Here is a 56,508-nt window from a genome sequence, read left to right as displayed (position 1 = left end):
ACCAGCCGCTGTGCGGCAGGGGCAGGAGCCGCTTCCGCCCGTCTCGCAGCACCAGGCCGACGCGACGGGTCTCCTGCGACCGGTGGACCCGCACGTGTACCCGCAGGTCGGCGATGTCGGGCCATGGCACGCTCCGGCGGCGCGGCAGTGTCCGGACGTGCAGGCCGCGCGCGTCGGCGCTCACCCGGGCGGCGACGCCGCGGAGCGCCGCGAGGCCCATCAGCGCCAGCAGCAGGCCGACACCCAGCCACACGTCCAGCAGTTCGCCCCGGTTCGCCACGCGCACCACGGCCAGACCCGCCCCGGCCGCGCCGAGCACGACGAAGAACCACAGGGTGCGCTCCCAGAAGGGACGGCAGGTGACTTCCCGGACATCGCTCATGCGCGGAATCCTGCCATCGGCCGGTGAGCATGTGCCTGTGTCGGGTGCGGCAACTCCTGGCCGGCAACGCTGCCGACCCAGGGAAGTCAGTCATGGCGGGAACTGACTCGACCCTTTCCGCCTGGTCGCCTTCCTCGACTGCCGGCCGACGTCCGGCCCGGAACGGCGTGGCCGTCGACGACTGACACCGGCGGTCCGGCCCACCGGGATCGGCGGCCGGGCCGGGCCTCACGCGTCGTCCCGGTCCGGCGCCGCGATGTCGAGCACGGCGAGGAAGGCGGTGGCCGCCGGGGTGCGGCTGAAGCTGCTCCAGATGACGTACTCGACGCGGGCGGGCGCGTCCGCGACCTCGATGGTGATGACGCCGGCGAGTTGAGGCGCGTAGGCGGAGGGGAGCATGGCAACACCGAGGTCCTCCCCGACGAGCCGGGCGATGAAGTCCGCGGTGGTCACCTCGAAGGCGACGTCCCGGGTGAGACCGGCGGCCGCGAAGGCCTGGTCGGACTGGGCACGTCCGGCGGTCCCGGCCGGCAGGTCCACGAACACCTCGGTCGAGAGCCTGCGCAGGCCGACCGCTGGCTCTCCGGCGAGTGGATGATCCGGCGCGACCACGGCGACGAGGCGGTCCCGGACGAGTTCGTGGGCGGCGACGCCCTGGGGCCGTGAGGTGGTCGGCAGCCCGAGGAAGGCCACGTCGATGGTTCCTTGCTTGACCTGCTCGACGAGGTCCTCGCTCGCGCCCACCCGCAGGCTGATCCGTACATGCGGGTACTGCCGGCGGAAGTCGCGCAGCGCGCCCGGGATATCGACGGCGGTGACGGTGGGGATCAGGCCCACGGCGAGCCGTCCGCGCACCTCGCCGACAGCCGCGGCGACCTCGGCGGCCGCGCGTTCGGCGGCGTCCAGACACTGGCGGGCGGCCGGGAGGAACGCCTCACCCGCCGGAGTCAGCCGCACCCGGCGGCTGGTGCGCTCGAAAAGTCTCGCGCCGAGTTCCCGTTCCAGACGCGCGATTTGGTGGCTGAGGGCGGACTGGACGATCAGACAGCGTTCGGCGGCCCGGGTGAAGCTGTTCGTCTCGGCGACGGCGACGACGTAGCGCATCTGCTGGAGCTCCATGGATTCATCTTGTATCGCGATCGATGAACTGACAAACATGTGTTGGACTCATTGATCGTCGCGAGATGAGACTGCGCGTATGACAAGTCCGGGATTCCTGCCGCGCACCGCGCTGACGGCGTTCGCGCCGTTGGCGTGGGGCACGACCTATGTCGTCACCACCGAGCTTCTCCCGCAGGGACACCCGCTGTTCGCGGGGCTCCTGCGCGCGTTGCCCGCCGGACTGATCGCGCTGGCGATCACCCGGACGCTGCCGCGCGGAGCCTGGTGGGCAAAGGCCGCCGTGCTCGGCGTGCTGAACATCGGGCTGCTCTTCCCGCTGTTGTTCACCGCGGCCGAACGCCTGCCGGGTGGCGTCGCCGCCACCCTGGCGGCGGCCCAGCCGCTCGCCGTCGCCGTCCTGGCCACGCTGGTCCTCCACCAGGGCCCCTCCGCCTGGCACCTCTTCTGGGGTGTGACGGGGGTCGTCGGCGTCGGCTTGATGGTGATCGGGCCGGACGCGGCGCTCGATGCCGTCGGGATCGTGGCGGGCCTCGCCGGCGCGGCCTCGATGGCGCTGGGCGTGACCCTCACCAAACGCTGGGGGCGGCCCGCCGGGGCCGGTGCCACCGCCTTCGCCGGGTGGCAACTCACCGCGGGAGGCGTGTTCCTGGTGCCCGTCACCCTGCTTGTCGAGGGGCCTCCGCCCGCGATCGACGCGCCCGCCGTCCTGGGCTACCTCTGGCTGGGGCTGGTCGGCGGCCTGATCGCCTATGTCCTGTGGTTCCGCGGCGTCACCACGTTGCCCGTCAACTCCGTCGCCGTTCTCATCCTGCTCTCGCCGCTGGTCGCCGCCCTGCTCGGCGCCGTCCTGCTCGGCGAGACGCTCGGCCCGGTCCAACTCGCAGGCTTCGGGCTCTCCCTCGCCGCGATCGGTGCGGGACAGCTTCCTGCGCCCGCCCGTTCACGCCGCCCTGTTTCAACTCCCCCACTGGAAAGGACAGTTCGATGAAGATCGCCGTTGCCGGAGCCGCGGGCATGGTCGGCTCGCGCGTCGTCAGCGAAGCCGCCGGCCGGGGCCATGACCTCGTCGCGATATTCCGAAGGGAACGCCGGGCCGCCCTGCCTCCCGGCGTGACCGCCGTCGAGGGCGACGCGAACGACTCCGACCGCATGAGCGGACTCTTCCACGGCACCGACGCGATCGTGGCCGCGACCCGTCCCGCCCCCGGGCACGAAACCACCGCCGTCATGACCACGACGGCGCTGCTCGACGCGGCCGCTACGGCCGGGAGGCGCATCCTCGTTGTCGGCGGCGCCGCCCCGCTCCGGATCCCGGGACATCCCGACCGGCTCGTCGTCGACAGCCCGGAGTACGTGCCGCGGCAGTGGCGCGCCATCGCCGCCGCCAGCGCGGCGCAACTGGACGCCTGCCGAGCGCACCGGGCCGACTGGGTCTATCTCAGCCCACCCGCCGTCCTGGAACCGGGACATCGCACGGGTGAGTACCGCCGCGGCACCACCACGCTCATCACCGGCGCCGACGGCACGTCCCGCATCTCCGCCGAAGACCTCGCCGTGGCGGTCCTCGACGAACTGGAGACCCCGGGAGGGAACAGGCACTTCACCGTCGGTTACTAGGTCCGAAGTACAGGTCCGTCGCCGGCCCGTTGGAGTAATGACATGCTGGCCGGGCACCGCGTTCCCAAGGCGCGGGCTCCGTGACGAGGGGTGGGAGAAGCGGTGATCGTGTGGCTGAACGGCGCGTTCGGCAGCGGCAAGACCACACTGGCGGCCGAGTTGTGTGCGCGCCGGCCAGAGGCGTTGGTCTATGACCCCGAGCTGGTCGGCCAGGTCCTGAGGCGGATCGTGGACGTGCCGACCGGCGATTTCCAGGATCTCCGCCTGTGGCGGCGGCAGGTCGCGCACCTGGCCGTGGGGCTGGTCGAGGAGTACCGGCGGCCCGTCCTCGTTCCCATGACGTTGGTCAATCCAGAGTATGTGGGCGAGATCTTCGGCGCGCTGAAGGACGCGGGCACGGTGGTCCACCACTTCTTCCTCAAGGTCTCGCCCGAGGTCCTGGTGCGGCGGATCGACGGCCGGAGCTTCACGCCGGATGACCCCGAGCGAGATGAGGAGGTCCGGCGGTGGTGCAAGAGCAAGATCGAGATGTGCGCGGCCGCGGTGGACACCCTGCCCGGTGACACCGTCTTCCTGGACGGCGAGTTGACGCCCGGGGAGCTGGCCGACCGCGTGCTTCAGGGCGTCGGCGCGAGTCCGGACCGGTAGCGGATCCCGCCCCGGGCGAGCGCCGCGTTCCGTGAACCCGGGCGCGGGCGAACGTTCTCGGCGATCGCCTTGACGTCGTCTCCTGACAGATCGGGGAGCGGGACGATATGCTCCCCGCGATGACCACTCACTCTGTTGGCAGATTGGGGGTCCCATCCACGCAAGGTGAGTGCTGATGCCCACTCACACCGCGTATGGGGATTCCCGCCTTTCCCTCTGGCTGCGCGTGCGCGAGTTCGCCGTGCCGCCGTCCATGATCGAGACCGCGACCGCCCGCCGTCGTACCGGGGACTGGGCAGGGGCGTGTGCCGCCGCGGCCATCGATGTCGATCTCAATCTCCGTTCGGTGGCCAGCACTTACGGCCGGGAACTCGCCGCCCGGATCCGGGCCGATCTCCGTCGGCTGGCTCCCGACCTGTTGCGCTGGCACATGCCGCGGATCGCTCCCGACGGACTGCTGCGCCCGGGCCTGACCATCACCCTGGCCCGGTACGACGCCGCGGGGCGGGACGGCGCGCCCCCGGTGCATCTCGTGGTCCGCACTCCGCCCGCCTGGGCGGATGCCGGTCAGCGGATCAGCCTCGCGCTGTGGGACGGGTCCCGTTCCGCGGCGGGCGCCGGCCATCACCCGCATCCCCGTCCCAACCGGCGGTTCCGTCTCGACCTGCACCGTCACCTGTGGGACGCGCGCAGGGCCGATGAACTGCGGATCCGGTCCGGCGCCGATCGGCCGCCCACCGACGGCCAAGCCGTGCCGGACCCCGATCTGCTGAGTACGGTGCCGCCGGAGCGTGGTTGTGCCGTCGGCCGATGGGCGGCCGAGGCGGGGATTCTGCTCCGCGCCGAGGGGCGGTCCACCGGTGCCGTCGTCGCGCGGTTGGGGTCCCGCCACCGGCTGCTCCTGGAACTCGTCGCGAACGGGGACGGCGCCGGGCCGCCCGCGGTGCGGATCGCGGCGGCGCGCGAGGACGGCGGTGCCTGCGCGCCGCCGGTCCTGCCCGACGCGGCGATCTGGGTGCTGCCGGACCTGGAACTGCTCCGCGCCGGACTGATCGAGGGGGATCGGCTGCACCCGCTGGTCGCCTCGGCGCTGGCGCCGGATCGTTCACCGCCCCCCTCGTCCCGGACCCCGGTCGGTGCGGCGCCACCGCGCCTCGTGGAGTGCCGGGGAGCCCGGCACCGGATCGGCCTGGTCGACGGCGTCCTGTCCGCGCTGGACCACGACCCGGAGGAGATCCGGCGGGAGGAACTGCTGGCCGCGCTGACCGGTACCCCGCTCCCCTGCCTGCGGGCGATCGATGTGGCACACCGTCAGCCGGACTGCCTCGCCGACGTCCGCACGCGGCTGGACCACGGCGACACCGCCGGCGCGCTGGCCGTCGTCGAGGGCCTGCTGGGTCCGGACGCGGTGCTGCTCGGCGGCGCTCTGCGGGACGAGTTGGAGGCCGCCGCGCTGCGGCGGATCACCTACGGGCTGTTCCGGGCCGGTCTGGTCGGACGTGAGCGTGATCACGCCTGTCCGGGCCGGGGCCGCCCCCGCGACCACCGTTCCCACCCACGCCAGGCGCTCGTTCGCTGACCGGGACCCAGCTCCGTCCCCCACGTTCACTTCTCACCCACGAACCCCCAGGTGATCACACATGCCCACACGCACCCCGTCCGCCCCGGTCCACACTTCCCAACTGGACGTCGCCGGCGAGTTGTTGGCCCTGCTGCGCGACGCGTCCACCGAACCGCGCCCCGACGTACAACTGGAGGCCCTGACCCTGGCCGTGGCCGCCGACCTCCCCGTGCTCCTGTGGGGTGAGCCCGGGATCGGCAAGACGGCGGCCCTGACCCAGCTCGCCGCGGCCCTGGACCTGCCGTTGACCACCGTGATCGCCAGTGTGCACGAGCCGTCCGACTTCTCGGGCCTGCCGATCGTCGGCGACGATCCGGCGGAGAACGGTGTGCCGATGGCCCCGCCGGACTGGGCGGTGCGCCTGGTGCGGGCCGGCCGCGGCCTGCTGTTCCTGGACGAACTGTCCACCGCGCCACCGGCCGTTCAGGCCGCGCTGCTCCGCCTCGTGCTGGAGCGGCGGATCGGCGCCCTGCGGCTGCCGCCCGGGGTGAGGATCGTCGCCGCGGCCAATCCGCGGTCCTCGGCGGCCGACGGCTGGGAGCTGAGCCCGCCGCTGGCCAACCGGTTCGTCCATCTGCAGTGGACCCATGACCACGAGGTCGTGGTGCGCGGCCTCGGCGGGACCTGGCCCCGGGCGACGCTGCCGCGGCTCGCCCCCGAACGGCTGCCGGAGGCCGTCGACTTCGCCCGCCGCGCGGTGTGCGGGCTCCTCGCCGCCCGCCCCGGGCTCGTGCACCGGCTGCCCACCAACGAGGCGCGCCGGGGCGGCCCCTGGCCGTCGCCTCGGAGCTGGGAGATGACCCTGTGCCTGATCGCCTTCGCGACCGCGGCCGGCTCCTCCAGGGAGGTGCTCTCGCTGCTGGTCAGGGGCACCGTGGGGGACGGTCCGGGGCTGGAACTGCTGGCGAGCCTGGACCGGATGGACCTCCCGGACCCCGAGACGCTGCTCGCCGACCCGGCGGGGGCCGTCCTGCCCGAGCGCGGGGATCTGCGCCAGGCCGTGCTCGACGGAGTGGTGGCGGCGGTCCGCTCGCGCCCGGAGAAGTCCCGCTGGGACGCGGCGTGGGCGCTGCTGGTCCGGGCGGTGGAGACCGGCGCTCCGGACCTGGTGGTCGTCCCGGCGACGACGCTGGCCACGCTGCGCCGCGAGGACTGGGACGTGCCGGCGTCGATCGAGCGGCTCGCCGGGGCGGTGTCCCTGTCCCGCCGGGCGGACCACGCGGCGGCCGCGGTCGCGGCGAAGGCCGGACGATGAACACGGACGCCGCGAGGGCGCTGGACCTCGACAAGCTCTTCGCCGCCCGGCTGCAAGCCGCCCGGGCCCGGCCCTACTTGGCGACGGCGCTGTTCGCCCTGCACGCCGTGGCGTCGCGGACGGTGCCGACGATGGCCGTCGACCGGCACTGGCGGGCCTACGTCTCGCCGGCGTTCGTGGACCGGACGCCCGTGGCGGAACTGGCCGGGGTCTGGGTGCACGAGGTGTCGCACCTGCTGCGCGACCACCACGGGCGCAGCGACCGTTTCGCGCGGGAACACGGGCTGAGCGGACCCGCGGAACGGCTGCGGATGAACATCGCGGGTGACTGCGAGATCAACGACGACGTGTTCGGCGACGGGCTCGTTCAGCCCGAAGGCGCCGTGCTGCCCGCGTCCCTGGGACTGCCCGCGGGCGAGCTCATGGAGGACTACCTGCGCCAGTTCCGGCTCGGGCCGTATACGCAGAGCATGGCCTGGCTGGACTGCGGCAGCGGCGCCGACGGGCTGGAGCGGGAGTGGGACCTGGGGCCGGACGGCGCGCACGGCCTCAGCCCGCAGGAACGGGACGCGGTGCGGTTCCGGGTGGCGCAGGGCATCACCGCCCGCCCGGGGAACGCCCCGAAGGGCTGGCGGCGGTGGGCCGAGGAGGCGTTCCAACCGCCGCAGCCCTGGCGGGAGTTGCTGGGGGCGGCGGTCCGCTCGGCCGCCTGCGGCGCGGGCGCGGGCGACGACTACAGCTACGGCCGGCCGCCGCGGCGGTCGGCCGGAGTGCCCGGCGTTGTCCTGCCGAGCCTCCGGCGCAGGCCGCCCCGGGTCTCCGTCATCATCGACACGTCCGGGTCGGTCAGCGACGCGGAACTGGGCAGCGCGCTCCACGAGGTCGCCGCCATCTCCCGCGCGGTGGGCGGCCGTCGGGACCTGGTCACCGTGCTGCCGTGCGACGCGGCGGCCGACGTCGTGCACCCGCTGTGCCGTGCCGAGGGGATACCGCTGGTGGGCGGTGGGGGCACGGATCTGCGGACGGGCTTCGCCAGGGCGCTCCGCTCGCGGCCCCGGCCGGACGTCGTCGTGGTCCTGACCGACGGACAGACGCCCTGGCCGGGCGCGCGGCCACCGTGCCGGACGGTGGTGGGACTGTTCCCCCGGCGGCGGGCATCCCGGTCGTGGCAGGAGAACAATCCCGATTACGTGCCGGACTCACCGCCCGAGTGGGCACGAGTCGTTCACATCGGATCGACTCCCGCCGCCCGGTGAGCCCTCTCGGGACGGGCGGACCGGTCTCCTCTCCCTCGCGTCGCCGCCGCCGTGTGTGACGCCGTCACTGCGCGCTGGCGGCGGGGCGAACGATGATCTCGTTGACGTCGACGTCGTCGGGCCGGGAAACGGCGAAGGCGATGGCGTCCGCGATGGCGGCGGCGGGGATGGCCACCGAGCGGTAGATCTTCATGTCCTGGCGGGCGCGCGGGTCGGAGATGCCGTCGGCCAGCTCCGACTCGGTGACTCCCGGGGAGACGACGGTGACCCGGATGTCCCCGGGCGACTCCTGGCGCAGCCCCTCGGAGATGGCGCGGACGGCGAACTTGGTGGCGCAGTACACCGCCGCGGTGGGCACCACCTCGTGCGCGCCGACCGAGGCGACGTTGACGAACTGTCCGCCGCCCTGCCGCCGCATGACCGGCAGGGCGGCGGCGATGCCGTGGAGGACACCGCGCACATTGACGTCGATCATCCGGTCCCACTCCTCCACCAGCAGCGAGTCCAGCGGCGAGAGCGGCATCACCCCCGCGTTGTTGACCAGCACGTCCAGCCGCCCGAAGCGCTCGCGCGCGGCGGTGACGAAGGCCCGCACATCGGCGGCATCGGTGACGTCCAGCCGCTGAAACGCCGCGGTGCCACCCTCGGCGGTGATCTCCTCGACCAGCGCGCCGAGCCGGTCGGTGCGCCGTGCGCCCAGCAGCAGGCGGTGCCCGTCGGCGGCCAGGCGGCGGGCGGTCGCCGCCCCGATCCCGCTGCTCGCCCCGGTGACCGCGACGACCTTGGTGACCTCGTTCATGACTGCTTCTCCTCGCGGTACAGGACAAGGTGCTCGTGGTGGAGCACGCCGTCGCGGATGTCACCCGTGGCGGTGAACCCGGTGTCGTCGACGTAGTCGATGTGGCTGCCGGTCACCGTGTAGCGGCCGGTGTAGGCGCTGCGCCGGTCGCCGCGGGCCTCGTCGTACCGGCCGTCCGCGCGTAGCTCTTGGCGTATGTGGCCGTCCGCGGTGACCCACATGCCGACCACGTCGGCGTCGCCGTCTCGCCCGGCGTCTGCCATGGCGGATTCCTTTCGTCCATGAAGCCGTTTGCCTCACCGAGTCTGGGCCGGGCGGGGACCGCCGGCCAGGACGGCTGTTGCCTGGGTGCGCCACACCCAGGCGGCCCGCCGCCGCGCGAATTAGCCTCGGGACATGCCCGACAACCAACTGGGAGAGTTCCTGCGGGCACGCCGGGCGGGCGTGCGGCCGCAGGACGTCGGCATGGTCAGCCACGGCGTGCGCCGTGTCGCCGGCCTGCGGCGCGAGGAGATCGCCGTGCTGGCGGGGGTGAACGCCGACTACTACGCCCGGCTGGAGCAGGGCCGCGAACGGCACCCCTCGCCCCAGGTGCTCGACGCCCTCGCCCGCGCCCTGCGGCTGGGCACCGACGCCCGCGCCCACCTGTTCCGGCTGGCGGGTACCGCGCCGCTGGACCGGGCCACCCACACCACGGACCTGGTCGGCCCCGCCCTGCGCCAGCTCATGGACGCATCGGAAGCCGCCCCGGCGTTCGTGGTCAACCCGGCCCTGGACATCCTGGCGGCCAACGCCCTGGCCGAGGCCCTGTTCTCGCCGTTCGAGCGAGCGGACAACCTGGCCCGCATGGTCTTCCTCGACCCGGCGGGCCGGCAGTTCCACGTCCTCTGGCACACGGCGGCCCACGCCACCGTCGCCAACCTGCGCCAGGCGGCCGGCCTGGACCCGGACCACCCGCGACTGCGGGAACTCGTCGACACCCTCACCGCGCACAGCTCCGACTTCGCCCGCCTGTGGAACGCCCACGCCGTGCGCGGCAAGACCCGGGACGCCAAGCACCTGCTCCACCCGGACGTCGGCCCGCTGACCCTGACGTACCAGTCCTTCGACGTCCGCGACGCCCCGGGCCAGCAACTGGTCGTCTACCAGGCCGAACCCGGCAGCCCCAGCGCCCAGGCCCTCACACTGGTCGGCTCCCTCCACAGCCCCTGGGACCCGACCGATCCCCGTCCCGGCGGCGGGGCGGGTGCGTCAGACTGGCGGGCATGAGCGCACGGATCACCCGCGTCAGCCCGGAACAGCTTCATGAGACCCCCGGCTACCACCACATCACCGTCGTCGAGGCGGGGCGGACCGCTTACCTGGCCGGTCAGTGCCCGCTGGACCGGAGTGGTTCGCTCGTCGGCCCCGGCGACCTCGACCTCCAGACAGACCAGGTCGCGGCGAACGCGCGGATCGCGCTGGAGGCGGTGGCTGCCCGGCCGGAGCACGTCGTGCGCTCGGTGATCTACGTGTGCAGCGATGACAGGGATGTCCTGGGCACCGTGTGGCACCGCCTCACCCACTCGGTCATCGGCCCGGCGTTCACCACGGCCAGCACGCTCCTGGGTGTCGCCCAACTCGGCTTCGCCGGACAGCTCGTCGAGGTGGACCTCACCGTGGCACTTCCCGGCTGACGCCCCATCGCCCCGGCCGGAGACGGCATCACCGGAGATTCGCCGGGCGCCGCCCCCGGTCGTCGACCACCATCCGCCGCTCCTCGCGGATCTCGGGCGGCTCCTGGGACCCGGAGGGCACGAAGACGATCAGGTACTCCTCGAAGCCGTCGCGAACGCCGTACTCGCCCCGGTCCAGACAGGCGTCGAAACGCTCGCGGGAGTCCGCACGGCCCTTGGCGTAGACGTGCACGCCGTAGACGGTCGCGGGGTCGATCCGCAGGTCATCCATGGCGGGGCCGTTCATGGTGTCGCACACCGTCACCACGCCCCTGTGGACCGGGCGGTAGGTGACGGTGCCGAGGTGCGCCCACCCCTCCGGCGGCGTATGCCGCCGCACGACGCGCACGGTCACCGGCGCCCGCTGCTCCTGCACGCGAGTGGTGACCGTGATCCGGCCGTGGGAGAGGATGACCGGCCGCTCGCTCCGGAAGTCGGCCGCCTCGGTGCCGGGGCCGCCCTCGGTGACGCAGAAGTGGCGGTACTCGATGGCAACGGTGCCATGAACCGTGTCCGTCATCGCCGGTCCGCGCTCGCCGCCCGCCGGCGCCACCAAATGGGGCGAGCCGTAGAGGTGTTGACGCACTTCATCACGCCTCCATCATCCATGGGACGCGCACAGCGGACCGAACCCCTTGCGGCGCCCGTTACCCGGCTTCATTCGCAAGCGGGCGCCCTCTCCGCAGATCGCTCGGGCGATCACGGGCGACTCGCTCTGGCCAAGCTGAACGCCGACAACCGCACGCACGCGGTGGTGCTGGCCTACGAGACCGGCGTGCTGGCGACGGGCTGAGCCGGCCCGGGCGACCTGGTGCCCGTCGCCGCTCGGGGTGGCTGGTTCCCGCCCCCGGGTCGAACCGGCGAGGGACCTCCTCCGTGAGTGGAGAGTCATGAGCATGGTTCCCCCACCGACAGGAGTGCCCATGGTTTCCCGACCCGCTGCACGCCGGCCCCGGCTCGGTCTGGCCCTCGGGGCCGGCCTCGCCGGCCTCTCGCTGGCCCTCGCCCCCACCGCCGCCTCGGCGGCGACCACCGCGCAGGCCGCCGATGTGACCGTGACCCTGCGGATCACGATCGGCGCCGGGGACCCCTCGTGGCCCGCGGACTCCGTCATCATCGGCATGCCGGACGACAGCCCGAGCGGCCGGTACTGGGACTGCCAGCGGGGCTTCACCACGGGCGTGCCCAAGGACGTCGTGGTGACGGTCCCCGAGGGCACGTTCCTGCCGGTGTGGAGCAGCCACGGCTGTTACGACGCGCTCAGCCACGGCAACGGCACCGCCACCACCGACGGCGAGATCATCGAAGTCATCGTCCCCTAGCGGCGGTTGCCGCCCCTGAGTGGCGGGCCGGTTCGGCGAGGGACGGTTCGCCGGGGCCCGAACGGGTGCCGGGCGGGCACGGGTGGGAGAAACCCGTGCCCGCCCGGTGATCGGCGGATGTGCTGCCGGTCAGGAGGAGGTGCAGCCGAGGCCGCTCAGGCTCGGTGAGCCGCCGCCTCCGCCGGCCACGAAGCCGAAGGTGGTCGATCCACCGGCGGCGAGGCTGCCGTTGTGAGTGGCATTGCGCACCGAGACCGTGCCGGAGGAGCCGGTGCGTTCGCCGTTCCACATGGAGCTGACGGTGGCTCCGGCGGGCAGGGTGAGCTGGACCGTCCAGCCGCTGATCGCGGCCGCGTTGTTGTTCGTGACCGATACCTCCGCCTGGAAACCACCGTTCCAGGCGTTGACCACGCGGGAGGTCACCCCGCACCCGGCCGGCCCGGGCGGCGGGTCGTCGTCGCCGCCCGGGGTGAGGATCGGGGTTTGCCAGTCCCGCCACTGGGACAGGTTGCCGGCCTTGCGGGACGAGATCCTCATCTCGCCCGGGGCACTGCCCGTTCCCAGCAGGAACGTCTGGATGCTCTGCTGCAACGGGGCCCGCCACTCGGACCGGACGGCGCAGTGGTTGCCGTCCTGGATGTCGGACCAGTAGGTGATGTTGTCCCCGGCGCCGAGCGCGTTGTAGACCTCCGCCGCGCCCAGGGCCGCCACGCTGCCGGACCTGGCGCCCAGCCAGTCGATGTGGGGGCTCTCCATGACGAAGAGTCCGCGGGGCGCGACCATGGCCAGGATCTCGTGGGTGTCCACGGGGAGGTTGTTCGGGTTGCTCGTGTAGGAGCCGAACGCGTCGCCCAGCCACGGCTGTTCACCGTAGGCGCTGCTCAGCGGCTGCGAGCCGCTCTCCCCGGGGATCCCGCGGAAGATGGGAGCGCCACCGGTACCCGACTCGATCGGCATGGTCAGCGCGATTGCGCTGGTCGAACGCGCCGGCCACGAGGGCGCCCTTGCCGAACCGCGAGCATCCCGTGACGCCGGTCGCGTCCGCGGTGAGAACGTTGCTGCCCGACTGCTCGATGACGTCGATGATGCGGCTGACGCCCCAGGACCAGGCCATGAGCAGCCCCGTGCTGCTCGTCGAGCCGTAGATGCTGTAGAACGCGCCTTGTTTGTTGTTGCGTGCGGTGCCCTCTCTGCCCACCGTGTAGGGGTCGAAGTTGATGACGGCGGCACCCGAGGACCGGATGGTGGCCGTGTCCGCGCCCATTCCTCCGAAGACGATGACGGCCGGGAAGGGCCCGGAGCCGCTCGGCAGGGAGACCGACGCGGAGAAGCTCGAACTCCTGCCCTGGTCCGTCACGTTCACGGTGATGCCGGTCGACGAGACCGTTCCCGTGACGCTGTCGGGGGCGTCGGGCTTCTCGCCGTAGACGAACCTCTCGGCCAGCTCCTTGATCTCCGCCCGTCGGCACCGCCAGTCGGACTGGGCGGAGACGCGGGTACCGTCCAGCTTCCTGAACGGGTCCGGAAGCAGGGAGGTGGGGGTCTGCTGACCCGGGTCGGGCACGACGCAGTCGGCACCGTCGTGCTCGTCGGCGGCGGCCTGAACCAGCGGGGCGGCCCCGTCGCTGTCGGCGGCGCCCGCCCGCGTGCCGAGAGTGGTGGCGGTTAAGCTCACGACGGCCACGAAAACCGCGGCGGCCCACCCCCGGGGCCGATATCGATGGAAGCGCATTGGGGGACCTCCAGAAGAAGGCGCGCAGCCGACGGAAATGCCCCTGCCGGACGGCATGGAGTCATGAACCGGCCGACGCACGCCGCGATGGTGGAAGTGCGCCGGACCACGATGTCGTCAAAGCTGCCCCCAGGCCTCAACCGCAGCCCAGTACTGGGCAAGGTACAAGGGCGCCAGTTGGACGCGCAATCCCCCTGTAACACGCGGGTACCACCGGGCCCCTCGGGTTTCAGCGCCGTCGGGAGCGTTCCGGCGCCGGCGCGGTTGGCCGGATTCGCCGGTGGTCTCACGGGCCGTCAGCAACCTTCCCTGGCACCGGTGGCGACAACACTGCGCCGGACCGACTGAAGGGAGCCGCTCATGTCGCGCAGGTCCAGGAGCATCCTCCGGAAGACCCTCGGGGTGGTCGCCGCCGCGGCCGTCCTGGGGCCGCTCATGCCGGCCGCGGCCGGTGGTGCCCCGATGGCGGCGCCCGTCGCGTTTCCGGGGGCGGAGGGGTTCGGTGCCCAGGTCACCGGAGGGCGGGGCGGCGAGGTCTATCACGTCACCCATCTCAACGACTCGGGGCCCGGGTCCTTCCGGGACGCGGTGAGTCAGCCGAACCGCATCGTCGTCTTCGACGTCGGGGGTTACATCGCGCTCCGGTCGCCCGTGCACGTCTCCAGCAACATCACCATTGCCGGGCAGAGCGCCCCGGGCGACGGAGTGGCGACCCGCGGGTACCAGGTGTCGTTCTCCAACTCCGACAACGTCATCGTCCGGTACATGCGGTTCCGCCACGGCCTGACGCCCGACCAGAACCGCGACGCGGTGGCGATCGACAGCGGCAGCAACATGATCTTCGACCATGTCTCCACCTCGTGGGGCCGCGACGAGACGTTCTCCATCAACAGCAGCACGAACATCACCGTGCAGTACTCGATCATGGCCGAGGGCCTGGACCCGCACTCGTGCGGCGGACTCGTGCAGAGCGACGGTGTGACCCTGAGCCACAACCTCTACATCCACAACAAGACCCGCAACCCCAAGTCGAAGGGACGGCTCCAGTACGTCAACAGCGTGATCTACAACTGGGGAACGGACGGCTACATCCTGGGCGACTCCGCGGGCATCAGCAACGCCAACGCCGTGGGGAACTACTTCGTCGCGGGGCCCTCCACCACCGGCGATCCCTTCACCCGCGCCAACGCCAACTACCACATCTACGCATCCGGCAACTACTACGACGAGGACGCCGACGGCCAGCTCGACGGCCGCGCGACCACGGACGCCGACCTCGGGCCGGCCACCATCGAGGACCAGCCCTTCGACTTCCCGCCGGTCACCGTCCAGACGGCGCGGCAGGCGTACGACACCGTACTCGCCGGGGCCGGCGCCTCGCTGCACCGCGACGCGATCGACACCCGCCTGGTCAACGATGTCGCCCGCCAGACCGGCGCCATCATCACCGACCCCGCGCAGGTCGGCGGCTTCGGCGTCCTGCGCGGCGGCACCCCGCCGGCCGACACCGACCGCGACGGCATACCGGACACCTGGGAGCACGAGCGGGGGCTCGACCCGGGCGACGCCTCCGACGCCGGTGACACCGACGCCGGCGGCTACACCCATGTCGAGCGGTACCTCAACGAGTTGGCGGGCTGACGCGGCGGTGACCGGGCGCCGGCCGGGCGCCCGGTCCCGGCTACCAGCGCAGCGGAAGCGTGGCCAGGTAGTCGTCCAGCAGGCCGGCGAGGATCCGGTGGTCGTTGAGCGAGAAGTGCCAGTCGCAGCCGAGGCGGTCCAGGGCCGGGTCGTCGTAGTACCAGTAGCCGACCCGGTCGTCGCCGCGCCCGTTGCGGTCCCGGACGATGCGCTGGGCGGTCTCGGCGAACGTGTTGGTGCTGGAGACGCCGGTGGCGCCGATCACGATGAACGTCCCGGCGCCGTAGCGGGCGCGCAGCTTGTCGAGGAAGCCGTGGTACGCGGTCTCGTAGTCGGCGACCAGGCTGTCCTCCGTGGCCCAGCGCTCGCCCGGGCCGAGCGGGGTCGAGAAGTCGTTGGCACCCAGGGCCACCACGACGACCTGCGGCCGCCAGGTCACCGGTCTCCGCCAGACGTCGCCGTCCACGTGCAGGAGGGCCCGGTCGTAGTAGGTGCGGAAGTCGACCTCGGGGCTGCCGCCATTCCAGTTGCGGACCATGCCGAGGCCGGAGAAGGCGTTGATCTGGTAGTCGGCGTCGAGTCCTCGGGCGGTGAGGGCACCGTAGGTGAGGTCCGCGTTGCTGTTCCGGTTGACCCCTCCGTTGCTCGAACAGTCGCGGGTGCCCGAGGCGTTGCCGTAACCGGCGGTGTTGGAGTCGCCGATGAACTCGATCTGCCTGCTCCGGGGCCGGGGCCGGGCGAGGATCGCGCCCCCGGGCGCGGTGACGAATCCGCCGAACGTGCCCGCGGCCCAGGCGCTTTCCGTGCGCTTGACCAGCCGCACGGCGTGCGCGGCGTTGGCGAGGCCGTTGATCCAGCGGGTGGTCCGGCCGGGGGTCACCAGGGTGGCGACGGTCGTTCCGTCGATCTGGATGTCGTAGTCGTTGTGGGCGTCGTCGAGGACGATCCCGACGCCGGTTCCGCGGAACCGGCCCTCGAAGTAGACGCCGGGCCAGGAGTACTGCACGGCGTCGGGCGCGGTCCTCGTGACGCGGCCGGCCGTGTGGAACTGGGCCGGCACGCCACCCGATGCCCGCACCGGCGAGGCGACGGCGGTGACGGCGCCCAGGGCGGCCGCCGTGACCAGCGTCCGGCGCGAGAGACGGGGTTGAGTCTGCATATGGCTGTCCTTCGGTCGCGGTGGACGGGCCGTCTCCCCCTCGCCTGCCGTTGGGAGCGCTCCCGTGAAGGGCACTCCTGAAGGTGGCCGCTGCACACGACTCCGTCAATCCCTCGCGAAACAATCTTCACGCGGCGCGCAACGGCACCACCGGGTGAAGGCACGCGAACGACGCGGGCGCGCGTTGGGCACACCGGGATCGGCGTCCGGCGAGGGCTGAAGACACTGAGGCTGCTCGGCTCGGACGACGTTCCCGCCCCGCTGAGCGAACTCGGGGCCCGCGCTCGGTGCGGGCCCAGGGCAGGGTACGTACGCACCGTGGATCCGCACCGCCGGCCGGGGGCCGGCCTATCCCCGGCCGCCGAAGTCCCGCCGCCGAGGGTCAGGCCTCGGCGCGCGAGGGGAGCGTCCAGGGTCCTCGCTTGTGACTGAGCCTTCCTCGTACCTCCGTACGACGGCGGATGCCTACGATGCCATCGCCGTTCTCTATGCCGACCTCTTCCGTAACGCGCTTGACGCCTTTCCGCTGGATCGCGCGGTGCTCGCGGCGTTCGCCGAGCTCGCACGGACCAGGGGTCCCGGTCCCGTCGCCGAGCTGGGCTGCGGCCCGGGTACCGTGACCGCGCACCTGCGGGACCTCGGTCTGGACATCCTCGGCGTCGACCTGTCGCCGGTGATGATCGACCTCGCCCGCGAGGCGCACCCGGATCTGCGGTTCGAGGTGGGTTCCATGGACGCCCTGGACCTGGCGGACGGCGAGCTCAACGGCATCGTGTCCTGGTACTCGGTCATTCACACGCCACCGCGGGAACTGCCGTCGTACTTCGCCGAGTTCCGTCGCGTCCTCGCGCCCGGCGGCCATCTCCTGCTCGCCTTCTTCGAGTCGGAGGGTGAACCGGTCACGGCGTTCGACCACAAGGTGACGACGGCCTTCCGGTGGCCGATCGACGAACTCGCGGGGCTGGCGGGCGAATTCGGATTCGCCGAGGTCGGCCGGATGCTGCGCGAACCACACGAGGACGAGCGGTTCCGCCGGGGGCATCTGCTGATGCGTGGAGAGAAGTAGCTCAAGTGATCCCCTGCCCGCGAGAGGAGGCGCGGGGCGGCCGGTGGCCCATGGGACGTGAGCGACCGGGCACGCCGACCGGCTGGCGTGCCCGGCGCGGGTCCCTCGCCGGGCCGGTGGGCGTCGTTACTGTGGGCGAGTCCAGGTCCGGCGACCCGAGTTCGCGTGGGTGTGATGCCGCAGCCCTCCGCCGGGTCGGCCCGGGCTTTCGCCGATCCCCGGGAGATGCCCTTATGTCCCTGCCCGTGCTGTTCGGTGCCAACGTCGACCCCGTCTGGGCAAACCCGCACGCGGCGCTTCGCCTCGCCCGGCAGGCGGAGGGCGCGGGGCTGGATCTGGTCACCGTCCAGGACCACCCGTACCAGGCCGCCTTCTACGACACGTGGACGCTGATCAGCTATCTGGCCGGCGCGACCGAACGGATCACGTTCGTCCCCACGGTGGCCAGCCTCCCGCTGCGGCCGCCCGCCGTCCTGGCCAAGTCCGCCGCGAGCCTCGACGTGCTCAGCGGCGGGCGCGTCCAGCTCGGGCTGGGCGCGGGTGCCTTCTGGGAAGGGATCGCGGCCATGGACGGGCCGCGGCGGAGCGCCGGGGAGGCCGTCGCGGCGTTCGCCGAGGCGCTCGAGGTGATCCGGCTGATGTGGAGCGGGGAGCGCTCGGTGCGGTACGCGGGCGGCCATTACCGGCTCTCCGGCGTCCACCCCGGACCCGCCCCCTCCCCCGGGCTGGGCATCTGGACCGGGGCGTACGGCCCCCGGATGCTCGACCTGACCGGCCGCAGAGCCGACGGGTGGATGCCGTCGCTGGGGTTTCTCGGCCTGGACCGGCTCCCGGGCGCGGTCGGCCGCCTGGACACGGCGGCGGCCGACGCGGGCCGGGACCCACGGGACATCCGCAAGATCTACAACCTCGCCGGGATCATCGGCGCGGAGTCGCCGGACCCGTTCCGGGGCTCGGTGCGCCAATGGACCGAACAACTGGTCTCCACCGTGCGCGAGTACGGCATGAACGGCTTCGTCTATTGGCCCGAGCGTGACCACGCGCGACAGCTCGGCGTGTTCGCGGAGGAGGTCGTCCCGGCGGCGCGCGAGGCTCTCGCCGACGCCGCCGGGTAGGGAAGGGACGGCCCCGCGCTCGGCCCAACTCCCCCGGATCCACGGCCGAAAGACCGCGGCACCCGAACGGCTGCGCCCGGCGGCGGACTTCCCCACTCCGCATTACGGTTAAATCCGGCATTTCCCTTTGGGGGTCATCCAGTCGGGGCGAAGGAAGGGTCCGCGGCGGAGTTTGCCCTGCCGCGGTGACAGGCACCGCTTCTTCCCGCCCCGAGGAGCAGGAGAGCGACATGAACATCCGTAAGCGGCGAATTCGGCGTGCGGCTGTGGCCGTGTGCGCCACCGCGCTGACCACGCTGACGGTCAGTGGCGGTGGCCCTCCCGGCGGCGGGCCGCAGCCGGGGGATTCCGGGAGAGACGGCCGCACCATTCGCGTGGAGACGAATCTGCGGGTCTCGGAGGAGCTGGATCTCGGGGCATCGGGCCGCAGCGTCGGCGACCAGTTCATATTCAGCGGGGATCTGCTGTCGGTCGAGGATTCGGACGGATCCACGGTCGGCACCATCGGCGGATACTGCGTCATCACCGAGGTGGAGCGCAACGCCGGACAGTGCTCGCTCACCGCGGTGCTGGACGGCGGACAGATCACGGTCCAGGGCGAGCAGGAAGGGATTCCGACGCCCAGCGCGGTCACGAACGCGATCACCGGAGGCACCGGGGAGTTCCGCAACGCGCAGGGTGAAATGGCCCTCGAGTTCCAGACGCCGGTGGTCTGGCGGCTCACGTTCACGCTGACCGGCCGCTGACGGGCCGCCACAGGATCGACCGCCGCGCTGGAGGGCTGAGCTCCCCGCGGCGGTCGGTTCCTTTTCGTTCTCCGGCGTCAGCCCGTCACGATCTGCCCCTCACTGACCTCGAATTCCTCGGCCGGCGCACAGCCGGCCGACGGCGTGATCAGCAGGCTCACCGCGACCGGCGCGGGCTCGGTGCTGGCGGTGGAGAACTCGCAGATCGCCCCGGAGCCGGTCAGGGGACCCCAGAACCAGCCGTCCGGCTCGCCCACCGTGGCCCGGTCCGACTCCTTCCACTCCCCGTCCTGGAACGTGAAGACCCGCAGCTCCACCGAGGCCGCCGTCGGGTCCGCCGTCGAACGCACGGCCGTGAGCGTGAACTGGTAGTCGCGCCCCAGCACCGACGAGGCGATCCGCCGGCTCTCCCCCGCTCGGTCCCCGGACGTGTCGCGTTCCCCGTCCGGATCCGCCGGCGGGCCGCCGGCGGTGGTGCCGATCACGGCGGCGACGGCCAGTCCGCCGAGGACGGTCCGGCTCTTCCAGCTGTTTCTGCGGGCAAGAGACGTTCGCGGTATGAAGCGCCGCATGGGCCACCTCCTGGTGTATGGGATGCCCCATCACTGTAAATATCCCTCGACGTACATGTATGCCCGATATCGACCGAATGGGTAGTCGAGCCGCCGCGCGGCGGAGCCCGCCCCGACACGCCCGGTGGCGCACGCCCGCCGCGGGGGCGCCAAGGCGGGCGTGGGGCGCGCTCGCGGTCGGGAGAGCACGCCACGCGCAACGACAGAGAATGGCCGACCGGCCGACCGACGGCGGGCCATGTGCGCTGGCCGGGGGCCGGATAACGCTTTCCGCCACGCCGGGCTTCGATCCTCATATCTATCTATGTGCCGTTTGTCGCTTCCGCTCCCTGGCGATTCTCATCACAGTCGGTAACGGCTCGTATGCGTGGAGGGAGCATTCGCCATGAAGACCCAGCCCGGGCGAAGATCGACCGTCCTGATGCCGCGACGCGGACCCCGGTGACCTCCGGCAGCTAGGGATCGTATGCCGCTTCGTTATGGGGTTCTGGGACCGCTCGTCACCGGCGGTGGAGACGTGCTGAGCACCGTGTCCTCGCCCAAGCAGCGCACGCTCATCGCCGCCCTGCTACTGCGTTCCAATACCGAAGTCCCGTCCGAGGAGCTTCGGGAGTTGCTGTGGCCGGGCCGTCCCGTCGAACGGGCCCAGATATCGCTGCACACACTGATCTCCCGAACTCGGCGCGAACTGCGCCGCCGTGGCGTGACGGGCATTTCCTCGCTGAGTTCCGGTTACGCGATCGACACCACGCACGACGAACTGGACCTCAATCTGTTCGAGCGCGCCTGTGAGCGGGGGCGGCACGCCTGGCGCGAGGGGAATTGGGCGCGCGCCTCCGCCGCCCTGCGTCAGGGACTCGACCTGTGGCGCGGGGAGTTCCTGAGCGATGTGACGGTGCCCGAATTGCAGGAGCCGCATCGGGGACCGCTGATCGAACAGCGCCTTCAGGCACTCGAATTGCGCATCGATGCGGAGCTGGAGCTGGGCGAGAGCGGCGCGCTGGTGAAGGAGTTGCGCCAACTGGTGATGACGCACCCGCTGCGCGAGCGTTTCCACGCGCTCCTGCTGCTCGCCCTGTACCGATCGGGCCAGCGTGCCGACGCGCTGGCGGCCTTCCGGGAGGCGCGGCGGCTCATGGTGGACGAGCTCGGCGTCGAGCCGGGCTGGGAGTTGCAGGAGCTCCACCAGCGCGTCCTGACCGACGACCCGTCATTGCTGACAACGGTGATAAAGGCACGGCCGCGGTGAACGCCGGAACGGCAGGACGGCGAAGCGGAATTCGGGGGCCGCGGACGGCAAAGCCTTCTGGGGACGTATGTAAGTCGAATGTAAGGGGTCTTGTCTACGGTTGACCCGGCATGGCCGCCCGAGGACCCATAGGGGAGTTGGCACATGAAGAACGTGAAGGACGAGATGGCTCCGGAGAAGGAGACCGCGGACGCCGCCACGGAGACGCGGGAGCCCGAGGACGTGGCGACGGACGAAAAGGCAGCCGAGGAACTGGACGAACTCGACGACGTGGCCGAGCTGGACGATATCGAGTTCGCCCTCGACGAGGTGGAGAGCAAAATCGCGCCGCTCGCGCTCGCCGAGCTGTGACGAATTTGCCGCCGCGAGCCCGCAATCGGCCGACCGAACGCGGGACAGGACTGTGAGAGAGGGCATCGGTGCAGTCGGCGCTGGAAATTGACATGGGAACCGGACCGTCCGCCGGCTACGCGGGACTCCGCCGGGTGATTCGGACACTTGAGGAAGAGGGCGCGGACTTCGGGGAGTTGCGCCATGTTCGAGCGGCGGAGTGGGCTGTTCTGGCTCCGGCCGCGTCCGACGACGTCTCGTCCGACCGTCTGGAGGACGTCACCATCCCGGCTTCCGAGCGCCGGCTCCACCGGGAGTCGGAGCACACCTTCCGGGTGCTGGCCGCGGCGGCCGTCGCGCTGTGCCAGGGCTCCGACCAGCTCGGCCGCCCCCTGCTGCTGAGAGGTGCGGGCCGGGCCGATCTGCCGTCGCTGCGCGGCGTGATCCGCGCCGCCGAGTACCAGCGGGCGACGGGGGTGGGCGCTATCTCGGTGGCCTCCGACCACACCCCCAACGGCGCCTCCGGCCACGTCGCGGCGGCCGCGACCGCGCTGGACTTCGCCACCGACCGGGCCCGGTGCCTCGAGCTCATCGGCGTGCCCGACGAGGGCCAGGACAGACCGCCGCTCCTGCTCGGGGCGGCCCTGGAGCCGGACGGCGCGGCGGCCGAGGAGCGGCTCTTCGCCCGCGCCCTCCATCCGGCCGGTACCGCCGTCGACCGTCTGGTGGCCGTCATCGGCTATCTGCGCCTGGCGTTCAAGTCGGCGAACTGGGAGGGCGCCGCGCTGGCGGCGGACGGCTGCCTGCCGCTGACCCGCGGCCTGTCGGCCGGGGCGGTGGCCCGGATCGCCGGCTCCCTCACCGCGTCGGGGTCCCAGGCGTTCGAACTGGAACCGGAGACCTTCCGCCACCCGGCGGACATCCGCGCCTTCCTGCTCAAGTCCCTGGGGATCCAGGCGACGTTCCGGGAGCTGCACGACGACGCGGTGCGGCTCTTCCGCGCGATGCGGGACACCCGGGACCCGATCTCGCCGGAGCTGGTGGCGCAGTCCCACCTCTACAGCGCGCTCACCCTTGTGAAGCGCCGGAACGCCGTCGCCGAGGCCGTCAAGGAGGTGGAGCAGGGCCTGGCCACGCTGCCGGAGGCGCGAGGTGAGTCCGACACCCTGCGGCGCGAGCGGGGCTGGCTGCACAACCTCCGGGGACTCACTCATGTCGTCCAGCGGGACCTGCTGGCCGCGTTGCGCCACGAGAAGGCGGCCTGGTCCTGTCTGGAGGGGCTGACCGACGCCAGCTCGGTGCATCTGCGGGTGAACCTCATCTCCAACATCAGCGTGCTCCAGGAGCGGGCGGGCAAGCACGCCCAGGCGCTGCGCACCTGGGAGAAGTTCGCCGGTTCCGGCTTCACCGACGACGCGAAGTTCGTCAAGCACCACAGCTACCGCGCCGGGGGGCTCACCCTCGCCCACGGCGACCGGGAGGAGGGCGAGGCGCTGCTGCGGCGATCGCTCGCCCGCTGCGACGAACTCGCCGACGACTTCCACACCTTCGAGATCGCCGCCGAGCTGGCGACGCTGCGGCTGGACCGGGGCGACGCACCGCGGGCGAGCGCCTACTTCGACCAGGCGGCGACCGCGGCCGGCGCGCTCGGTGACCCGTACCGCACCGCGCTGGCGCGGGTCGGCGGCGCGGTCGCGGCCGGCCGCACCCCCGCGCCCGCCGTGGCGGAACTGGCGTTGCGCAGCGCCTCCAACGCCCGCCGCGCCCAGGATCTCGCCAAGCGCCTGCGCGGCGGGGGCGCGGATGAGCTCCGCGCCTCGCTGCCGACGGTGCGCACCAAGCTCAACCGGCCCTTCGACCTGGTGAATTACTGATGTCGGGTAATGAGCGTCCCGCCTGGCGCCTGGTTCCCCGGCTTTTGCTGCGCCGGGCCGGCTTCGGGTTCGACCTGCTGGAGCCGGTCGCCGACGCGCGGGTCCTCGACCGGGCGGCGGCGTACCGGGCGGCGTCGCACCAGTACGAGCGGGCGCGTGACGAGCTGCTGCACCGCCAACTGCCCTCCGCCGTCGCCGAAGCGCGCGCGGCCGGTGACCGCAAGCGCCTGCAGGAGCTGTCCGCGCTGCGGTCCGCGGCCGGGCGCAGGCGGCCGGTCACCGTCACCGCCGGCGTCGCCGGCCACGCGGAGCTCGGCGCGGCCGTGGCGGCCTGCGCGCGCGCCTGGGAGGGCCGTGCCGCGTCGGCCGAAGCGCTCGCCGACGCGGTGCTGGAGGAGCAGGCCGGGCGCGCGGGGCGGCTGCGCGGGCTCCTGGATTCCCAGGTCTTGGACGCGATGCTCCAGCTCGCGCCGTCGTTCTTCGACCGCGCGACCCGGTGGGCCGCGGATCAGCGCGACGGAACGGGCGCCCGGGAGCGTGCCATGATGCGCCGCCTCCACCTGTATCTCCAGCGCTTCGCCGCGAAGAACGAGACCACCAGCTTCTTCGGCCCCCTGGTGCACGGGCTGGTCGATCCGGAGCGGAGCGGCGTGCGGCTCGGTGCGGACACCCCCGGCGGGGTCCTGCGCACCCGGGCGTTCCTCTCCTTCTGGGCGGTGGACGCGCTCGCGCGGCGGCTGGCCGACGACCGCCGGGTGGGGCCCCGGGTGCCCGTGACGTGGGTGGCCGCGACGCGCCTGGAGGACGGCGTGCTGACGCTGCCCGCCGGCCGCCGGGTCAGGCTGACGCCGCCGCTCGCCCGGCTCGCCGCGCGCGTCAACGGGTCCGCCTCCGCCGCCGACCTGTGCGAGGCGCTGGGCCAGTCCGAGGGGGAGACCGACGAACAACTGGCCGTTCTGGAGCGGTTGGGGGCCGTGCGCCGGTGGCCCGAGCCGTCGTCGACGTGCGTGGAGCCCCTGGAGGAGCTGCTCGCCTTCGCCGACCGCCACGCCACCGGGACCGACTGGCCGGCGCGGCTGCGGGACCTGCGCTCCCACGTGGAGCGCTACGGCGCCGCGACCGGGCCCGTTCGGCGCCGCGCCGCGCTGGCCGAGTTGGAGCGCGAGTTCACCGACCTCGCGGACGCCCCGGCGCGGCGCTCCGGCGGGCGGATGTACGCCGACCGCATGACGGCCTACATCGACTGCGAGGGCGACCTCGGCCCGGTGCGTCTCGGCGGCCGGGAGGCGGAGTGGATCGCCCGGGAGCTCTCCCCCGTCCTCGACTTCGACGCGCGCTACGGGGAGGAGCTGCACCGGGCGTACCAGGCGCTCGCCGCCTCGGTGCTGGACGCGTCGGGGGCGGGCCGGATGCGGTACGACACGTTCGTCCGGCGCGTCGGCGAGGCGGCGTCCACCGGCGGCCTGGCCCCGTACACGAGCGGCGCGGAGAAGCTGCGCCGGGAGCTGTCCGAGCTGGTGCGCGCCCGTCTCCGGGGAAACGAGGCCACGCTCACCCCGGAGGAGCTGCGCGAGCTGGGCACGCCGGACGAGCGTCCGCGCTTCGCGAGCCCCGACGTGCTGCTCCGGCAGACCTCCGAGGGGCTGACGCTGGTGCTCGGCGAGGTCCATCCGTATGTGTTCGCGTGGGGATCCCAGGGGCTGTTCTGCGCCGATCCCGACGGCCTGCTGCGGGACTTCGAGGCCGACCTGAGCCCGTGGGGCGGCCGGGCGGCGATGGCCACGGTGCTCCGCCGCCGCGCGCACAAGGGCCTGGTGACCACGGCGTTCCCGGGCCGCTTCGTGGAGGTCACCGCCCGGGCCGGGGTCGGCGACGACCGCAGGGTGGCGATCACCGACCTGTGGGTGGAACGCGCCGCCGACGGCCGGATCGTGCTCCGGGACCGGGGCGGCGAACTCGTGCTCTACGCCGGCGAGAACGACCACCCGCACCTCGCCGCGTTCGCGCCGCCGCCCACCGTGCGCATGCCGGTGGTCCGCTTCGGCGACCGGGCCCCGCGGATCACCGTGGGGAAGCTGATCGCTCAGCGCGCCCGCTGGTGGCTCCCGGTCACCGAGATCGTGCGGCGCGGCTGCACGCCCTCCGCCGCCGACTCGTTCGTGCGCGTCCAGGAGTTGAGGGCGGTGCTGGGCCTGCCGCGGTGGGTCTACGCGCACATCGGCTCCGAGCCCAAGCCGATCTGCGTCGACCTGGACGCGCCGCTGGCCGTGGAGGTGCTCCTCTCGCTCGCCGCCTCGGCCGGCGAGGAGCCGGTGACGCTGGTGGAGATGCTGCCGGAACCGGGCGCGCTGTGGCTGCGCAAGCAGAACCGCCCGACCACCTCCGAGCTGCGGCTCGCGCTCATCCGGACGAGCGCATGACGGACACACGCTGGGCCCTGCTGCCGACGCTCGTCGTCCGGTCCGCCGGCTTCCGCTGGGAGCTGCTGGACAGCCTCCGCTGGCGGCGCACGGTGCTCGCCGCGGACGAGGCCGCCCGGCTGGAGGCCCGGCTCCAGGCGCTGCGGAACGAAGCGCCCGCGGCGGCCACCACGCGCCTCACGCGCGGGCAGGCGGCGCGCCTGCGCAACCTGCGCCCGTTCGACGACAACGCGCCGTTCCTCCCCGAGTGGACGCGCGCCTGGAACGAACTCGCCCGCCGGCTCGCCGATGTGCGCGACGCCCTCGCCGCCGCCGAGGACGCGGACCGGCGCGACGCCGACGCGGCGCTGGCCGCGGTGGTGGCCGACCAACGGTTCCGCGACGCGCTGGTCTGCTCCCACCCCGGCGTCTACCGGGACCTCGGCCCGGCCGGCGGCGGCCGGCCCGGCCTGCGGATGTCCCGTCAACTCGCCTCGTACATCCAGCGCTTCGCCGCCAAGTGCGAGACCATGAGCTTCTTCGGCCCCATCAACTACGCCCGCGTCGACGCGGCGCGGCCCGCCGCCGACCCGGAGTGGAGCGGAGCGGAGCGGTGCCCGCACCGCCGCGCGTACGCCGCCGCCTGGGTCTGGGACGCGCTGCGCGCCCGCGTGCTGGCCGACCCCGGGCAACTGGGCGGCCTGGTGCCCCGCCGGAAGACGCTGCGCCGGGCCGCCGCCGTCGTGCGGCACGACGAGGAGACCCGCCGCGTGCACGCCGAGGCCGACGGCCGTCGCACGCTCCGCGAGATCGCCGACGCCACCGGGCTCGACCCGGCCGCCGCGGCGCGCGGCCTGGCGGGCGGCGTGGCCCGGGGCGTCCTGGCCTGCGACGCGCTGCCGGACGACGTGGACCCCGATCCGGTGCGACGCCTGCTCGACGTGGCGCCGGACGGGCCCGTCCGGTCGGTGGCGGCCCTGCTCGACCGCTACCCGGCCGCCGCGCCGGACGACAAGCTGGTGTCCCTGGCGGAGCTGCCCGGACTCGTCGGCGCCGCCGGCCACGCGCCCCCGGACGGCCGCCGCGGCAAGTTCTACAACGACCGCTCCCCCATCCACGAGGCGGCGGCGGGCGATCTGCGGCTCACCGTGGGCGGCGCGCTCGCCCACGACCTGGCCACCCGTGTCCCGGCCGCGATCGACCTGCTCGCGCACGCCGCACAGCGCACCCGGCGCCTGGCCAACGGGGTGCTGGCCCGGTCGCTGGGCAGCGGCCGGTTCCCGCTGACCCAAGTCCTCCGGGACTGCGCCGCGTTGGCGCTGCCCACGGACCCGTGGCTGACCGAGCTGGTGGCCGGGGCGGTCGCCGCCGCGCCGGACCGGGACGAGATCGACCTCGCGGCGTTCGCGAAGCCCGCCCCGGGCGCGGAAGGGTCCGCGCTGCCGGTGCTGTGTTCCGTCGACGTGCTGGTCGCCACCGGCCGGCTGCGCGACTACGAGGAGGCGACGACGCGGCTCGTCATCGGCGATGTGCACGACGCGCCGTTGCTCACACCGTGGGCCCTCCAGTTCCACCCGCGCGCCGGCGAACTGCTGGCCGAGCGCGACCGGGCCATCGAACGCGCCCTCGGCGGCGTGCGCGCGGTGAGCGTCGTGGCGCGGCGCACCACGGGCCTGCCGCCCCTGCGCTTCCCCGGCCTGCTCCTCGAACTCGGCGCGGCCAGCGGCGACGGGGAGCGGGTGCGGCTCGACGAGCTGTATGTGGAGAGCGACGGCGAGGCCGCCCGGCTGCGGGCCGTCGGCGTCCCGGGCGAGCTCCACTTCCACAATGGCGAACTCGACAGCGCCGTGCACACCGCGCTGGCGCTGCCCAGGGTGCGGCCCCCGGCGCTGCCGGACGTGCCCCGCCTGCCCCGGCTGCTGGTGGGCAACGTCGTGCTGTCCAGGCGCCGTTGGCGGCTGCGCGCCGAAGACCTCGGCCCGTTTCTGCGCGCCGGTGACCAGGCCGGGCGCCTGCTGGCCCTGCGGGCGCTGGTCCGCGGCGCCGGCATCCCGGACACGTTCTTCGCCAAGGCGGCACACGAGCGCAAGCCGATCTATGTCGACACGGCCGGCCCTCTGCTCGTGGACGGCCTCGCCCGGCTCGCCCGGGGGGCCGCGCGGCTGACCGCGACGGAGGTGCTGCCGCGCCCCGACGACCTCTGGCTGCGGGACAGCCGCGGCCGGTACGCCGCCGAGCTGCGCTGCGTCTACCTCAAGGAGGGCGCCGAGACATGACGGGCCCCGTGCTGCTGATTCCGCCCGCGCTGGATCCGACCCAGAGCTTCGAAGCGCCGCCCGGCCACCGGGCCGTCGACCTCAACCTCGCCTTCTGGCGGCGGCTGTGCGCGCCGACGGCGGTGCGGGCGCTCGGCGCGGAGCTGGACGTGCCCGAGGGGGGCGACGGAATCCGGTGTTTGCTGGCGCTCGCGGCCGCCGACGCGCTCGGCGAGCCCGCCTGGTCCGCCGCGCATCTGCTCGGGCTCGCGGCGGCGGCGCGCGTCCGGGGCGGCGACGACCCGGCCCTGACCGTCGTCGTCGACGACATCCACCTGACGGCCGGGAGCACCCAGTCCAGCGCGGATGTGGCGCGTGCGGCGGTCGGCAGCCGGCTGATGCTGCCCGAGATCGAGCGCGGCGCCGCGCTGCTGACCACGGAGCCCGGGGCGCGCGTCCTGCTGCACGCCGATCAGCAACTGCCCGCCGTCTTCGGCATGGTGAGCAGGGCGCCCGGCGTGCAGGCGACCGTGGTCGGCCCGTTCGCCCGGGCGCACGCCGCGGCGCTGCGGCGCGTGCCCGCGCTGGCGGCGGCGCGCGTCCTCCCGGCGGAACCCGGCGCGGCGCGCGCCCGGATCGGCGGTGTGCTCGGCGCGAACGGCGGCACGGCGGGCGGCACCGCCTGGGTCACGCGTGCCCCGGAGTCCCCACCGACCGGGCCGTGGGCCGGCTGGCTGGACGCCGCCGACGCGGCCGCGCTGGACGGCGGCCAACTGGCGCGGTGCACGGGCCTGGTGGTGACCGTCGCCCGGCTGGACTCGTGGGCCGAGGCGCGGGGTGCCGACGGGTCACCGCATGACCTGACGGCCGTGCTCCCGCCGCTCGCCCGCCGGGTGCCCGTCGCCCTCGACCTGCTGGCCGGCGCGCCCGGCGTCCCACCCGACCACATCGCGCACGTGGCGGAACGAGCCACCGGCGTCCGGATCGCGGGCTGCCGTCCGTTCCGCCTCGCCGCCGGCCCCCCGGTGCGGCGCTGGGCGGGGATCCCGGTGAGCGCGCGGCCACGTCCGGACCACGACCTGGCCCGCTGGGCCGAAGGACCGGCGGACTCCGCCGCAACAGCGGCGGAGTTGCTCGGCCAACTGGCCGTGCGCCACGCCCTGTTCCCCGGGCGGCTGGCGGCGGCCCTCTTCGCCACGGACGACGCGCCCCGCGTGACCGGGCGGCGGGTGTGGAACCCCGCGGTGCGACAGGTGCGCAGCACGCACGCGGCGCCGCCCGGCGCCGCGCCCGGCGATTTCCTGGTGAACCTCCGCACCGGGCGGATGGACCGCGTCGGCCGGCCGATGGCCGTGCTGTGCGACGCGCTCCGGCGCGGCGGGGCGAGCGCCGAGACGGCGCTGCGGCGGCTCCCCGAGGCCCGGCGCGCAGCGCTGCTGCGCACGCTCACCGCGGCCGGAGTCCTTCTCACCCCCAAGGGGGCGGCGCATGCGGCGTGACTGGACCATCGGCCCGGTGTTCGTACTGCGGCACGCGGGCATGCCGTTCGACTGGCTGGAGGGCCTGGGCGCCGGCGCCGACGTGCTCGCCGCGGCCCGGGACGTGCTCGACCGCGGCGACGAACTGCTGGCCGCGACCGCCTCCGCCGGCAAGCTGTCCCGGCGGGTCGGCGAGGCCGTGCGGCGGCTGGCCCCCGACTTGCTGCCCGTTGGGCCCGGCGCCCCGTGGCGGCCGGCGGCCGACCGGTGGCGGGACGCCGCGGACCGGTATCTGGCGTGCTTCGACGCCGCTCAGCGGGAGGCGTCCGACGGCCTGGCCGCGCTGCTCGACCGCCCGGAGGTGCGGGAGGCGGTCTTCCTGTCCAACCCGAGCGTGTACCGCAACATGCTGCTCCCGTTCCTCGCCCGCACCGCTCCGCTCAACGCCGCGCGCCGGCGCGCCCGCCGGCAGCTCTACACATACGTGCAGCGTTTCTGCGCCAAGAACGAGACCGTCAGCTTCTTCGGGCCGATGGCCTACGGCCGGGTGGTGCCCGGCGACCGCGCGGTGCTGCGCACCGATCTGCCGCGCCGCCGCGCCGTGTTCCTCTCCTCCTGGGCGGCGCGGGAGATCGCCCGCGCGGTCGCGGCCGACCGGCGGCTCCGCGCGTTCCTGCCGTTCCGCCCCACCGGGCGGCCGGGCGGCGACCGCGCGGACCGCGAGCTGCTGGCCGCGCTGCCCGCGCGGGGCGCGGCGCTGCGCGCGATCGCGTCCGCCTCCGGCACTCCGGTCCGGGAGGTCGCCGAGCGGCTGGCCCGGCTCGTCGAGCGGGGCGTGGTGGAGTTCGGCGTGGCCGCGGCGCCGTACGACCTGGATCCGCTGCGCACGATGAGCGAGACCCTGGGCGAACTGCCCGCGTCGGCCGCCCGCGACGCCTGGCTGTCGGCGCTCGCCCGGCTTCGCGCGCTGCTCGCCGAGCTGGAACGCACTCCCTTCCCCGAACGCATCGCGGTCGTCGACCGGCTCGAGGCCGCCTTCACCGCGGCGACCGGACAGCCCGCCCGGCGCGGCGGCGGCGCCGTGTACGCGGATCGGGCCGTCTTCTACGAGGAGTGCTCGTCGCCGTTCGCCCTGACGCTGGGCGAGGAGATCGTCGAACGCTGGCAGCGTGCCCTGACCGCCGCGCTGGAGCTCTCCGCCGCCCATGGCGCGCGGGCGCAGGAGGCGGCGCGGGCGAGGGTCGTCGACTGCCTCGGCACGGGCGCCGAACTCGCCTTCCGCGCCTACGCGGAACGGCTGCTGCCCGCGTTCGACCCGGGAGGCAGCCGGTTCACGAGCGACCATGTGCCGGCCTACCCGGCGCCCGACGCGGCACGGCACATCGAGGCGCTGCTGGCGGCCGCGGCACGCCTGCCGGGTGACCGCTTCGCGCTGGTCGACCTCTGTCCCGCCGCCTCGCGACCATCCGAACTCGCCGGCGCGGAGCTCATCGTCAGCCGCTGCCACCACCACCTGCTCACCGACGGCTGGCTGGCGACCATGGCGGCCGACCGAGCGGAGTTCGGCCGGGCCGCCGCCGCCTGGATCGCGCGGCGCCCGCATCTGGTGGGCCTGGACTCCGGCCGGCGCAACAAGGGTTACTACCTGTTCCCCGGGCGGCGCCTGGCGCTGCGCGCGGCCTCGCACGCCGACGCCGACGGCGTGCTCTGGCCGGAGGAGATCACGGTGGCCGTCTCCGCGCCGGACCGGACACTTGGCGCCCATGGCCCGGACGGCGGTGCCGTGACGCTCTACATCCCCCTCAGCGATCACACCAAGTACCCGCCGTACGCCGCCCTGTCCGAGCCGCAGGTGGCGCACGCGACGTTCGAGCCCGACAAGCGGCGGCCGGGCGAGACCGCGGCCACGGCGGCCGTCCGGGCCGGCACGGTGGTGTACCAGCGCCGCCGGTGGACGCTCGACGCCGACGCCCTCTCCGCCGGCACGCCCGCGACGCGTTTCCTCGCGCTGCGCCGGTTCGCCGCCGAGTCGGGCGCGGGACGGTTCGTGTTCTGCCGCACGGAGCGTGAACGCAAGCCGTACCTGGTCGACCTGGAGTCGGTGCTGGCGGCGGACCTGCTGGCCGGTGTGGCGGGCCACACCGACGTGCTGTCGGCCGAGGAGATGCGGCCCGGCCCCGGCGAGCTGTGGCTGCGGGACGCGGACGGCAGGCGCTACACCTGTGAGTTGCGCGCGCAGGTCATCGGCACCGACCGGACCGGGGAGGAACGATGACCGCGCGCGCCGGCGAACGGCTCTCCCCGCCCCCGCCGACCACGCTGCCCCTGCCGCGGGGCCGGCTGCGCTTCCGGCTCCACCGGCACGCGCTGCTGCGCGGCTCCGGCCTGGACGTGCGTCCGCTCGCGGCCCTCCATGTCGCGACCCCGCACCGCGACGCCCCGGACGCCACCCCGGACGCGGTGGCGCGGGAGCACCAGCAGGCCTTGGCGACCGCGCTGCGGGTGGTGCGCGAGCTGATGGCCCGGCCCCGCGTCCGGCAGGCGGTGGGGATCTCCAACCCGGTCTTCCACGACGTCGCGCTCGCCGAGGGCCGCCCCCTCGTCTCCTCGGTGCCCTACTCCGCGCTCAACGGGCGGGGCCGGCGGCAGGTCAGGACCGCGCACCGGTACATCCGGCGGCTGCTCGCGAAGACGGAGACCAACTCCTACTTCGGCCCGACCCTCGCCCTCACCTGGGACGACCGCGTCGACGAGGGAGTGCGCGTGGCGGCGGCCGGCCCGGAGCGGTGCGTTCTCGGCATCAGCCACTGGGTCACCACCGAGATCGCCCGGCGCCTGCGCCGTGAACTGCCCGCCGCCGAACGGGCCTGGCGGCGGGATCCCCTCTGGCTCTGTTCCGGTACGGAGCTGAGCTGCGCGATGACCGGCCGCCGGATTCCGCTCACCGCCGCCGCGACGGCCGTCTGGGAGGCGCTGGCGACGCCGCGTTGCCCGCGCGAGCTCGCCGCCGTCTCCGGGCTGGCCCCGGCCGCGACCAGCGCGGCGCTGCTGCTGATCGCCCCCGCCCTGCGGCCGTGGCCGGAGCCGCCGGCCACCCTGGTCGACGGACTGGCGTGGCTGGAGCGCACCTTCCCGGGCCGGCCGCTGGTGGCGGAGCTGGCCCAACTGGTCGCCCGCGCCACGCCCGACGCCGACCCGCTGGCGGTGCGCGCCGACATCCGCGCGGCCGTCGCCGGGGCGGGGCTGGCCACCTCCCGGGCGAGCGGGCAGCACTACGCGGACCGCGATGTGATCAGCGAGGACCGGGCGAGCCCGTGGAGCGACCGGCTGTGTTTCGGCGCCCCGGCGACGGCCTCCGTGAACCGCGCCCTCGGCCATGGCCTGCCGCTGCTGACGCTGGCCGCGCTGCTGCGGCAGGCGGACGCCCGCGAGGCCGTGCGGCGGCACCTCGCCGGGTCCGCCGTCGGTCTCGTGGAGCTGGCCGGCCGCCGCATCCCCCCGGTCACCCGGCGCGCCGACGCCCTGGCCGCGTGCCTGGACGCGCTGGTGCCGGACGCCGGGACCGGCGAGGTCCGGTGGGACCCGGCCCGTGTCGCGGCGGCGACGGCTCCGCTGTGGGACGGCCTGGAGCCGCTGCCGGACGATCAGTTCGGCTGTCTGCCCGGGGTGGACCTGATGTCGGCGGGCGGCGGTCCGGGCGCCGGTGCCTGGGTGCTGTCGGAGTGCCATGACGACAGCAGCAGCGCGCTGGGGGGCATCACCTCCCGGGTCCAGCCGCCCGGCCGTTTCCCGGAGTTCACGGCGGCCGTGGAGCGGTGGCTGGACACCGGCCGGCTGGCCACGATCGTGGGGAGGCGGCGCAGCCGGCACATCACCCCCGAGCTGCCCGGGCTGGCGATCGAGCTGTCCGGTGTCTCGGCCGCTCCGCGCGAGCGGGTGGCCGCGGCGGCGGAGGTCGAGGTGTCGGCGGACGGCGCGCGCGCCGTGTACCGCGGCCGCCGCTATCAGCTCTACCCGGGAGACGTTCCCGGGCCGCTCTTCGCGGCGCTGTCCCTGCCCTGTGTGACGCCGGTCGCGGTGGGCGCCCGGTCGCCCGTCACGCCCCGCGTCGTTCTGGGTGACCTGGTGCTGCAACGGCGCATGTGGCGCGTGCGGCTGCCCGCGCTGGGCGGGGGCCTGACGGCCTGGCGGACGGCGCGCGCCTGGCAGCGGGAGTGGGGCATGCCGGACCGGGTGTTCCTGCGGCATCCGGCCGAACCCAAGCCGCTGCTCGTCGACTTCGGTGACGCGCTGGCCGTGGAGGACCTCGGCCGCCTGGAACCCACCCGGGTGACGTGCTCGGAAGTCCTGCCCGAACTCTCGGACACCTGGTGGCGGTTGCCCGCACCGCAGCCCGCCGAACTGCGGCTGCCGGTCCTGGTGCGCTGGGAGCCGGGCCCCGGGAGGCGGACATGACGCCGGGGAGCCGCGCCGGAACGCGCGCCGTCGTCTTCGCGGAGACGGCCCAGCGGATCACCCGCGTGCACGCTCCCGGGCAGCCGCCGGGCGAGACCGCGACGGTGCGCCGGGGCATGTGCGTCGAGACGCACAGCGGCCCCGGCGAGCTGCGCCACGTCTTCGCAGACGGCACGTCGCTGCTGGACTCCGCGGTGACGCGCCTGTCGCCGGAAGCCGCGCGCGCCGCCCGGGCGGCGCTGGCCGTCGCGCCCCCGGGGGTTCCGAAGAGCGCGGAGGAGGCGCTGCGGCGCGGGGCCGACGACGGAACGCGCCTCACCTGGGCGCGTTCCTGGCAGCGGGTCGCCGTCGGCAGCCCGGATCAACTCCGCACGGACACCCGGTCGTTGTGCTCCGTCGAGGCCAGCGTGCTCGGAGGGGACGGCGGGGCTCTCGCCTCGGCCGCCGTGCCGTGGGACGCCGCCCGCCCCCGGTCGAGCGCCGAGCGGCTGGCGGAGACCGTCGCGGCGCTGCGGAGGCGTGCCGCGCTGCCCGTCGGCGAACTCCCGGGGCGCGCCTGCCCGGTGGTGCTGGACGCGGGGCAGGCGGGGGCGTTCTTCCACGAGCTGGTCGGCCATCCGCTGGAGGCGGACATCGTCCTGGCGCGCTCCAGCTACCTGGCCCGGCGGCGCGGCGAGATGGTGGCGCCCCCCTGGTTCGGCGTCGTCGACGGCGCGGGCACCGCGGTCGGCGCGATCGGCGGGCAGTGGGACGACGAGGGGTCCCGGGTCCGGCCGTCCCGGATGATCGACGCGGGGCGGGTGGGCGAGCCGCTGTCCGACATCGCCTCGGCGGCCCTGCTCGGCGGCCGGAGTTCGGGCCATGGGCGCCGGCTGGACTACCGGCACTGTGTGCTGCCCCGGATGCGGCACACGGTTGCCGCGGCGCAGGCGGCGTCCGCGACGCCGGTCCTGCCGGACGGGCTCCGGCTCCACCCGCGGGGGCTGCAACTGCGCTGGATGAACCTGCTCACCGGCGACTTCGAGTTCGCCGTCACCGACGCGCTGCTGGTGGCGGACGACGCCCCGGTGTGCCGGACCGGTCCGCTGCGGCTGGCCGGGAACGGGCTGCGGGTCCTCGCCGGGCTGCGGCCCGGCGGCGGGCAGCCCATCGCCTGCGGCGCCCGGGCCACCCGGGGCTGCGGCAAGCTCGACCAGTTCCCGCTGCCCGTCAGCTTCGCCAACAGCACGCTGTGGCTGCCCGCGGAGGTGCTGCGTGTCGATGCCGTCTGAGGCGCTGACGCGCCGCGCGCTCCGCGCCGCGCCCGCCCCCGCCGCGGATGAGTGGCGCGCCACGGCGGCGGTCACGGCCATCCGCCGCCGCGCGCGGTGGCACGCCCGGCTGTCCTCCGATCTGATCCACCTCACGCGTTCCGAGGGCCGGGTCGCCGCGTCCGACCGGCAGGTCCCCCGGCCCGCCGCCGCCCCGGACGGCACCGCGCAGGCCACGCGCCGCCACCTGGCCGCCTTCGACGCGGCCCTCAGCGGGGACGGCGTGGACGGGGAGGACTCGGTGGTGCCCCTTGAATCGGCCCTGATCGTCGCGGAGGAACGCGGCGGTGGGCCGCCGCCCGGGCACGGGCCGGACACGGCTGCCGTGCGGCGGCGGATCTCCATGCTGGTGCGGGTGGAGAGCCCGGCCGGACCGTTGCTGCTCGGCGCCGCCGGTCCCGACGCGGGCACCGTTTGCGCGGCCCAACTCCTCCAGGTCCAGGCCGACTTCGCGGGATCGGCGGCGGCCGGGCGGCCGGCCGCGGGGTGGCGGGACCGCCCGCTGCTGCTGGCTCCGCCCGTCGCCGCGGCGGTGGTGTCGGGCGTGGCGATGGCGCTGGGCTCGCCCGGCGCGGCGCGCCTGGACGGCTGCCGGGTCCTCCCGGATCTCACCCTGGTCGACGAGGCGCCGGAGGTGACCGCCGGACGGGCCGACGACGCGGGCCGGCCCGCCGAACCGCTGACGCTGCTGCACCGCGGCCGGGTGGCGGTGCCGCCGCGCGACCCGGGGACCGGCCTGGTCCTCGGCCGGGCGCGCTGGGACCACGACTCCGCGCGCCTGGTCGGCGAGTCGCCGAGCGGCCTGCGGCTCACCGGGGGGCCCGCCCCCGGCGCGGCCACCGGCCGCCTGGAGCTGCTGCGCTGCGTGGAGGGCCTGCGCCGCTACCACCTGGACGGCCGGCTGCGGGTGGTGTGCCTGGCCCGTGTGCCCGGCGAGGCGGGCTGGTTCCGCGTCGAGCTGACGGCCCGTCCGCTGACGCTGCTGCGGGCGGTCACCGGGGTGTGCCTGCCGGCGGTCGCCACCTGCGCGGGGGACCGCGTCCACACTCCGGCGCTGCTGCTTCCCGCGGCGGCGGCACTGGCTGACCGAGAGAGAGGGGAGATCGATGTCCGTTCGGTATGACCTCGCCGTGGTCGGCGGCGGACTCGTCGGCGCCTGCCTGGCCGAGGAGCTCGCCCGGGGCGGGGCTCGCGTGCTGGTCCTGGACGCCGGTACGACGCCCGGCCACGCCAGCGCGCGGGCCGCGGGGGTGGCGGTGCCCCCGCTGCGGTACGCCGCCGACCGGGAGTTCTTCGACTGGCTCAACGAGGCCGGCGGCACGCTGCGTTCCGACATCGACCGGCTGGGCGCCGCCGGCCACCGCGACCTCACGACCCCGGTGCCGCTGCTGAGGCTGCTGGACCCGGGGCAGCTCGACGCCCATACCGCCGGTGGCGGCCCCTCCCCCGGGGCGCCCCTCACCGCGGCGGAGACCGCCGCGCTGCTGCCCGGGGCCCGGCTGCCCGACGGCCACCATGTCCTGCGCGCCGAAGGTCTGATGGTGGACGGCCCGGCCTACCTGCGGGCCGTGTGCGCGGCGGCGGTCGGCGCCGGAGTCCACTGGTGGCAGGACGCCGAGGTCGGCCTCGTGGAGGAGGGGCCGCCCGGCAGCGGGGTCCTGGTCGCCTGCGCCGACGGGCGCCGCGCCGAGGCGGACCGCGTGGTGCTGGCGGCCGGGGCCTGGACCGGGCTGCTGAGCGCCGGACGCGTACCCGTCGGCCCGCAGCGCGGGCAACTCGCCGTCCTGAACGGCCCGGTGCAACCCCGGTGCGTCCTCTCCTCCCGGCTGTATCTGGCCCCGCTGCCCGCCGGCGGAACGGTGGTGGGGGCCACCGAGGAGGATGTCGGCTTCGACCTGGCGTGCACGGCCGCCGGCATCGCCCGGCTGCTGGCGTTCGCCATCCGTTCCCTGCCCGCCCTGGGCTCGGCCCCGTTGCGCGAGACGCGGGCCGGTCTCCGGCCGGTCTCCGGGACCGGCCGTCCCGTTGTCGGGCGGATTCCCGGCAGCCGGCGGACCTACGTCGCCTCCGGGCACGGCGGCTTCGGCCTGCTCACGGCGCGGGGCACCGCCCGGGGGGCGGCGGCCGGGCTGCTGTGCGCGGACTGGGACGCCCTGCCGCCGGCTTTCTGCCCCACCGAAGGAGACGCATGCGCATCGACCACGTGATCATTGGCTCCCGCACCCTCGTTGAGATCCGTGACCTGCTCCGGGACACTCATGGCTTCGGCCTGGTCGAGGGCTCGGCGCACGAGGACGGCACGAAGGGCTGGCTGGTGCCCTTCGACTCCCCCGACGTGCAGTACCTGGAGGTGCTGGTGCCGGGAGACCAGCGGCAGTTGACCGCCGACGCCTTCGGCACGTACTTCCTGGAGGCGACCGCCGACGGGCCCGCCTTTCTCGGCTGGGCCGTGCACACCGAGGAGATCGAGAAGGACGCGGCGCGGGTGGCGGAGCTGACCGGCGCCGACCCGAAGCTGCTCCAGGGCGAGTCCGTGCGGGCGGATGGCCGCCGTTTCCCCTGGGCGGAGGCGGCGTTCGAGCTCGCCTGGCGCTCCCCGTCCCGGCCGTTCTTCCTGCGCTACGGCAACACCGAGGCCCGCCGGGAGCGCGTCCCCGGCGACCTGGTCCGCGCCGGGCACCGGACCACGCCGCTGGCCTACGCGGGGATCGCCGTGGGCACCGCGGGCCTCGACCTGGCCGCCTGGTGCGGCGGCCACGAACTGCCCGTGACCCAACGCCCGTCCACGCGGGAGTGCGTCGAGGCGGTTCGCATCACCACCGGCGCCGGCACGACCACGCTGGAGCTGCCGTGCTGAGCCCCCGCGCGGTGACACGGCGCGGCCGGACAACGGCGTCGGGGAGGTGGCGCCATGTCTGACGAGGTGTCAACCCGGAAGCCCACGGCCACGGGCGGGCTGCGGGTGCTGCTGCTCTCCGGGAGCCTGCGCTCCGGCTCCCTCAACACGGCGGCGCTGCGCGCCGCGGCCGAACTCCTGGGTGCCTCCGGGCAGGTGGCCGCCGCCGACTGGCTGCGCGTCGACCCGCTGCCGTTCTACAACGCGGACCGGGGCGCGGACGGCGCGGGATTCGCCGAGGTCACCTCCGCGCTGCGGCACGCGGACGGGCTGCTCATCGCGACCCCCGAGTACAACGGCAACCCGCCGGGCTTCCTGCTGAACGCGCTCGACTGGCTCTCCAGCGGACCGGAGGGCGGGCCGCTGCTGGGCCTGTCGGTGGGGACGCTGAGTGCCTCGCCCGGCGCCCGGGGCGGCGCGGACGCCCAGGTGCGGCTGCGGGAGGTCCTGATCCGCTGCGGTGCCCGGGTCACCGGCCGGGTCGTCGCCCTGGACCGCGCGGCTCAACGGCTGGACGCCACGGGCGAGTTCAGCGACGGGGACGCGCGGCGCCGCATCGCCGCCGCGGTGACCCCGCTGCTGGCCGCCTGCCGCGAGACGACGGCGCGGGCCGGGGCGCACCCGTGAGCGTTCGGTGACGGTGGCCGGCGACGGCGCGCCGGAGGAATCGGCGGGCCGGACGACGCGGGCGTGGCTGATCAGGCGCAACCCGGATTTCCGGCGCTTCTGGGCCGGCCAGTCGGTGAGCGCCCTGGGCGACCAGATCACCCGGTTCGCGTTGCCCACCGTGGCCCTGGTCTCGCTGCACGTCTCCCCGTGGACGTTCGGCCTGCTCTCGGTGACCGGCTTCATCTCCTACCCGGTGATCGGCCTGTTCGCCGGGGCCTGGGTGGACCGGCTCTCCCGCCGGCGGGTGCTGATCGGGGCGAACGCCGTGCGGCTGGTGGCGGTCGGCACGGTGCCGCTGGCCGCCGCGAGTGACGCGCTGAGCGTGCCGCTGCTGTTCGGGGTGAGCCTGGTCTCGGGCGCGGCCACGTGTTTCTTCGACGCTGCGTACCAGGCGTATCTGCCGAGCGTGGTGCCCGCCGATGACCTCGCGGCCGGCAACGCGCTGCTGGAGGTCAGCACCTCCACGGCGCAGGTGGCGGGCCCCTCGCTGGCGGGTCTGCTGATCGGGGCGATCGGGGCGGCCTACACCCTGGTCGTCGACGCGGCCTCGTACCTGGTGTCGATCGTGAGCCTGACCCGCATCCGCGGCCGGGAGGAGCCGCCGGCCAAGCGGCGCCGCAGCCTGCTGCCCGAGGTGCGGGAGGGGCTCGTCCTGGTCTGGCGGCATCCGCTGCTGCGCCGCCTGACCACGGCGACGGCGCTGGCCAACGTCGGCCGGGGGCTGGCGCTGGAGATGTTCCTGCTGTTCGCCTACCGGGGGCTCGGCCTGCCGCCGGTGACGGTCGGGCTGATGACGACCGCCGGGAGCGTGGCGGCGCTGGCCGGCGCGATGTTCTGCCGGGCGCTGGCCCGGCGCCTGGGGATCGGCCACACGCTGCTGGTGGCCGGGTTCTGCAAGGGCGTGCCGTGGCTGCTCACACCGCTGGCGCTGATCGGCCCGGCGATCCCGGTCATGATGGCCATCACCTTCGCGTCGGGGTTCTTCATCTCGGTGTGGAACGTCAACACCGTCACTCTCCGCCAGTACATGACCGACACCGATGTCCTCGGCCGGGTCTCCGCGACCGTGCGGACCGTGACGTGGTCGGTCATCCCGCTCACCGGGCTGCTGGGCGGCGGGCTGGCGACGGTGGGCACGGCGCTGTGGGGCAGCCGGGTGGGTCTGGCCGCGGTCCTGGCACTGGGCGGCGCGGTGTGGGCGGGCGCGACGCTGGCCCTGCCGCTGCGGGAGATCGGCCGGGTCCGCGAGTCGGAGGACGCGGTGACGACGTACGGAAGGATCGCCACCCCGCGGCCCCCGCGCGTCTGACGCCCCCGCCGCGGCCGGCCGCGGGACGTGCGGCGTTTAGGCTACGAGGCGTCCGCGCCCCCGCGCGGTCCCCGGAGCCACCGACGAGTCGAGGACACGCATGACCGCAACCACGCCCGGCCCGAACGGGCGCCTCACCGCCTTCCCCGTGCCCGCCCGGAACGGGGAGCGCGTGCCGGCCGTTCTGGTGCTGCCGGGCGGCGCCTATCTCCACCACGCCGACCACGAGGCCGAGCCCGTCGCCCACTGGCTGAACGGGCTCGGCCTGGCCGCGTTCGTCCTGCGCTACCCCATAGCGCCGCACCGGCATCCGGCGGCGCTGGAGGACGCGGTCGCCGCGCTGCGCGCGATACGCGCGGACGCGCCGGGCCTGGGCGTCGACCCGGACCGGGTGGCGGTGCTCGGCTTCTCGGCCGGCGGCCACCTGGCCGCCTCGCTGGCCAGCGCCCCCGGCGTGGCGACGGGTGACCGGCCCGCGCTGGCCGTGCTCTGCTACCCGGTCATCTCCTTCAGCCACCTGCCGCACCTGGACTCGCTCGCCGCGCTGCTGGGCCCCGAGTCGACGACGGCCGAACGCCGCGCCGCGTCCCGGGAGTTGGCCGTGGGCCAAGGCGCACCGCCGGTCTTCCTGTGGCACACCGCCGATGACGGGGCGGTGGACGTCTCGCACGCGCTGCGCTACGCCGGCGCGCTCACCGAGGCCGGCGTACCGGTGGAACTGCACGTCCTCCCGCACGGCCGGCACGGCGTCGGCCTCGCCACGGAGGACCCGGAGCTGTCCCGCTGGACCGACTGGTGCGCCGCGTGGTTCCGGTCGCACGGCTGGCGCTGACGGCACGACGGGTCCGGCCGGTTGAGCCGCGCCAGGAGGTCACCGACGCGCGGGGACGGCGGCCAGAAGTGCCGGCCAGACCACCGGGTCGGCCACCCGACTGGTGGACCGGCTCGAACGGGAGGGCTACGTGGTTCGCGCGCCCGCCCCGAGCGACCGCCGCCGGGTGCTGGTGACCTGGGTGCCGGACCGGATCGCCCGCGTCACCGCCGTGGGGGACGACCTCGGCCACGTCCGGATGCGCCGTCTGCGGTCCCGGCCGAAGCCCGACTGAGTACGCGTTCGCCGTTCGCCTCCGCCGGAGACCTCAACGGAGACCCTAGGGGGCGGGTGAGGGACGGATCGGGGTGTCCCCGGATCGCGAAGTGGCCCCGGCCTGGGCGATGTTGAAGAGGTGTTCACGAGTCGTCCGGGACAGGGGGAGGAAGCCATGGCCGAATGGGGGCGCGCGGTCCAGGAGTCCGGCACCGGCCGTTCCCACGTGCTGCCGCGGGCCACCGGCGCCGCCTCCGCCATGTACCTGTTCGTGCTGTCCGGGATCGCCACGGTGCTGATCACCCGCGCCTTCCTGGCCCAGGCCGGATACCCCAAGCTGAGCGGGGGCGGCGGCAGTCTGCACATCGCCCACATGCTGTGGGGCGGGCTGCTGATGATGGCGGCGATCCTCCTCACGCTCTGCTTCATCGGACGCGCGGCCCGGTGCCTCGGCGCCCTGGTGGGCGGCGTCGGCTTCGGGCTCTTCATCGACGAGGTCGGCAAGCAGGTCACGGATGAGCCGGGCTACTTCTACCGGCCGGCGGCCGGGATCATCTACGCGACGTTCGCCGCGCTTCTCCTGCTGACCCGCCTGACGCGCCGGCGCACGGCCGAACCCGCGCGCCTCACCGCGGAGCAGCGCACCGCGAACGCCGCGGACCTCGCCCTGACCGCCGTCACGTCGGGACTCACCGCGGAACAGCGGCAGACGGCCCTCCGGCTGGTCGGGGACTCGGCGCGCGACGTCGACCGGGCCCTGGTCCACCTGCTCGCCACCGTGCCGGAACGCGCCCCGGCGGGGCGCCGACGGTCCTGGGCGACCGGCGGCGTGCGCGCGCTGCGGCGGCTGGCGCGCACGCGTGTGGCGGTGGCCCTAGCCTGCCTGTGCGTGCTCACCGAAGCGCTGATGCTCACAGTCTGGATCCCGGTGGACTTCGCCACCGGCGAGCTGGCCGACGACCCCCAAGTGGGCGCCAGCGTAGGGATCCTGCTCAGCGCCGCGGTCTCCACCGCCCTCGCCGTGGCCGGGCTGGCCCGGCTGCGCCGCGACCAGGCGGCCGCGTTCCGGCTGTTCCGGATGGCGCTGCTCACCGATGTCCTGGTCGGGCAGGTCTTCAAGTTCACGGTGAATCAGTTCGCGGCCGTCACCGAGCTCGCCTTCGACCTGGGCGTGCTGTGGGTACTCTCCGTTCATCTGGCGTCGTTCGCCGAGCGGCGCCCCGCCGGGCGGCACCGGCCCCGGATCGCCCGGGCGGCCCCCGGCTGAGCAAGGTGATCATCGCCACTTCCGAAAACGGTTGTCATTTCGCACGAACCTTTGTCATTCTCTTCCCCGTCCGCCCTCGTGGCCGCACGAGATCGCCGGCCCTCCATTCCCCTTCGGCGGCGGAGAAGGAAGAAGACGTTGTCCGTGTCGCCACCCCCTGTCCGGAAGTCCCACGGGACTCTGGTCGCCGCCCAAGTGGCCCTGCTCGTCACCGCGTTGGGCATCGTCGTGCTGTCGGGGGCGATCGGCCCGACCGACGTCTCGCTGCCCGAGTCCGCGCGCATCGTCGCCGGACATCTGGTGCCCGGCCTGCCCTGGATGAGCGACGGGTCGATCACCCGGCTCCAGGATCAGGCGGTGTGGCAGTTCCGGCTCCCCCGGACTCTGCTCGCCGGGCTGGCCGGTGCGGGCCTGGCCCTGGCCGGCGCGCTCATGCAGGCCGTGGTGCGCAACCCGCTGGCCGAGCCCTACATCCTCGGCGTCTCCGCGGGGGCCGGAGTCGGCGCGGTGTCCGTCATCACCCTGGGGTCCACGGCCCTGGCCGGGGTGGCGCTGAGCACCGCCGCGTTCGTCGGCGCCCTGGCGGCCACCGTCGCGGTCTACCTGCTGGCCCGCCTGAACGGCGTGCTGGCACCGACCCGGATGATCCTGGCGGGGGTGGCGCTCGGCTCGCTGCTCAGCGCCGTGACGAGCTATCTGACCCTCACCACCGAGGCGCAGAACGTCTTCAGCGTGCTCTTCTTCCTGCTGGGCAGCGTCTCGGCGGCGGCCATGGACGACCTGATCGTTCCGGCCGTCGCGCTGGCCGCGGTCTGCGTCCTGGCCCTCGGGCGCGCCCGCGCGCTCAACGCGCTGCTGGTGGGTGACGAGAGCGCCACGGCCCTGGGCGTCAACGTCGGCCGGTTCCGCACCCAGCTCATGCTCGCCGCGGCCCTGCTCACCGGAGCGGTCGTCTCGGTCAGCGGGGGCATCGGCTTCGTCGGGCTGATCGTTCCGCACACGGCCCGCATCCTGGTCGGCGCCGACCACCGCCGGATGCTGCCCATCGCCGTGCTCGGCGGCGCCGTGTTCCTCATGGTGTGCGACCTGCTGGCCCGGACGGTCGCCGCCCCCACCGAGATACCGCTGGGCATCGTCACCGCGGTGGTCGGGGCGCCGTTCTTCCTCTGGCTGATCCGGCGGGGCCACGCGGGGCGGGCGGGGATGAACCGATGAGAGTCGACTTCGACCACGTCCATCTCGGGCTCGGCGGCACCGAGATCGTCCACGACGCCACGCTCACCGTGCCGCCGGGCCGGTTCCTCGGCCTGGTGGGCCCCAACGGCAGCGGCAAGTCCACGCTCCTGCGCAGTCTCTACCGCGTGCTGCGGCCCACCGCCGGCACCGTTCGCGTCGACGGGCAGGACGTCTGGCAGCTCAATCCCCGGCGCGCGGCCCGGCACATCGCGGTGATGACCCAGGAGACCGACAGCGACTTCGACCTCACCGTGCTCGATGTCGCGCTGCTCGGCCGGCTCCCGCACCACGGTGGCTTCGGCGGACACGGGCGGCGCGACCTGGACCTCGTGGAGCGCGCCCTGACCCGGGTCGACGCCGCCCACTTGGCGCACCGGGCGTTCACCGGACTCTCCGGCGGCGAGAAGCAACGCGTCCTCCTGGCCCGCGCCCTGGTGCAGGAGAGCCAGGTCCTGGTGCTGGACGAGCCGACGAACCACCTGGACATCGCGTTCCAGCTCGAGCTGATGCGCATCGTCGGCGGCCTCGGCCTGACCACGCTCGCCGCGCTCCACGACCTGAACCTGGCGGCGGCGCACTGTGACGAGATCGCCGTCCTGCACCGGGGGCGGATCGTCGCCCAGGGGGAGCCGACGCACGTGCTCACCCCGGAGCTGCTCCGCGACGTCTTCGGCGTCCGCGCCCACCTGCTCGCGCATCCCGGCACGGGCAAGCCCCTGATCGCCTTCTCCCCCAACCCCCCAGCGGAAACCCGCCGGTCGTCGGACCGCGCGGCCAAGGAGTGACACGCACATGACCTCATCGCCCCACCGGGCCGGGCGGCCCGCCCGCCGCCCGTTCACCCGCCGCCCGGTGCTCCTCGGCCTCGGCTGCCTCGCCCTGCTGGCCTCCGCCGCCTGCGGCTCGGGCGTCACCGAGCCCGAGGAGCCGGAGGGGACCGGCGCCTCGGCGACGAGCGTGTCGAACTGCGGGAAGGACGTCACCATCCCGGAGCCGCCGCAGGCCATCGTGGGGCTGAGCCCCTCCCAGACCGAGCTGCTGCTGCGCCTGGGGCTCGCCGACCGCGTCGTCGGGCAGGCGCAGACGAACACGGCCCCGCTCCCCGAGGAGCTGCGCGCGGAGGCCGAGGCGATACCCGTGCTCAGCGAGGACGGCCCGCCCGCGCGCGAGGCGCTGCTCAACGTGGAACCGGACTTCGTCTTCGCGCCCACTGCCTACGAGTTCACCGCGGAGCAGGGCTTCGCCAGCGAGGAGCAGCTTCGCGACGCCGGGGCGGCCGTGTACATCGCCGCCGGCGGCTGCCCGGAGCGGCGCATGACCGGGACGGTGGACGACCTCTTCACCGACCTGACGGCCCTCGGGGCGGCCCTGGGCGCGGAGGAGACCGCTGCGGAACTGGCCACCGAGGCGCAGGCGTCGCTGGACGACGTGACGAACCGCATCGAGGGCCGGGAGGCGCTGACGGTCGCGCAGGTGTACCTGGAGGGGGAGACTCTGTCGGCCATCGGCGCCGGGCTGGAGTACGACATCATCCGCCGGGCCGGCGGGGACAACGTGTTCAGCCCGGACGACAGCGAGTTCTCCGAGTTCTTCGCCGCGCAGATCAACCCGGAGGCGATCGCCGAACGCGACCCGCAGGCGCTGGTGTTCACGGTGCACGACGAGGAGCACGAGCAGGCGACGCGCAGCTACCTGGAACGCACCTTCCCCGATCTGGCGGCCGTGCGCGAGGACCGGCTGATCGCCATCTCCACCTCCGACGTCTTCCCCGGCACCCTGGGCAACGTCGCCGCCGTCGAACAGGTCGCCCGGGGGCTGTACCCCGACGCGTTCTGAGGTGATCCGTGATTCACGGCCGGTTGCTCCGGCTCGCCGGTGCCGTCGCCCTTCCCGTGTTGCTGTGCGCGGCGGTCTCAGCGTCCCTGTCCGTGGCCGCCCTGCTCCAGGCGTACGCGACGGCGCGCGCGCTGACCCACCTGTTCGCGGGGGACGCGCGCGCGGCCGCCGGCGCGCTGGTCTGGGCGTCGTCGTTCACGGTGCTGCGCTCCGCCCTGGTCTGGCTGGCGGAGGTCACCCGGGCCCGGTGCGGGATCACCATCCGGGTCCGGCTGCGGGACCGGCTGGTGGCGAAGCTGGGTGAGCTGGGCCCCTCCTACGCCGCGGGCGCCCGCGCCGGGCAGATCCAGGCGACGCTGGTCGCGGGCGTGGAGGGGCTGGACGCCTACTACGCGCGCTATCTGCCGCAGTTGCTGGTGACCCTGGTCGTCCCGGCCTGCGTCGTCGGCTGGCTGTTCACCGTCTGGGCGCCGGCGGCCTGGGTGCTCGGCTGCGCCGTGGCGACCGCCGTGATCGTCCCCCGCTTCTGGGACGCCACGCTGCTGCGGCGCGGCCGTTCCCGGTGGGCGGGCTTCACCCGGCTCGGCGCCGACTACCTGGAGGCGGTGCAGGCCGTGCCCACCCTGCGGATCCACGGTGTGGGCGGGCACGTCGACGAGCGCCTGGCCGGCCGGGCGCGGCGCCTGTACCGGTCCACCATGGCCCAGTTGCGGGCATCGCTGGTGGAGAACGGGGTGAGCGCCCTGGCCATTCACGGGGGCACCGCCGCCACGGTCGTCGTGGTCGCGGCCGCCGCGACCAGGGGGACCGTCGGGCCGGCCGACGCGTTCGTCTTCCTGGTCTGCGCGCGGGAGTGCTTCCGGCCGGTCAACGACCTCGCCTCCGCGTGGCACGCCGGCTATCTCGGCCTGACCGCCGCGGACGGCATGGAGGAGCTGCTGACGGCTCCCGTCCGGGTGCGGGACACCGGCCACGCCGGCGCGCCCGAGGGACCGCCCGAGGTCCGCTTCGAGAGCGTGACCTACGCCTATCCGGTGACCGGCACCGACCAGCGGCGAACGCCCCGGAAACCACGCGCACTTGAGTCGGTCTCGCTGGTGTGCCCGCCCGGGAGCCTGGTGGGCATCGTCGGACCCTCGGGGTCGGGCAAGAGCAGTCTGGTGCACCTGCTGCAACGCCACGACGATCCCGGCGGGGGCCGCGTGCTGCTGGCCGGCCGACCCCTGCCGGACTACCGGCTCGACGCGCTGCGCGCGACGGTCGCGGTGGTGCACCAGGACCCCTACCTCTTCCACGCGAGCGTCGCGGACAACATCCGCCTGGCCCGGCCCAACGCGGACGACGAGGAAGTCGCCCACGCGGCGCGGCTGGCGCAGGCCGACTCCTTCATCCGCGCGCTGCCCCAGGGTTACGACACGGTGATCGGCGAACGCGGGAGTTCCCTGTCCGGCGGCCAGGCCCAACGGCTCGCGCTGGCCCGAGCGTTCCTCACCAGGGCCCCGGTCCTCGTCCTGGACGAGGCGACCTCCCACCTCGACGTGCCCACCGAACGGGCCGTGGGCCGGGCCCTGGCGACCGAACTGGCCGGACGCACCCGGCTGGTCGTCGCCCACCGGCTGAGCGCCGTCCGGGACGCGGATCTGATCGCCGTCGTGGTGAACGGGCGGGTGCGGGAGACCGGCACGCACGAGGAGTTGATGCGCCGCCGGGACGGCACCTACCGGATGCTCGCCCAGCGGCAGGGCCCGGCGGAACGGGACCGGGAGGTGCCGGCATGACGGGCCTGCGCGCGGTGTCCCGCCACATCGCCGGACACCGGGCGGTGTTCGTGTGGACTCTGCTGACCAACCTGGTGCTGCAACTCGGCCTCCTGGCACTGGGTTTGTCGGGCGCGGTACTGCTCTCGCGGGCGCTGGACGGCGCCACGTGGCCGGCGCTGACCGTCCTGGCCGGCGCGGTGGCCCTGACGGCGGTGCTGTGCGCGCTGACGACATGGCGTGAGTCGTACGTCTCGCACGACCTGGCCTACCGGGTGCTGGCGGATCTGCGGGGCCGCGTCTTCACCGCGCTGCGCCGCTCCCTGCCGGCCCGTCACGCGCCCCGGCGCAGCGGCGACCTGGGGGCGGTGGCGCTGTCCGACGTGGAGACGCTGGAGTGGCTCTTCGCCCACACCGCCGCGCAGTTGCTGGTGTCGGGGGCGATGCTCGCCGTGACCACCGCGCTGTCGCTGGCCATCTCGCCCTGGCTCGTGCTGGCCTGGCTGCCCTGCCTGCTGGTGATCGTCGCGCTGCCCTGGCTCTTCGGGCCCGCCACCGCGCGGGGCGGAGCCGAACTGACCGCCGCGGGCGCCGCGTTGCAGGCCGACATCGTGGACACCGTGCAGGGCATGCGCGAACTCGCCGCGGCCGGCGCCCTGGACCGCCGCCGGCGCGCCCTGGCGGACTCCACGCGGACCCTGGCCCGGGCCCAGTGGCGCATCGCGCGCCTGAACGGCGCCGAGGCGGCGCTGTCCGACCTTGCCGTGGCCGCGGCCGGCACGGCCGCCCTGGCCCTGGTCGCCGGGCGGGCCTCCGGCATCGATGTGACGCTCGCGCCGGTGGCGTTCACCCTGGCCACCGTCGCGCTGGGGCCCATCGGCCAGATCTCCGCCCTGCTGCGGAACCTGGGCACTCTGCGCGCCGCGGCCGACCGCGTCGGCGCCGTTCTCGCCACACCGCCGTCCGTCGCCGAACCGGCGTCCTCCGCCGGGCCCGCGCACGGCGCCCTCACCTTCGACGGGGTCGGCTTCCGGTACACCCCGGACGGACCGGCCGTGCTGGACGGCACGAGCTTCACCGTGCGCGTCGGCGAGACCGTCGCGCTCGTCGGCCCCTCCGGCTGCGGCAAGTCCACCTGTGTCGGCCTCGCGCTGCGGCTGTGGGACCCCGACGAGGGCGCGATCCGCGTGGGGGACACCGACCTGCGCGACATGAGCGACGCCGACCTGCGCGCCACGGTGGCGGCGGTGCCGCAGCGCATCCACCTGTTCACGGGCACGGTGGGCGAGAACATCGCGCTGGCGGCACCGGCCGCCACCCCGGAACGCGTCCGGTCCGCCGCCGCGCGCGCCGGTGTCCTCGCCCCGGACAGCGGCTTCGCCGACGGGCTGGACACGCCCGTCGGCGAGGGCGGACGGGCCCTGTCCGGCGGGCAGCGCGCACGGATCGCGCTGGCCCGGGTCCTGCTCACCGACGCCCCGGTGCTCATCCTGGACGAGGCCATGGCGCAGCTCGACGCCGCCTCGGAGGAGACGCTGAGCGCGGTGCTGCGCGAGGGCGCCGCCCACCGGGCCACGCTGGTGGTGACCCACCGGGCCGCGACCATCGGCGCGTGTGACCGCGTGCTGCTCCTCGGCGGGGGAACGGTCGACGAGGTCCGGGAGTGGCCGCCGTCCTGACCGGCGCTCTCCGCTCCGCTCAGGGAAGCCGGATCAAGTGCAGTCCGTATTCCTCCACTTGCGGCAGGTGCTGCTCCGCCAGACCCGCGAGCATCTGCCGGTGCGGCTCGGGCAGCGCGTCGTGGATGGCCGGCGGCAGGCTGGTCAGGAGGTGGGAGCCGAGCACCCGGGCGCCGGGGCACCACTCGGTCAGGACGGCGACGTCCGGGCAGCCCCACCGCATCCGGGCCGCCACCTTGCTGAGCGCGTCGTGGTCCTCCTGGGCCCCGACGATCGCGGGACCGGCGGTGTCGAGGGCGAGCAGCGCGCCGGGGAACCGCCGCGCGATCATGTCCACCACACCGCGGACCTCGGCCTCGGTCAGGAAGGGCAGCACAGCCTCGGCGTTGACCAGGCAGGGACCGTCCGCGAGGCCGCCCACCGCGTCGGGCCAGCGGTCGTCGGTGACGGACGCGGCGATCATGTGCCGGCGCGGCGTGTCGGCGAAGAAGGCACGGCGCAGCTCGATGACATCGGGCAGATCGAGGTCGAACCACTGCGCCTGCCCGTTGTCGAGGCGTTCGTAGCGCGTGTTGAGCCCCACGCCCAGCTCCACCACGGTCCCGGCGGGATGCTCATCGAGGAAGCTCCGCGTCCAGGCGTCGAAGAGGACGGTGCGCAGGACGGTACCCGTGAGACTGGGCAGCTCGGCGAACCGCGAGAAGTCGTAGTCCAATTCCGCGACGATCTCCGTCGCACGGGAGTCCCGCAGGGCGGCGGCGGGCTTGTCGTTCTCTACGGCCCGCCCGTAGAGGGGTATCAGCAGCGTCTCCTGCACGGTTCCCAGACGGGTGGGGACTGGGCTCATGATGCTCTCCCTCACATGTCGCCGGCCGCGGCTGGCCAACTCACAGAAACGGCAATCATTTTCAGCTCCGAGCCTATCCGAAGCGCTCCCGTCGGGGACTGACCACATGCCGGAAAGTATCTGGACAATGCACCGATTGTTCGTAGGCTCCCGGCATGACGAGCCGAGCCGACGTTCCCGCCCTTGCCTCCCGCGCCGCTTCGGTCGGCGCGTCGCCGGTGCGCGAGATTCTCGCGCTCACCGCGCGGCCCGAGGTGATCTCCTTCGCGGGCGGGCTCCCCGCGCCCGAGCTCTTCGACGCCGGCGCCATCCGGGCCGCCTATGACCGCGTGCTGGCCGAGGCCCCGCGGCGCGTTCTGCAGTACTCGACGACCGAGGGGGATCCGGAGCTGCGGGCGGCCGTCGCGGCCCGGCTCGGGGTCCGGGGGCTGCCGACGCGACCGGACGACCTGCTGGTCACCGCCGGTTCGCAGCAGGCGCTGGCCCTCCTCGCGACGGCGCTGCTGGAGCCCGGGGACACCGTCCTCGTCGAGGACCCCACCTACCTGGCGGCGTTGCAGTGCTTCGGCTTCGCGGGCGCGCGGGTCGTGCCGGTGCCCTCCGACGAGCACGGGGTCGATCCGGCCGCGCTGGCCGATCTCGTGGTCCGCGAGCGGCCCAAGCTGCTCTATCTCATCCCCACCTTCCAGAACCCGACCGGCCGCACGCTCCCGGCCGAGCGCCGGCGGGCCGTCGCCGATGTCGCGCGACGGCACGGCCTGTGGATCGTCGAGGACGACCCGTACGGCGAACTGCGGTTCGGCGGCGAACCCGTGCCGTGGATCGCCTCGTTCGACGGGGCCGCCGACCGCACGGTCCTGCTCGGCAGCTTCTCCAAGATCATGGCGCCCGGCATGCGGCTCGGCTGGCTGCGCGCCCCCGCCGCGCTGCGCCGCGCCTGCGTGATCGCCAAGCAGGCCGCCGACCTGCACTCCTCCACCGTCGACCAGGCCGCCGCGGCCCGGTACCTCGCGGACGCGGACCTGGACGCGCATCTCGCGCGCGTCCGCGCCGCCTACCGCGCCCGCCGGGACGCCCTGCTCGACGGGCTCCCCTCGGCACTCCCCCACGGCAGCACCTGGAACCGCCCGGACGGCGGCATGTTCCTCTGGGTCCGGCTGCCGGACGGCCATGACGCGACGGCGCTGCTGCGGACGGCCATCGCCCACGACGTGGCCTACGTTCCCGGCGCGCCGTTCTTCGCGGGCCCGGCGGACCCGACGGCACTGCGGATGTCGTTCACCACCCACACCCCGGAGGAGATCGGCGAGGGTCTGCGGCGGCTCGCCAAGGCGTTCGGCTGACCGAGCCGCCCCAGCATCCGGGCGGGCGCGACCGTTTCAGAACCAGCGCGGCAGCGCGGACGCCCCGGCCCGTCAGCCAGCGCACGAGGTCGGCCGTGGACCCGGTGACGGTCAGCGGGGCAGGGCCCGGCGCGGCGGACGGCCGAGCCGATGACGACGGCCGGTTCGCCCTCGGTCAGCACGCCGTCCAGGCGGGTGCCCAGCCCGACGCTTGTGCCGAGCCGCAGGGTCGACTCCTGCTCGGCGCGCAGCGCGGCCATCGCGTCGGCCGCCGAACGCTCGGCCCGCAGGAGGGCGCGGGCATGCGGCAGAAAGGCCCGGCCGACGGCGGTCAGGGTCACGGCGCTCATCGACCCGCGAAGGAGAGCGAACGTGGCCCTCGTCGACATCAACGTCACCCGCGGAACGGCGCCGTCGTCGCCGCGGCCACTGCCCCGGGCCGAGATCACCGGGTTTCCCGACGGGATCAACTGACCCGCCACGCGCGGATATAGGTTGTCGGCGTGACCGAGACCGATCTGACGCTGGGCGATGGCCGCACCCTGCACGTCTACGACACCGGCGCGGATGATTCCGGCGGCCGGCTCACCGTCTTCTGGCACCACGGCACGCCGAACACAGGGGCGCCGCCCAGGCTGCTGTTCCCGGCCGCCGCCCGGCTCGGCATCCGCTGGGTGTCCTACGACCGTCCGGGATACGGCGGTTCCACCCCTCTCCCCGGGCGGAACGTCGCGTCGGTGGCCGCCGATGTCGCCGCCGTCGCCGACGCGCTGGGCATCGACCGGTTCGCGGTCCTGGGCCACTCCGGCGGTGGTCCGCACGCCCTGGCCTGCGGCGCGCTCCTGCCGGAACGGGTCCTCGGCGTGGTCGGCGTGGCGGGGCTGGCCCCCTTCGGCGCCGAAGGGCTGGACTGGTTCGCCGGCATGGCCGACTCCTGCGCGGCGTCCCTGCGCGCCGCCGCCCGGGGCCGCGCGGCGAAGGAGGAATACGAGGCGGGCGCCGAGTACGACCCGGAGATGTTCACCCCGGCCGATCACGCCGCGCTCGCCGCCGAGTGGTCCTGGTTCGACGAGGTCGTCGGCCCGGCCGTGGAGGGCGGCCCGGGCCCGCTCGTGGACGACGACCTGGCCTATGTCGCCCCCTGGGGATTCGACCCCGGGCAGGTGAGGCCGCCGGTCCTCCTGCTGCACGGCGGCCGGGACCGCGTCGCGCCCGCTGCCCACGCCCAGTGGCTCGCCGGCCACTGCGCGGGGGCGGAACTGCGCCTGCACCCCGACGACGGACACATCTCCGTCCTCAACTCCGCCACCCACGCCCTGGAGTGGCTGGCCGAACACGCCGGGCAGTGAGGGAAGTCGCCCCTGCCTTCCCCGGCCGGACCGTGTCAAGGCACCGGGGACCTACGCCGGTGGTGCGGGGGCGCCTGCGTCTGTGGCCCGATCCGCCCGGGCGGGGGCGGCGGTTAGCGTCGCACACATGCGAATCGGAATATTGGGCACGGGCAATGTGGGCCGCGCACTGGCGGCGGGCTGGTCCGAGGCGGGACATGACGTCGTGCTCGGATCGCGCCGGCCGGCGGGCCGGGGTGATCTCGGCTTCGCCGTCGCCGGTCTCACCGAGACGGCCGCGGACGCGGAGGTAGTGGTCAACGCGACGCCGGGGACGGTGTCCGTCGAGATCCTGGGCGCCATCGGAGCGCCGGCTCTCGCCGGGAAGACGCTGATCGATGTCGGCGTCGGCCTGTCCGACGACTTCACGGAGCTCTCCCACCCCAACAGCAGCCTGAGCGAACAGATCCAGGCGGCGTTCCCCCAGGTCGACGTGGTCAAGACGCTGTGCACCATGGACAGTTCCGTGATGGTGCGGCCGGACCGGCTGGCCGGGCCGAGCACCGTCTTCCTGTCCGGCGACAGCGCCGCGGCCAAGCGGACGACGGCCCGGTTGCTCAACGACCTGGGCTGGCCCGCGTCCTGGCAGCTCGACATCGGCGGCATCGCCTCCGCGCGCGGCCAGGAGCACTTCGCCCTGCTCTTCACGGGGATCGCCAACGGCCTGGGGGTCCACACGTTCAACATCAACGTCGTGCCGCCGCCCGCCACGCGGTGACCGCAGGCGTCCGCACACGGGAGACGGCCCGCCGGATCAACCGGCGGGCCGTCCCGGCAGGGCGCGGGCCCGGCCCTCGACGCGCGGGCGGTGACGAATCAACCCGCTCGGCCCGGGCCGGCCCCGCCCGCCCCTACTCGTACACGCGGACCCAGTCGACCTCGAACACGGCGGGGCGCAGGCCCCCGTCGCCCGTGAAGTTGTCGAGCTGGATGTTGAGGTGTCCGGACGGCATCGCCTGGATGTTCCCGCGCTCGGAGTTCGCGCCGTCCGCCAGCCGGAACCATTCGACACCGTCGACGTAGCCGACCAGCGCGTCCGGTGTCCACTCGAACGCGAAGTTGTGCCACTCGTTCATGTTCACCGGGCAGAGATCTTCGCGTTCCTTCTCGTCCGTCGGGCTCTCCGGGTAGTGCAGGAACGCCGTGAGGCACTGGGCGTCGGGGTCCGAGTACTCGACCCAGTCGTACTCCCCGTTCTCCAGTCGGTTGCCCGCGGTGGGCCAGATCAGGTGCAGCGCGTGATAGAGCCCGCCGCTCGATCCGATGTTCCGCGAGCGGGACCGGATTTCCCACCGGCCGTACTGGGTGTCGTACCGCTGCCGGAGCCAGCCCGAGTCGCCGTTGGCCTCGCCGAGCATGGTGAGCATGCCGTTGGCGACGGTGCTGTTCTTCGCGCACCGGCGGCCGTTCCCGGCGTGCCCTTCCCAGCATCCGGCCGTGCCGCCTACGGTGCCCGACGGCACCGCCCACTTCGTGGGGTCGACCGGACCGGTGTAGTTGAACTCGTCCGATATCGGCAGCGGGGTGCCCCAGCCGTGCCGGACGGCCGCCTCCGTCGTGTCGGACCCCTCGGAGCCGTCGCCGTGCGTGACGCTCAGGTCGTGGATCTCCACCTCGCCGTAGTTGCTGGAGCTGCACGGGGAGGAGTTGCCGCAGTGGGCCTGGGTGTAGGCGCCGGCCTTGAAGTAGTTGGTGGAGTCGGAGTGGTCGAGGGTCGTCTCCAACTGGCCGTTGTAGTAGATCTCGATCTCACCGCCACTCACCACGTACTTGAGCTCGAAGACCGTGCCGAGCTGGTAGTTGTCGTCGATCAGGTGGTGGTGCCTGGTGTCGCCCTCTGTGATCCAGAGGTCGGTGCCCTCCAGCCGCAGGGCGGTGACGTCGTCGTCGCCGCCGTGGATCTGCGCGCCCACCACGTACGGTCGTTCCTCGGGCAGGTGGGTGAACGCCTCCCGGACCGTCATGGTGTGCGTGCCGGAGGTCGAGGACCACTCGGTCTCGTCCCCGCCGCCGGGCTCCATCTCCCGCAGTTCGGAACGCGGGTTGCTGGAGCCGCCGGTGGTGACGCCGTTGACGGGCGCGCGGAACCGCACCGCGTCCCCGGAGTCGGTGACCCTGAAGTAGGGGTCGTGGGAGTAGCTGGCGAGGTCCGGCTGGAAGATCTCGGTGGGGTCCTCGTCGCCGCCGATGGGCAGCGTCACCTTCCAGTCGCTCAGGTCGAGCACGTCCGCCGGGACCTGGGGATCGCCCGGGTCGCCGGGGTCGCCCGGGTCGCCCGGGTCGCCGTCGCCGGTGCCCCAGACCTCGACCTCGGTGAGGCTGTTCCAGTCGCCCTCGCCGTCCCCGGTGTAGCCGTGGCCGACATAGCGGACCCGGGAGGTCTGGACGGGCATGAAGTCGAACGACTCCAGGCCCGTGGTGGTGCCGCTGGTCTCGCCGTCGTAGAGGGGGACCCAGTTGGATCCGTCCCAGTACTGGAGTTCGAAGACGTTCTGCCGGGTGGTGCCCTTGTACACGGCGAGCTTGATGTGGCTGACGGTCGTGACCGAACCGAGGTCCAGTTGCAGCCAGGCGCCGTCACCCTCGCCCGACCAACGCGTCGTGTAGTCGTTGTCCACGACATTCGCCGGCTCGTTCTCGTCACTGGTGCTGGCCGTCACCGCGCCGGCTCCCACGACAATCTGTATGTCGGCGGCCTGCGCGGTCCCCGGCCCGGCCAGCGTCGCCGTCAGCGCGGCGATGGCGGCGGCCACCAACGGCAGCCGCCCGCGTCTCCAGGACGCGAAACGGGATAAACGGGTATCCCTCACAGCTTTGCCCTCCTCGTTCGAGCTCTCCTCCCGGCCCCGGCCATGGAGCGTCGCCGGGGCACGGGAGGCGTCGTCAGCGCGTGACCGTAGCCGGGAGGCGCCGGGAGGGGTCCCGAGGAGGAGATGCAGGGCCGCGCCGGGGCTACTCGACGCGGCCGAGGAAATCGAGCACCCGCCCGAAGACCTGCTCGGCGGCCCGCTCATCGTACGAGGGCAGGCCGCTGTCGGTGAACAGATGCCGGTCGCCGGGGTAGAGGAACAGCTCCGCGTCCGCCGCCTGTTCGACGAGGGCCCGGGCCGCGTCCAGATCGCCCTCCCCGGCGAAGAACGGATCGGCGTCCATGCCGTGAATCTGGACGGGAACGTCCCCCGGCCAGGCACCGCCGAACTCCGCGACCGGGACGCATGCCTCGAGCAGCAACGCGCCCCTGGCGCCGGGCCGGGTCTGGGCCAGCTTCTGCGCGGGCAGCACCCCGAGGGACACCCCGGCGTAGACCAGCTCACCGGGCAGCTTCTCGGCGGCGGCGACTCCGCGCTCGACGATCGTGCCGAACCCGGCCTTCTCGGCGTAGCCGCTGCCCTCCTCCAGCGTGTCGAACACCCGCCCCTCGTAGAGATCGGGCACATGGACGGTGTGCCCCGCCCGCCGCAGCCTTTCGGCGAACTCGCGGACGCCGGCGGTCAGCCCGTGTCCATGGTGGAAAACCAGCACTTCGGCCATGTCACTCCCTCGTTCCGCGGTGCCCGGTCGGCGCCGCGGCACGAGTATGGACCGTGCCACTGACATCAGGCGTCGGGGCCGAGTTCGCGGATGACGGAGTGGAGCTGCTGTTCGTCGAGTTCATACACGGTCTCACCGGCCCGCGGGTCGCGCGCGTGGAAGGTATGGAACAGCGGGCCGTGCGCGGCGTCGAGCCGGACGAGGGTCGCGGACGCCCCGCGTACGGCGCGTTCCGTGCCCGGGGCGGCGGTGAGGTCGACGCGGCTGACGACGCCCGGCGTCACCCACACCGGCGTCGTCTCCAGGAAACCGAAGATCTGGAGGTGGAAGTGGCCGCACAGGATGAGGCGGACGTCGCTGCCGCGGATCGCGTCGGCCAGGTCGGCCGGGTTCCGCAGTCCCAGGGCCCGCTGGACCTCCACGTCGAGGGTGACCGGCGGGTGGTGGAAGACCAGCACGGTGCCGTGCGGCGCCGGCGTACGCAGGACATCGCGGAGCCAGTCGAGCTGCGCGCGGCCGAGGTGCCCGTACCCCTTGCCGGGCAC

51 protein-coding genes and 1 pseudogene (2 of these 52 running past the window's edge) are annotated in these 56,508 nt (G+C 74.1%); 39 read left to right on the top strand and 13 right to left on the bottom strand.

Features of this window, described 5'->3' with window-relative positions:
• Positions 1 to 382, bottom strand: the 5' portion of a protein-coding gene (locus RM590_RS13595) for a PH domain-containing protein (RefSeq protein ID WP_311704775.1). Its footprint begins 1,184 nt before the window's first position; 382 of the gene's 1,566 nt are visible here — the first part of the coding sequence; the start codon lies at positions 380 to 382; its stop codon lies off the left edge, out of view.
• A 228-nt stretch (positions 383 to 610) separates the two neighbouring features.
• Positions 611 to 1,501, bottom strand: coding sequence for a LysR family transcriptional regulator (locus RM590_RS13590; protein ID WP_311704774.1), 891 nt, complete (start codon positions 1,499 to 1,501; stop codon positions 611 to 613).
• 79 nt (positions 1,502 to 1,580) lie between these two features.
• Between RM590_RS13590 and RM590_RS13585 the strand changes: the two genes are divergently transcribed.
• The 6 genes from RM590_RS13585 to RM590_RS13560 all read left to right on the top strand — a co-directional run bounded on the left by RM590_RS13585 (position 1,581) and on the right by RM590_RS13560 (position 7,901).
• The gene (locus tag RM590_RS13585; protein ID WP_311704773.1) at positions 1,581 to 2,492 is read left to right on the top strand and encodes an EamA family transporter; all 912 of its coding nucleotides are present in this window, start codon (positions 1,581 to 1,583) and stop codon (positions 2,490 to 2,492) included.
• A complete protein-coding gene (locus RM590_RS13580) occupies positions 2,489 to 3,121 on the top strand; it encodes an NAD(P)-dependent oxidoreductase (protein WP_311704772.1) in 633 nt (210 codons plus the stop codon). The genes RM590_RS13585 and RM590_RS13580 overlap by 4 nt, the downstream gene beginning before the upstream one ends.
• Before the next feature lie 102 nt (positions 3,122 to 3,223).
• Positions 3,224 to 3,769, top strand: a complete 546-nt coding sequence (locus tag RM590_RS13575) for an AAA family ATPase (RefSeq protein ID WP_311704771.1) — start codon at positions 3,224 to 3,226, stop codon at positions 3,767 to 3,769.
• Between the two features lie 175 nt (positions 3,770 to 3,944).
• Positions 3,945 to 5,348, top strand: coding sequence for a hypothetical protein (locus RM590_RS13570; protein WP_311704770.1), 1,404 nt, complete (start codon positions 3,945 to 3,947; stop codon positions 5,346 to 5,348).
• Between the two features lie 61 nt (positions 5,349 to 5,409).
• The gene (locus RM590_RS13565) at positions 5,410 to 6,645 is read left to right on the top strand and encodes an AAA family ATPase (protein WP_311704769.1); all 1,236 of its coding nucleotides are present in this window, start codon (positions 5,410 to 5,412) and stop codon (positions 6,643 to 6,645) included.
• A complete protein-coding gene (locus tag RM590_RS13560; RefSeq protein WP_311704768.1) occupies positions 6,642 to 7,901 on the top strand; it encodes a vWA domain-containing protein in 1,260 nt (419 codons plus the stop codon). The genes RM590_RS13565 and RM590_RS13560 overlap by 4 nt, the downstream gene beginning before the upstream one ends.
• 64 nt (positions 7,902 to 7,965) lie before the next feature.
• Here RM590_RS13560 and RM590_RS13555 read toward each other — a convergent pair whose 3' ends face one another.
• Both RM590_RS13555 and RM590_RS13550 read right to left on the bottom strand, forming a co-directional pair.
• Positions 7,966 to 8,700, bottom strand: a complete 735-nt coding sequence (locus RM590_RS13555; protein WP_311704767.1) for an SDR family oxidoreductase — start codon at positions 8,698 to 8,700, stop codon at positions 7,966 to 7,968.
• Positions 8,697 to 8,963 (bottom strand): Atu4866 domain-containing protein, encoded by a 267-nt coding sequence (locus RM590_RS13550; protein ID WP_311704766.1) that lies wholly within the window; start codon positions 8,961 to 8,963, stop codon positions 8,697 to 8,699. The genes RM590_RS13555 and RM590_RS13550 overlap by 4 nt, the downstream gene beginning before the upstream one ends.
• Before the next feature lie 133 nt (positions 8,964 to 9,096).
• Here RM590_RS13550 and RM590_RS13545 point away from each other — a divergent pair, with 133 nt between their 5' ends.
• Positions 9,097 to 9,969: a helix-turn-helix transcriptional regulator gene (locus RM590_RS13545; RefSeq protein ID WP_311704765.1), complete on the top strand. Its 873-nt coding sequence runs from the start codon at positions 9,097 to 9,099 to the stop codon at positions 9,967 to 9,969.
• Positions 9,966 to 10,376, top strand: coding sequence for a RidA family protein (locus RM590_RS13540; protein WP_311704764.1), 411 nt, complete (start codon positions 9,966 to 9,968; stop codon positions 10,374 to 10,376). Before RM590_RS13545 ends, RM590_RS13540 begins: the two co-directional genes overlap by 4 nt.
• A gap of 28 nt (positions 10,377 to 10,404) precedes the next feature.
• Here RM590_RS13540 and RM590_RS13535 read toward each other — a convergent pair whose 3' ends face one another.
• On the bottom strand, positions 10,405 to 11,001 hold the full coding sequence (locus tag RM590_RS13535) for a hypothetical protein (protein ID WP_311704763.1): 597 nt from the start codon (positions 10,999 to 11,001) through the stop codon (positions 10,405 to 10,407).
• Between the two features lie 21 nt (positions 11,002 to 11,022).
• On the opposite strand from RM590_RS13535, the gene RM590_RS13530 reads away from it, so the two are divergent.
• Both RM590_RS13530 and RM590_RS13525 read left to right on the top strand, forming a co-directional pair.
• Positions 11,023 to 11,208, top strand: a complete 186-nt coding sequence (locus RM590_RS13530; protein WP_311704762.1) for a hypothetical protein — start codon at positions 11,023 to 11,025, stop codon at positions 11,206 to 11,208.
• Between the two features lie 130 nt (positions 11,209 to 11,338).
• On the top strand, positions 11,339 to 11,737 hold the full coding sequence (locus tag RM590_RS13525; protein ID WP_311704761.1) for a hypothetical protein: 399 nt from the start codon (positions 11,339 to 11,341) through the stop codon (positions 11,735 to 11,737).
• 129 nt (positions 11,738 to 11,866) lie between these two features.
• Here the strand turns inward: RM590_RS13525 and RM590_RS13520 are convergent, their stop codons facing one another.
• Together RM590_RS13520 and RM590_RS13515 are read right to left on the bottom strand one after the other, a co-directional pair.
• Entirely contained in the window at positions 11,867 to 12,694 is an 828-nt protein-coding gene (locus RM590_RS13520) for a glucuronyl esterase domain-containing protein (protein ID WP_311704760.1), read from the bottom strand.
• On the bottom strand, positions 12,603 to 13,412 hold the full coding sequence (locus tag RM590_RS13515; protein WP_311704759.1) for a glucuronyl esterase domain-containing protein: 810 nt from the start codon (positions 13,410 to 13,412) through the stop codon (positions 12,603 to 12,605). The genes RM590_RS13520 and RM590_RS13515 overlap by 92 nt, the downstream gene beginning before the upstream one ends.
• 417 nt (positions 13,413 to 13,829) lie before the next feature.
• On the opposite strand from RM590_RS13515, the gene RM590_RS13510 reads away from it, so the two are divergent.
• Positions 13,830 to 15,110, top strand: coding sequence for a pectate lyase family protein (locus RM590_RS13510; protein WP_311704758.1), 1,281 nt, complete (start codon positions 13,830 to 13,832; stop codon positions 15,108 to 15,110).
• Between the two features lie 40 nt (positions 15,111 to 15,150).
• Here RM590_RS13510 and RM590_RS13505 read toward each other — a convergent pair whose 3' ends face one another.
• Complete coding sequence (locus RM590_RS13505) at positions 15,151 to 16,269, bottom strand: SGNH/GDSL hydrolase family protein (RefSeq protein ID WP_311704757.1); 1,119 nt, start codon at positions 16,267 to 16,269, stop codon at positions 15,151 to 15,153.
• A gap of 424 nt (positions 16,270 to 16,693) precedes the next feature.
• Here RM590_RS13505 and RM590_RS13500 point away from each other — a divergent pair, with 424 nt between their 5' ends.
• The 3 genes from RM590_RS13500 (at position 16,694) to RM590_RS13490 (ending at position 19,196) form a co-directional block, all read left to right on the top strand.
• On the top strand, positions 16,694 to 17,335 hold the full coding sequence (locus tag RM590_RS13500) for a class I SAM-dependent DNA methyltransferase (protein ID WP_311704756.1): 642 nt from the start codon (positions 16,694 to 16,696) through the stop codon (positions 17,333 to 17,335).
• 233 nt (positions 17,336 to 17,568) lie between these two features.
• Positions 17,569 to 18,450, top strand: a complete 882-nt coding sequence (locus tag RM590_RS13495; protein WP_311704755.1) for an LLM class flavin-dependent oxidoreductase — start codon at positions 17,569 to 17,571, stop codon at positions 18,448 to 18,450.
• A gap of 230 nt (positions 18,451 to 18,680) precedes the next feature.
• Positions 18,681 to 19,196: an allene oxide cyclase barrel-like domain-containing protein gene (locus RM590_RS13490; protein ID WP_311704754.1), complete on the top strand. Its 516-nt coding sequence runs from the start codon at positions 18,681 to 18,683 to the stop codon at positions 19,194 to 19,196.
• A gap of 77 nt (positions 19,197 to 19,273) precedes the next feature.
• Here the strand turns inward: RM590_RS13490 and RM590_RS13485 are convergent, their stop codons facing one another.
• Positions 19,274 to 19,768: a hypothetical protein gene (locus RM590_RS13485; protein ID WP_311704753.1), complete on the bottom strand. Its 495-nt coding sequence runs from the start codon at positions 19,766 to 19,768 to the stop codon at positions 19,274 to 19,276.
• A gap of 517 nt (positions 19,769 to 20,285) precedes the next feature.
• Between RM590_RS13485 and RM590_RS13480 the strand changes: the two genes are divergently transcribed.
• From RM590_RS13480 to RM590_RS13375, 22 genes and pseudogenes are all read left to right on the top strand, one after another.
• Positions 20,286 to 21,017 (top strand): AfsR/SARP family transcriptional regulator, encoded by a 732-nt coding sequence (locus RM590_RS13480; protein ID WP_311704752.1) that lies wholly within the window; start codon positions 20,286 to 20,288, stop codon positions 21,015 to 21,017.
• A 144-nt stretch (positions 21,018 to 21,161) separates the two neighbouring features.
• Positions 21,162 to 21,368, top strand: a complete 207-nt coding sequence (locus RM590_RS13475) for an ammosamide/lymphostin RiPP family protein (protein ID WP_311704751.1) — start codon at positions 21,162 to 21,164, stop codon at positions 21,366 to 21,368.
• Between the two features lie 92 nt (positions 21,369 to 21,460).
• A complete protein-coding gene (locus RM590_RS13470; protein WP_311704750.1) occupies positions 21,461 to 23,221 on the top strand; it encodes a hypothetical protein in 1,761 nt (586 codons plus the stop codon).
• Positions 23,221 to 25,641, top strand: coding sequence for a lantibiotic dehydratase (locus RM590_RS13465; protein WP_311704749.1), 2,421 nt, complete (start codon positions 23,221 to 23,223; stop codon positions 25,639 to 25,641). Before RM590_RS13470 ends, RM590_RS13465 begins: the two co-directional genes overlap by 1 nt.
• Positions 25,638 to 27,896, top strand: a complete 2,259-nt coding sequence (locus tag RM590_RS13460) for a hypothetical protein (RefSeq protein WP_311704748.1) — start codon at positions 25,638 to 25,640, stop codon at positions 27,894 to 27,896. The genes RM590_RS13465 and RM590_RS13460 overlap by 4 nt, the downstream gene beginning before the upstream one ends.
• A complete protein-coding gene (locus tag RM590_RS13455) occupies positions 27,893 to 29,374 on the top strand; it encodes a hypothetical protein (protein ID WP_311704747.1) in 1,482 nt (493 codons plus the stop codon). The genes RM590_RS13460 and RM590_RS13455 overlap by 4 nt, the downstream gene beginning before the upstream one ends.
• Complete coding sequence (locus tag RM590_RS13450) at positions 29,364 to 31,628, top strand: lantibiotic dehydratase (RefSeq protein ID WP_311704746.1); 2,265 nt, start codon at positions 29,364 to 29,366, stop codon at positions 31,626 to 31,628. Before RM590_RS13455 ends, RM590_RS13450 begins: the two co-directional genes overlap by 11 nt.
• A complete protein-coding gene (locus RM590_RS13445; protein ID WP_311704745.1) occupies positions 31,625 to 33,808 on the top strand; it encodes a lantibiotic dehydratase in 2,184 nt (727 codons plus the stop codon). The genes RM590_RS13450 and RM590_RS13445 overlap by 4 nt, the downstream gene beginning before the upstream one ends.
• Positions 33,805 to 35,079, top strand: a complete 1,275-nt coding sequence (locus RM590_RS13440; protein ID WP_311704744.1) for a metallopeptidase TldD-related protein — start codon at positions 33,805 to 33,807, stop codon at positions 35,077 to 35,079. Before RM590_RS13445 ends, RM590_RS13440 begins: the two co-directional genes overlap by 4 nt.
• A complete protein-coding gene (locus RM590_RS13435; protein WP_311704743.1) occupies positions 35,063 to 36,241 on the top strand; it encodes a hypothetical protein in 1,179 nt (392 codons plus the stop codon). Before RM590_RS13440 ends, RM590_RS13435 begins: the two co-directional genes overlap by 17 nt.
• Positions 36,225 to 37,325, top strand: coding sequence for an NAD(P)/FAD-dependent oxidoreductase (locus RM590_RS13430; protein WP_311704742.1), 1,101 nt, complete (start codon positions 36,225 to 36,227; stop codon positions 37,323 to 37,325). The genes RM590_RS13435 and RM590_RS13430 overlap by 17 nt, the downstream gene beginning before the upstream one ends.
• Positions 37,307 to 37,975: a VOC family protein gene (locus RM590_RS13425; protein ID WP_311704741.1), complete on the top strand. Its 669-nt coding sequence runs from the start codon at positions 37,307 to 37,309 to the stop codon at positions 37,973 to 37,975. Before RM590_RS13430 ends, RM590_RS13425 begins: the two co-directional genes overlap by 19 nt.
• Before the next feature lie 54 nt (positions 37,976 to 38,029).
• Positions 38,030 to 38,641 carry an NADPH-dependent FMN reductase gene (locus RM590_RS13420; protein WP_311704740.1) on the top strand — a complete coding sequence of 204 codons (612 nt, stop codon included), beginning with the start codon at positions 38,030 to 38,032 and terminating at the stop codon, positions 38,639 to 38,641.
• Between the two features lie 7 nt (positions 38,642 to 38,648).
• Positions 38,649 to 39,992, top strand: coding sequence for an MFS transporter (locus tag RM590_RS13415; protein WP_311704739.1), 1,344 nt, complete (start codon positions 38,649 to 38,651; stop codon positions 39,990 to 39,992).
• Positions 39,993 to 40,092: 100 nt separating this feature from the next.
• Positions 40,093 to 40,824 carry an alpha/beta hydrolase gene (locus tag RM590_RS13410; protein WP_311704738.1) on the top strand — a complete coding sequence of 244 codons (732 nt, stop codon included), beginning with the start codon at positions 40,093 to 40,095 and terminating at the stop codon, positions 40,822 to 40,824.
• A gap of 43 nt (positions 40,825 to 40,867) precedes the next feature.
• Positions 40,868 to 41,098 (top strand): annotated as a pseudogene (locus RM590_RS13405) (MarR family transcriptional regulator); the annotation flags it as partial.
• A gap of 156 nt (positions 41,099 to 41,254) precedes the next feature.
• Positions 41,255 to 42,346: a hypothetical protein gene (locus RM590_RS13400; RefSeq protein ID WP_311704737.1), complete on the top strand. Its 1,092-nt coding sequence runs from the start codon at positions 41,255 to 41,257 to the stop codon at positions 42,344 to 42,346.
• A 144-nt stretch (positions 42,347 to 42,490) separates the two neighbouring features.
• On the top strand, positions 42,491 to 43,561 hold the full coding sequence (locus tag RM590_RS13395; RefSeq protein WP_311704736.1) for a FecCD family ABC transporter permease: 1,071 nt from the start codon (positions 42,491 to 42,493) through the stop codon (positions 43,559 to 43,561).
• Positions 43,558 to 44,367 (top strand): ABC transporter ATP-binding protein, encoded by an 810-nt coding sequence (locus RM590_RS13390; RefSeq protein WP_311704735.1) that lies wholly within the window; start codon positions 43,558 to 43,560, stop codon positions 44,365 to 44,367. The genes RM590_RS13395 and RM590_RS13390 overlap by 4 nt, the downstream gene beginning before the upstream one ends.
• Positions 44,368 to 44,374: 7 nt before the next feature.
• On the top strand, positions 44,375 to 45,418 hold the full coding sequence (locus tag RM590_RS13385; protein ID WP_311704734.1) for an ABC transporter substrate-binding protein: 1,044 nt from the start codon (positions 44,375 to 44,377) through the stop codon (positions 45,416 to 45,418).
• An 8-nt stretch (positions 45,419 to 45,426) separates the two neighbouring features.
• Complete coding sequence (locus tag RM590_RS13380; RefSeq protein ID WP_311704733.1) at positions 45,427 to 47,196, top strand: ABC transporter ATP-binding protein/permease; 1,770 nt, start codon at positions 45,427 to 45,429, stop codon at positions 47,194 to 47,196.
• A complete protein-coding gene (locus tag RM590_RS13375; protein ID WP_311704732.1) occupies positions 47,193 to 48,854 on the top strand; it encodes an ABC transporter ATP-binding protein in 1,662 nt (553 codons plus the stop codon). The genes RM590_RS13380 and RM590_RS13375 overlap by 4 nt, the downstream gene beginning before the upstream one ends.
• A gap of 19 nt (positions 48,855 to 48,873) precedes the next feature.
• Here RM590_RS13375 and RM590_RS13370 read toward each other — a convergent pair whose 3' ends face one another.
• A complete protein-coding gene (locus RM590_RS13370; RefSeq protein WP_311704731.1) occupies positions 48,874 to 49,701 on the bottom strand; it encodes a class I SAM-dependent methyltransferase in 828 nt (275 codons plus the stop codon).
• 155 nt (positions 49,702 to 49,856) lie between these two features.
• Here RM590_RS13370 and RM590_RS13365 point away from each other — a divergent pair, with 155 nt between their 5' ends.
• The 3 genes from RM590_RS13365 to RM590_RS13355 all read left to right on the top strand — a co-directional run bounded on the left by RM590_RS13365 (position 49,857) and on the right by RM590_RS13355 (position 53,150).
• Entirely contained in the window at positions 49,857 to 51,044 is a 1,188-nt protein-coding gene (locus RM590_RS13365; protein WP_311704730.1) for an aminotransferase-like domain-containing protein, read from the top strand.
• Positions 51,045 to 51,547: 503 nt separating this feature from the next.
• Entirely contained in the window at positions 51,548 to 52,393 is an 846-nt protein-coding gene (locus RM590_RS13360) for an alpha/beta fold hydrolase (protein ID WP_311704729.1), read from the top strand.
• Between the two features lie 82 nt (positions 52,394 to 52,475).
• Positions 52,476 to 53,150 carry an NADPH-dependent F420 reductase gene (locus RM590_RS13355; protein ID WP_311704728.1) on the top strand — a complete coding sequence of 225 codons (675 nt, stop codon included), beginning with the start codon at positions 52,476 to 52,478 and terminating at the stop codon, positions 53,148 to 53,150.
• Positions 53,151 to 53,283: 133 nt separating this feature from the next.
• Here RM590_RS13355 and RM590_RS13350 read toward each other — a convergent pair whose 3' ends face one another.
• The 3 genes from RM590_RS13350 to RM590_RS13340 all read right to left on the bottom strand — a co-directional run.
• Positions 53,284 to 55,242, bottom strand: coding sequence for a polysaccharide lyase family 7 protein (locus tag RM590_RS13350; RefSeq protein WP_311704727.1), 1,959 nt, complete (start codon positions 55,240 to 55,242; stop codon positions 53,284 to 53,286).
• Positions 55,243 to 55,384: 142 nt separating this feature from the next.
• Positions 55,385 to 55,963, bottom strand: a complete 579-nt coding sequence (locus RM590_RS13345) for a dienelactone hydrolase family protein (protein WP_311704726.1) — start codon at positions 55,961 to 55,963, stop codon at positions 55,385 to 55,387.
• A gap of 65 nt (positions 55,964 to 56,028) precedes the next feature.
• Positions 56,029 to 56,508, bottom strand: the 3' portion of a protein-coding gene (locus tag RM590_RS13340) for a metallophosphoesterase family protein (protein WP_311704725.1). It continues 405 nt past the right edge of the window; only the last 480 of its 885 coding nucleotides appear in the window; the start codon falls outside the window, past its right edge — the gene reads right to left on this strand; it ends in the stop codon at positions 56,029 to 56,031.

Origin of the sequence: Streptomyces litchfieldiae, from assembly GCF_031845365.1 — a bacterium.
GTDB lineage: Bacteria > Actinomycetota > Actinomycetes > Streptomycetales > Streptomycetaceae > Streptomyces > Streptomyces litchfieldiae.
Note: the sequence above shows the minus strand (reverse complement) of the source record. Positions and strands in the feature narration are given on the sequence as shown.

What these genes read in the sequence shown, in the direction of transcription:
- RM590_RS13420 (WP_311704740.1), top strand. Translation starts at nt 38,030, where the DNA reads ATGTCTGACGAGGTGTCAACCCGGAAGCCCACGGCCACGGGCGGGCTG.
- RM590_RS13570 (WP_311704770.1), top strand. Translation starts at nt 3,945, where the DNA reads ATGCCCACTCACACCGCGTATGGGGATTCCCGCCTTTCCCTCTGGCTG.
- RM590_RS13470 (WP_311704750.1), top strand. Translation starts at nt 21,461, where the DNA reads ATGGGAACCGGACCGTCCGCCGGCTACGCGGGACTCCGCCGGGTGATT.
- RM590_RS13450 (WP_311704746.1), top strand. Translation starts at nt 29,364, where the DNA reads ATGCGGCGTGACTGGACCATCGGCCCGGTGTTCGTACTGCGGCACGCG.
- RM590_RS13540 (WP_311704764.1), top strand. Translation starts at nt 9,966, where the DNA reads ATGAGCGCACGGATCACCCGCGTCAGCCCGGAACAGCTTCATGAGACC.
- RM590_RS13445 (WP_311704745.1), top strand. Translation starts at nt 31,625, where the DNA reads ATGACCGCGCGCGCCGGCGAACGGCTCTCCCCGCCCCCGCCGACCACG.
- RM590_RS13585 (WP_311704773.1), top strand. Translation starts at nt 1,581, where the DNA reads ATGACAAGTCCGGGATTCCTGCCGCGCACCGCGCTGACGGCGTTCGCG.
- RM590_RS13475 (WP_311704751.1), top strand. Translation starts at nt 21,162, where the DNA reads ATGAAGAACGTGAAGGACGAGATGGCTCCGGAGAAGGAGACCGCGGAC.
- RM590_RS13505 (WP_311704757.1), bottom strand. Translation starts at nt 16,269, where the DNA reads ATGCAGACTCAACCCCGTCTCTCGCGCCGGACGCTGGTCACGGCGGCC.
- RM590_RS13495 (WP_311704755.1), top strand. Translation starts at nt 17,569, where the DNA reads ATGTCCCTGCCCGTGCTGTTCGGTGCCAACGTCGACCCCGTCTGGGCA.
- RM590_RS13545 (WP_311704765.1), top strand. Translation starts at nt 9,097, where the DNA reads ATGCCCGACAACCAACTGGGAGAGTTCCTGCGGGCACGCCGGGCGGGC.
- RM590_RS13520 (WP_311704760.1), bottom strand. Translation starts at nt 12,694, where the DNA reads ATGCCGATCGAGTCGGGTACCGGTGGCGCTCCCATCTTCCGCGGGATC.
- RM590_RS13460 (WP_311704748.1), top strand. Translation starts at nt 25,638, where the DNA reads ATGACGGACACACGCTGGGCCCTGCTGCCGACGCTCGTCGTCCGGTCC.
- RM590_RS13425 (WP_311704741.1), top strand. Translation starts at nt 37,307, where the DNA reads ATGCGCATCGACCACGTGATCATTGGCTCCCGCACCCTCGTTGAGATC.
- RM590_RS13455 (WP_311704747.1), top strand. Translation starts at nt 27,893, where the DNA reads ATGACGGGCCCCGTGCTGCTGATTCCGCCCGCGCTGGATCCGACCCAG.
- RM590_RS13490 (WP_311704754.1), top strand. Translation starts at nt 18,681, where the DNA reads ATGAACATCCGTAAGCGGCGAATTCGGCGTGCGGCTGTGGCCGTGTGC.
- RM590_RS13580 (WP_311704772.1), top strand. Translation starts at nt 2,489, where the DNA reads ATGAAGATCGCCGTTGCCGGAGCCGCGGGCATGGTCGGCTCGCGCGTC.
- RM590_RS13465 (WP_311704749.1), top strand. Translation starts at nt 23,221, where the DNA reads ATGTCGGGTAATGAGCGTCCCGCCTGGCGCCTGGTTCCCCGGCTTTTG.
- RM590_RS13525 (WP_311704761.1), top strand. Translation starts at nt 11,339, where the DNA reads ATGGTTTCCCGACCCGCTGCACGCCGGCCCCGGCTCGGTCTGGCCCTC.
- RM590_RS13365 (WP_311704730.1), top strand. Translation starts at nt 49,857, where the DNA reads ATGACGAGCCGAGCCGACGTTCCCGCCCTTGCCTCCCGCGCCGCTTCG.
- RM590_RS13485 (WP_311704753.1), bottom strand. Translation starts at nt 19,768, where the DNA reads ATGCGGCGCTTCATACCGCGAACGTCTCTTGCCCGCAGAAACAGCTGG.
- RM590_RS13560 (WP_311704768.1), top strand. Translation starts at nt 6,642, where the DNA reads ATGAACACGGACGCCGCGAGGGCGCTGGACCTCGACAAGCTCTTCGCC.
- RM590_RS13590 (WP_311704774.1), bottom strand. Translation starts at nt 1,501, where the DNA reads ATGGAGCTCCAGCAGATGCGCTACGTCGTCGCCGTCGCCGAGACGAAC.
- RM590_RS13555 (WP_311704767.1), bottom strand. Translation starts at nt 8,700, where the DNA reads ATGAACGAGGTCACCAAGGTCGTCGCGGTCACCGGGGCGAGCAGCGGG.
- RM590_RS13400 (WP_311704737.1), top strand. Translation starts at nt 41,255, where the DNA reads ATGGCCGAATGGGGGCGCGCGGTCCAGGAGTCCGGCACCGGCCGTTCC.
- RM590_RS13345 (WP_311704726.1), bottom strand. Translation starts at nt 55,963, where the DNA reads ATGGCCGAAGTGCTGGTTTTCCACCATGGACACGGGCTGACCGCCGGC.
- RM590_RS13565 (WP_311704769.1), top strand. Translation starts at nt 5,410, where the DNA reads ATGCCCACACGCACCCCGTCCGCCCCGGTCCACACTTCCCAACTGGAC.
- RM590_RS13410 (WP_311704738.1), top strand. Translation starts at nt 40,093, where the DNA reads ATGACCGCAACCACGCCCGGCCCGAACGGGCGCCTCACCGCCTTCCCC.
- RM590_RS13430 (WP_311704742.1), top strand. Translation starts at nt 36,225, where the DNA reads ATGTCCGTTCGGTATGACCTCGCCGTGGTCGGCGGCGGACTCGTCGGC.
- RM590_RS13390 (WP_311704735.1), top strand. Translation starts at nt 43,558, where the DNA reads ATGAGAGTCGACTTCGACCACGTCCATCTCGGGCTCGGCGGCACCGAG.
- RM590_RS13375 (WP_311704732.1), top strand. Translation starts at nt 47,193, where the DNA reads ATGACGGGCCTGCGCGCGGTGTCCCGCCACATCGCCGGACACCGGGCG.
- RM590_RS13530 (WP_311704762.1), top strand. Translation starts at nt 11,023, where the DNA reads ATGGGACGCGCACAGCGGACCGAACCCCTTGCGGCGCCCGTTACCCGG.
- RM590_RS13385 (WP_311704734.1), top strand. Translation starts at nt 44,375, where the DNA reads ATGACCTCATCGCCCCACCGGGCCGGGCGGCCCGCCCGCCGCCCGTTC.
- RM590_RS13370 (WP_311704731.1), bottom strand. Translation starts at nt 49,701, where the DNA reads ATGAGCCCAGTCCCCACCCGTCTGGGAACCGTGCAGGAGACGCTGCTG.
- RM590_RS13440 (WP_311704744.1), top strand. Translation starts at nt 33,805, where the DNA reads ATGACGCCGGGGAGCCGCGCCGGAACGCGCGCCGTCGTCTTCGCGGAG.
- RM590_RS13550 (WP_311704766.1), bottom strand. Translation starts at nt 8,963, where the DNA reads ATGGCAGACGCCGGGCGAGACGGCGACGCCGACGTGGTCGGCATGTGG.
- RM590_RS13510 (WP_311704758.1), top strand. Translation starts at nt 13,830, where the DNA reads ATGTCGCGCAGGTCCAGGAGCATCCTCCGGAAGACCCTCGGGGTGGTC.